A 57,671-nucleotide genomic window follows, 5' to 3' on the forward strand; every position below is an offset into this window, starting at 1 on the left:
AAAGTTCAAGATATATTTATTGGTTTAAACGATGGAACTACCTTTTTAAATGATAAATTTTTATCTGGTTTTAATGCAAAAAAACTAAACCGAGAATGGTATATAAGACCATTTTCTGGTGAAAAATCAGTCATTACCAACGCCTATATAAATACTAATGGTGCAACCATCATTTCTTTTGCCATTCCCTATATCCGTAATGATAAAATCATTGCAGCAATTGGCGTAAATCTTCCCTTAACAGAGTTATCAACCTTCATAAAGTCGCTAAGCAATCGAAACCAAATCTTTGCATATAGAAATGATGGCTATATTTTTTCAGCTAAAGATAAACCTATGATAGGTAAAAACATTTACACTGAACGACCTATGTTTACAGAGCTTAATAATTCAAATAAAATTAACTATTCCGTAAATGGTAACGAAATAATCGCAATAAAAAATAAATTAACATCGCGCCCATGGACAATTGTTAGTTATGAATGGACAAAAGATATTAATAAAGCTAGCCAAAATATGCTCTATATATCTTTATCAATTTTAGTCATTACCTTATTAATTTCTATTGTGATTATTTATCAAATAATATTGAACTTAATTTACAAACCAATTGGTGGTGAGCCTAATGATATATCTGAAATTCTTAGTGAAATATCGAAAGGTAATTTATCAAAAGACTTAATTAGTACAAATAAAGATACAGGGATTTATGCATCAGTTGTATTATTGTCTGAAAAATTAAATGTCATCATTAAAGAAACCCATCTTATTTCAAACAGTGTTTCATCTTCTGCAGACGAATTAACTACTGTTACTCATGATACCGCTAAAAATTCACAATCTGAATTAAATCAAATAGAAGAAGTATCTACTGCAGTTAGTGAATTATCAAGCACCGCTTCTGAAATGAATACAAATGCACTGTATGCCGACGAAGCAACAAAGCAAGCAATTCGTTATGTAGAGATCGGGAATGACACCCTAACAAAATCATCACATATAACTAATGAAGTTGCTAATTCTGTAAGAGAAGCTTCAATTATGGTTAATGAGCTTAAAAATTCATCCATGGATATTAGCAGCGTAATCGACAATATTAGTTCAATTTCAGAACAAACAAATCTATTAGCTTTAAATGCAGCAATTGAAGCTGCTCGAGCTGGTGAACAAGGAAGAGGTTTTGCTGTTGTTGCTGACGAAGTTAGAGCTTTAGCAGCTAAAACACAAGAATCAACTAAAAACATTCAAGCTATTATTACTCAATTACAAAAAAAATCTGAAGCTACAAATACATACATGGCAAATAACCTTGAGTTAATTACACAGTCTGCTCAAATGAACACCTCTGTTCAAGCATGTTTTTCTGATATTTCAAAATCTGTTATTTCTATTTCTGACATAAATAGCATTGTTGCAACCGCTTCTGAAGAACAATTATCAGTAACTAAAGCAATTGCTCAAAACATTGTATTAACATTCGACTTAGTCAATATCAACGTAACCTCCATAAACCAAATTCAACAAGCGGCTAGTGAATTAGCTCAATTATCCGTAAATCAAAAACAATTACTTAATTTTTTTAAAATAAAAGTCAATCCCAATAACATAATTTAATACATTATTTCATGCATCAAAAATACCGCTCATTCATTACAAATTAGCGGTATTTTTTAAGTTCATCATTAAAACGGTAGTTTGCATATATTTCTGTTTGACGGCTAAACCATATCTCTTTCTACCGTTTTATTTTAATTTCCCGCTAAGCTGTGATGAACCATTTTTTATGTTTCTTTACACTCTTCTATTATAGAAGATTACGAGCAGCTTCAATCACAACTTTAATTGAACGTGCTTCAGTTTCTTTTAGCGTCGCGTGATCTGGGATTTCTTTTTGAGTACGGTTGATGATTACACCCGCAACACAACCTGCACGTAAACCAGAACTTGCACACATTGTTAATAATGTTGCTGATTCCATTTCAAAGTTTAATACACCCATGTCTTGCCATTCTTGCATAGAGCCTTGGAAACGCTTAACAACACGGCCAGAGAATGTATCGTAACGCTCTTGACCTGGGTAGAAAGTATCACTTGATGCTGTAACACCTGTGTGAACAGTTGCACCTTGGTCAACAACCGCTTTACGCATTGCCGTTGCAACATCAAAGTCAGCAACTGCTGGGAATTCCATTGGAGCAAAGTGAAGACTTGCACCATCTAAACGAACAGAACCAGTAGTTACAATCATATCACCCACATTTACATGCGGTTGGATTGCACCTGTAGTACCTACACGTAGGAAAGTACGAACACCAAGTTGTGCTAACTCTTCAACTGCAATAGAAGTAGATGGACCACCAATACCTGTTGAACATACTACAATTTTCTTACCATCAAGTTCAGCTAGATACACCGTGTATTCACGGTGACTTGCTAAGAATTTAGGGTTTTCCATTTGCTCTGCGATTTTCTGAACACGTGCTGGATCACCTGGAATGATAGCCATTTCTGCACCTTGAAGATCTGCCTGTGTTACGCCTAAATGGAATACTGCTGCTGTCATGGTTAGCTCCTTGCGATTGTAGGGTCGCGTTAATTTAATTAGTTATAATTGATTCGATGAAGTTACTTTACCCAAATGATTCTTACATTAGTGTGACTAAGATCCCGAAAGGAATGTTGATAGAATACACTCTTACAAAGGAAACCGATTGGCATCACACTTTCTTTGTATATTAGAATTTTTACATGCTATTTATCCTAGTTGTATCGTAAATAACATTGGTAGAACTTTAGTCTAAAATATATAAAATAGTATTTTTGAACTGTTTGTATACTATCTTTAGAAAATAGTGCTTTTTAAGGTGAACTCTATGCGTAGTCTTTCGTTAAAAAACTACTTGATCATTGTATTTGGTGGGTTATTTATTATTGGGTGCACCCATTTGTATTTTGTCATTAAGACGTCTTCATCAGAGCTATCTCAACGTCACGTTAAAGATGTCATCGAGTTACATTACAAACTTATTAGAATAAATATTGAATCCACAATTAATCAGATTAATGATATCTCAGAGGAACTAAAAGAAAATCCAACTTTAACGTTTAACAACCCCTCACCACAACTAAGGAAAAATCTAATTAATGATTTTCATCAAGTACCTTCATTAGTTAGTATTTCTTTATATGATTCAAATGATCAAGGTATCCGTATAACCTACATTGATAAACTATTAAATATCGATCCTGTTGACCAATCCTTTTTACAATCTCACTGGAGATATACTGAAGACAATCATTATTTACATCTAAATAACCACATCTACTTAAGTTACTTAGTAAATCATGGAAATAATCAACAAAAAATAGTGATTGAGATATCAACGACTAATGTGTTCAATACTATTGACAGGGAGTTATTAAATAATACGGATGTTAGCTTTCATATTTATGACCGTATGAATAATAGCTTTTTATACCATTCAAATAAAAACACCCCATTTAATGATAATGAAATTACCTCTTTTATATTGGAAAACAAGAGTAAGGCATCAAAATATGAAATTGATTACAACATTCAAACAAACTCTTTTATAAATTCAAATCTTGAATTTATTACTTTAATTCCTACCCACGTAATTTTAAAAAATCTAACACCAATTCTGGATTCACTTATTAATCAAATTATTATGTATTCATTTTTTTGTTTTATTATTTTAGTCTACATTTCATATAACTTATCATCAAAGATTAACAATCTCATTGAAAATGCACATAAAATAATGAGATTTGAATTCAAAAATCAAAAATATAAAAAAAGCAACATCAAAGAAATACAAAAACTTAGCGATTCCATGAAGTTAATAAGTTTAACTACTGACAATATTCTTTCTCAAATAGTAATTATCTCTAGAACTGATAACATATTTCAACTTGGGATTTCTGTAGTTAAACAAATTAATAAAATCACTAATGGTAAAAGTAAATTATTTACTAGAAATATAGATGGAGAATTCATTTGTTATGAAGGAATTAGCAAAATAAACATTGAAGACAAAAATAAAACTTATTACAAAAAAACAGTAGAAAATGAACATATTGAGCATAATTTCATTTTATTTAATGATAGAAATGAAATTAACGGATGCTTACAGATAAATGTTACTTCTGAGAATAACCTGAGCAATGATACTCTTGCATTTATAGAACGATTAGTTCATATAATTTCTATTTCCACCCGAAAACATAACCTTCTTGAGCAACAAAAAGCATTATTTACCGCCTTTACTCAATCCATTGCTTCCGCCATTGATACAAAATCATCGCATACCGCAAATCATTGCCAACGAGTACCAGAGTTGACTCTTATGTTAGCTAAAGCGGCTCAAAAAAACCAAATCGAATGGAAAGACTTTGCTTTAAGTGAGCAAGAATGGGAAGAACTCTACCTCGCTGCTTGGCTCCATGATTGTGGAAAATTAACAACAGCTGATCACGTTATTGATAAAGCGACAAAATTAGACATGTTTACTAACCGTATTCATGAAATACGGACTCGTTATGAAGTGCTCAAAAGAGACGCTGAGATCACATATTTAAAAAGCCTTATTGATGGCGAGTCAAATGCTACTTTTTTACAAGAAAACTATCTCAGAACAATAAAAGAATTAGAGGAAGAATTTGCTTTTATTGCTCAATCTAACCTAGGTGATGAGTTTTATCACGATAACAATGTTGATCGTTTACATAACCTTGCGACAAGAACTTTTACTCGAACTTTGGATAAACGACTAGGGCTATCATGGGAAGAAACACAGCTGCTCTCGGATAATGATAAACAAACACCCTCAATTGAAACGGTTTTACAAAATAACAGTAGCCATCTTATTCCTTGGGATCTAAACAGAAAAACAGATGAACAATTTAATCTACAACCGCACCCATTAAAATTTAATCATGGTGAAATATATAATCTCGCAGTTCAACGCGGCACTCTAACCAATGAAGAGCGTTTTTTAATTAATGATCATATTATTCAAACTATTAATATGCTCAAAGCGCTGCCCTATCCTGACCATCTAAAAAATATACCTCTAATTGCAGGTGGCCATCATGAACAAATGTCAGGAAAAGGATACCCTTATGGTATTCCAGCATCAGAGCTACCTGTCACGGCAAGAATGATGGCTATTGCTGACATATTTGAAGCATTAACCGCTAGTGATCGTCCTTATAAAACACCTAAAACATTATCTGAATCCCTAAAAATATTAGCTTTTATGGCAAAAAATAAACATATTGACGCTTCCTTGTTTAACTTATTTTTAACTGATGAAGTTTACTTAAACTATGCTGATAAGTTTTTAAGCTCTGAACAAATTGATGAGGTAAACATTCAAGAATTAATTGAAATCGCATATTCATAAAAAAGCCAACAGAAAGCTGTTGGCTTTACCTATTTCATGATTAATCTCGAAATAATATTATTTCTCTTTAAATCGCAGTAAACGAAGTGCATTCAAGGTAACAAGTGCTGTTGCTCCACTATCAGCTAGAACCGCTACCCATAAACCGGTAATGCCCAATAAACTAGTCACTAGGAATACCGCTTTTAAACCAAGTGCTAACGTAATGTTCTGACGAATATTACTCAATGTCGCTTTTGATAGCGCAACCATTGGTGCAAGCTCTTCTAGACGGTTATGAGTCAACGCAGCATCTGCGGTTTCCAGAGCAACATCGGTTCCTCCTCCCATCGCAATACCAATAGAAGCGGTTTTCATTGCTGGCGCATCATTAATACCATCACCGACCATTGCCGTTTTTGCCCGTGCAGTTAACAACTCAATGTATTTCACTTTGTCTGACGGTAATAAACCCGCTTTATAGTCAATATTCAACTCTTCAGCAATCGCTTTTGCTGCGCGTTCGTTATCGCCAGTAAGCATGATTGGTTTTATACCTAATTTAACTAACTTCTCAACGGCTATTTTTGCATCAGGACGCAGTTCATCACGCCACGCTAATAATCCAGAGATCTGCTTATTAATCAGTACAAGTACAACCGTTTTACCCTGTTGCTCTAAAAACGATATTTGACTTTCGATTTCAGGAATAACCTCACCATCAAACTGCTGCGGGGCATACAATTCAATATGTTGATCATTAACAGTTCCTTTAATTCCTTTCCCAACAACGGTCTCACGCTCATCAGCTTCAATAACGGTTAACCCTTGTTCTTGCGCTTTTATTACTACGGCTCTTGCTAATGGATGAGATGAGCCCATTTCAACCGCTGCTGATTGCAATAAAATACTTTCTTCAGTTTCGGCTTCAACTAAAACACGAATATCAGTTAATACTGGCTTACCTTGAGTTAGCGTCCCCGTCTTATCAAATGCGATGTTTTGAATATGACCGAGCTCTTCTAATGCAGCGCCCCCTTTAATTAATGCACCACGTTTTGCCGCTGTAGCTAAACCAGAAGTAATCGCTGCTGGCGTAGAAATCACTAACGCACAAGGACAAGCAATCAATAGCATTGCTAAACCTCGATAAATCCATGTATCCCATGACTGACCAAACATCAGCGGTGGAATAATGATAACTAATAGCGACAGTAGCATCATTGCTGGTGTGTACCAACGGCTGAATTTATCAAGGAAACGTTCTAATGGGGCTTTGCGTGATTCTGCTTCTTCTATTAGGTGAAGAATACGATCAATTGCATTCTCACCTTGAGCTGATATTATCTGAATTTCAATCACACGATCATTAACAATAGACCCAGCCATTAATAAGTCGTTAGCTTTTTTATCTACAGGAACTGACTCACCAGTTAATGCACTTTCATCAAAAGAAGCGAATTCAGAAAGCAAAATCGCATCTGCGGCTAAACGATCGCCTGGAGAAACTTGAACTTTATCTCCTACGTTTAATTCTGATGCTGGTACTTCTTCTTTTGTACCATCGTTATTAATTCGCAATGCAGTATCTGGCACTAAATCCATTAATGCTTTAACGCCACTTCTTGCTTTCGCCGATGCGTAGCCTTCTAATTGTTCACCTAACATAAACAATAAGATAACCATTGCTGCTTCAACCGTTTCACCTAAATACACAGCACCAATAGCTGCTACTGTCATTAACGTTTCAATTGAGAATGGGGAACCATTTTTTGCTAAACGAATGGCTTTGCGGCCAATAGGAATTAAACCAAACAAGCCAGCAACAGTGAATGCGATAGTACCTAGCTCTTTATTGACTAAATTAATACCCGTTGCAATAACTAAAAAGGCTACCAAGATTAATAGCAGTAAATTTTTTTTCCAAAATGGCTGAGATTCGATCTCAGATGTACTTTTCGAACCCATATCGGACAAGGGAAATCCCGTAGTCTTAGCTACGCTAATAACCTGAGCAAATACAGCTTCACTATTTGTTCTTACGGTCAGTTTCTCTGTCGCAAAGATTACCTTTGCATCAATAACTTCTGGGATGGCAAGAATGGCCTTTTTCAATTTAGCAGCACAGCTTGGACAATCCATATCAGCAATAAGCCAGCTGCGAGATAACGAACCGTTATTCGATGTTTTAGCGGTGACAACTAGGGGGTCCGACTCCCCAGGATCACTTCCACAACATGAGTCCGTATCTGTTGCTTTATCAACGCTGCTACAGCAATCAACTACCGCGCTTTCTGCTTTTATCGAAGTGATTTTTGGTGCAGCACAGCATGAGCTTGATGGGTTATGCTTATGATCTTGGCTATGAGTGGTTTTATGAGCAGTACACATGAGAAAATCCTTTCTGTTAGGTTTAGTTTATCTACACTAACTATAGACCTTAGAGCTAACTCCAGGGTCAAGAATAAATTTACTCACATATAAAAAAAGACACCGAAGTGTCTTATTTTATTTATATCAAATTTTATAGCTATAATTTCTACACTGGATGTTTGAAACAATGTCCAATTGACTCACTCAATGCCTGAAGTACATTTCGACGAGTAATTATCCCAACTAACTTACCTTCCTCTACCACTGGGTAAATTTTAGGTTTATTTGCAGTCATGGTCTGCGCCAAATCAATAATCGTATCTTCAGGTGTAACCGTAAGTACTTCTGTTTTCATTACATCTGCAACAACGTGCGTGTCTTGGCAATGGTAACTTACACCAATTAGCGACTTAATCAAATCCTGCTCTGAAATGAAGCCAATCACTTCACGTTGTTCATTTACAACAGGGCCGCCAATATGCTGCGAAGTAATAAATTGATCCAAAGCCGCTGATAATGACATATCCGCTGTCAAATAAAGAGGTCGTGCGCTCATGTATTGTTTTACTTTTTTATTTTCCATCATAGCCCCCTAACGTGCTATCAATCAGTTTTGATAACTTAAGTGTGGACTATTTTTAGGAAAAAGCTAAATCACTCTTTCCTATCTCTGTGATGGATGAAACCTATTGAGCAAAAAATTAGCTAAATCTATGAACCACCCAACAAAACATCAATTAAGATTTTCTTATTTTGTTCAACAGATGACATTACGTTTTCATACCCTGCTGTGTTATTTGTTCTTTCCATTCGATGAATCACCGTCAAACATTGTTTAATATTTTCAGGATCTTTCATCAAATTTTTACCTTTTAGCGTTAGAGTAAGCAGCATGTAGTTTAAGTCTGATGAATAAGGGTACGTTTGACCGATTTTAATCAACTGTGCTTTATTACCATCTGAAGACGTTTGTCCTCTTAGCCATTGGTAAACTTTGTTTAATTTTTGAAAATGCGTCATACCTTGTTGTAACAACTGAGGCGCATTCTTTTTTAGGTTCGCTTGATCAAATATTTTATATAGACCAACACACAGTTTTACCTCGCCTGACATTGCTAATACACCAAAAGCAGCAACACGGAACTCATCTGATGCTACTTTTCGCTCAGATAAAAAGCGGTGATAACAAGTAGTCGCTATTGCCTTGGCTTTATAACGCTTACCTTGTTTGTACAATTGACGAGCAATAAAAATATTAATATAACCCTGTAGTTCATCACGCTTATCCATCGCTATACGTTTTTTTAGCGTAATAATAAGTTGCCCAAAATAACGACGATACTGATCTTTATTTAAGGTCATATTTGACTTGTAAACAATGTCTGCAATATCCATGATCATACGATTTAATGTCGCTGGATTAATACCTATATGATAAAAACGTTTCATTACCATATTATGTACTAATGCGGGTTCATTATTTTCAATGATAAATTTTAAATAAGAATAGAAAGCATTATCATTTTTTGGATTATGTTCAAACGCCTTTGCTAAAGAAGCTTGGACTTTAGATAGCTGTTTTGCTTCAGTATAAATATCAGCAAGCATTAAGTTTGCTTTGAATAAGTACTTTTTCGAACGAAGTAAAAGCTCCAGAACAGGAATTGCCTTTGGTTTTTCTACTACATGACAATACGCCATTAAATTCTGAGGCATTATTTCACTTTTGTCATGACGCTGATACACTTTTTTAAAAGTTGAAAAATCTTTCGCTTTATACAACTCTTCTAAAGTCATATTGAGTAACATTCGATTTTTATACGTACCAGGATAAGTCTGCGCGCGCTGAATAAAAGCGGATTGAGATCCTTTGACTTCACCCACTAACTTTTCTATAAGTAAGGTTAAACTAAATGATTTTTTAATTAAATCATCTATATAACCAAAATTAATTGGGCTATTAACAACAAAATCAGGAAACAGCTCTCTTGCATTAATGTCATCAACTAGTGAGTCATCATTATCAATGTCGATAATAAAAATAGGACGTTTACCAAACTTGGCTTTTTCACGAGCGTGGTTAACTATCTCACAAATTACTTCATGATCAGCATAATGGTATTCAATAAAATAATAGTCATAAACAGGTAATTCTGAAGCTCTCATACTGACATTAAAAGAATCAGCACTCTTAAAGCCTGCTTTTTGAAAAAACTGACGGATCTGAGTACTACGCTCTCTTTTTTCAGTAAAAACCAACACATTCATTTGTGGAATGCGTCTAATTAACTCAGCACTGCTCATTTATCATATAACTCTAACAAAAGTAACACCAACAACATACCAACCCGTAAAGATAAAGAAACTTTAAATTACACATAAAATCAACATATATGCAAAATAACGTGAACTAACTCACGGAAATTCCGCGCTACTTTATCACAAAATAACGCAGAATTAAGCTATTTAAATATTCGTCAATATCGCTTGTAAAGGATGCTGCAATTGCTCTCCTTCAAAGCGCTTTACTTGACTTCGGCATGAGTACCCAGTGATCAGACAGCGCTCTTTATCTAAATTAGCTAAGTTACCTTTCCAACTTAAATCATAAATTGCTTTTGAGCTCTCTAATTTATCCGCTTCATGTCCATAAGTACCAGCCATACCACAACAACCTACCGGGACCGTATTTAATGTTAATCCAAAATGAGTAAATATCTCTCCCCATTCCTTTTCAGCATTTGGCATTTTAGTTTTTTCAGTACAATGGGCAAATAATTGCCAGGGCCTTGTATCAAACACCGTCGCTTTATCAAAAGAAGATAGTTTAGGATACAACCACTCATGCACTGTCAAAACTGTAAAATCACCACGGTTATCCGCCAAAATTTCATTGTATTCATCCCGATAGCAAAGAACTAATGCAGGATCTACGCCAACCATTGGTATTTTTAATTCAGAAACTTGATTTAAAAACTCACTCGTTGTTTGAGCTGTGGTTGTAAACTGTTTTAAAAAACCTTTTACATGCTGTGCTTTGCCATTGGGTTTAAATGGCAACAATACGGGCTTTAATCCTAGGCGTTGAATGAGTTCAACAAAATCACTCACGACACTAGCGTCATAATAACTAGTGAACGGATCTTGAACAATCAGTACATGCTTCTTACGTTCCTTTTCAGAAATACCTTTCAATTTTTCTAGGTTAAATGGAGAAATATTTTTCTTCTGACAGTGTTCAGCTAACGTGGGAACAGATAATAGAGGCATATCAACGTAGCCTACTATTTTTTTCGTTAACGTTTTAGTTACTGATTGTTTTAATACACCATTAATCACTTTGGGTACTTTAGCCATGAGCGGCAACATAGTTTCAATATTCGCTACCATGTAATCTTTCATTGGTCGCTGATAACGGCTGTGATAGATATTTAAAAAACGCGAACGAAAACTTGGTACATCCACTTTAATTGGACATTGGCTTGCACAGGCTTTACAAGCTAAACAGCCCATCATTGCGTCATGCACTTCATGCGAGTAATCGTATTCTTTATCTTTATTTATACGATTTCGAATACGATCTATAATTTGCTTAATCGATGGGCGTTTTGTGAGAAGTTCTCGCTCTAACTCAACAGGATCAATTCCTTGTTCTGATAATTGACGCAGCCATTCACGAACAAGCCCTGCTCGCCCTTTTGGAGAGTGACGACGATCTGCTGTTACTTTCATTGATGGGCACATTGGTGAGCTTGTTTCATAATTAAAGCACAAACCATTACCATTACATTCCATCGCTTGATTAAAGCTATCTCTTACTTCAATTGGAATTTGGCGGTCATAATATCCACGCTTTGTATCACTTACTTTAACCAATTCATCATTACTGTCTAACGGCGTACAGATTTTTCCCGGATTCATTTTATTGTGAGGGTCAAAAGCACTTTTCACGCGACGTAACTCTAGAAATAGCTCTTCACCAAAAAACTCAGGTCCATACTCTGAACGGAAGCCTTTACCGTGCTCCCCCCACATTAAACCACCGTATTTTGACACTAAAGCAACCACTTGATCTGAAATGGTATGCATTAATGCTTCTTGTTTTGGATCGCACATATCTAACGCAGGACGTACATGCAGTACCCCAGCATCAACGTGGCCAAACATACCGTAGTTGAGCTGATGTGAATCTAATAACTCTCTAAACTCTTGAATAAAATCAGCCAAGTTCTCTGGTGGCACACAGGTATCTTCAGCAAAAGCAACAGGCTTTGCTGCCCCTTTCGTTGCACCTAATAATCCCACGGCTTTTTTTCGCATCGTATAAATACGACCAATGCTAGCTACATCTTGCGTTATTTGATAACCAATAATACCGGCAGCTTCTGTTTCAATAAGTTGATCTAACTTTGCAATAAGATCCGAAACTTGTCGTTCAACCACTTCTGGCTCTGTTCCTGCAAATTCCACCATATTTAAGCCAAGCATTTCTTTGTTTGGAACATCAGCAATTAAATCACTAACGCTATGCCAAACAATGTCTTGCTTTGCAAAATTCAGTACTCTTGAATCGATGGTTTCTACAGAAAGCGCATTAGCTTGAACCATAAATGGGGCATTTCGTAATGCTGCATCAAACGTATCATATTTTACATTGATTAAGGTTCTGGCTTTTGGAATAGGCGTGATATTGACTTTAGCTTCGGTTAAAAAGGCTAATGACCCTTCTGCACCACATAACACTCGCGTTATATCGAATTGATCAGTTTCTGTATTTAATGCGTTTTTTAAGTCGTATCCCGTTAAAAAACGATTCAATGGAGGGAACTTCTCTTCTATTTTTTGACGATTTTGGCGACAAACTCCAGCAGTAACATCTAAAACAGACTGTATAGGATCTGGCTGTTCATCATAAGCGAGCTCTGTATTCAAATACGAGCCATTAACAAGTACGGCTGTAATTCCTAATACGTGATCGGAGGTTTTTCCATATTTAAGTGAACCTTGCCCCGATGCATCGGTATTAATCATTCCACCAATGGTTGCACGGTTACTGGTTGATAAATCAGGTGAAAAGAAAAAACCATGAGGTCGCAGTGCATCATTTAATTGATCTTTAATTAAACCGGTTTGAACTCTCGCCCAGCCTTGTTCAATATTGATCTCAAGAACGTTATTCATATGGCGTGATAAATCGACCACAATGCCTTTTGTTAATGATTGTCCATTTGTGCCAGTTCCACCACCACGAGGAGAAAATGTGATGCTTTTATACTGTTCTTGGTTTGCTAATTTGGTTAAGCACTCAACGTCTTTAGTGGTTCTTGGCAACAATACCGCCTGTGGCAATTGTTGATAAACACTGTTGTCGGTTGATACGGCTAAACGACTCGAATAGGTTGTTTCGATATCACCACTAAAATCGGTTTTCTTTAATGCTTCTAAATAACCAACTACTTTGGGGTCAATAGTAGATTGGAATGGTAATACTGGTAACATTGCTCCATGCTCCTTTAATCGCTGATCCTCAGCGTCATTATGTTGTTCTATACACACTTTACAACATCTCGAATGGATAAAACATCTAACCTATGCTATATCGGCTAAATATTTGTCTTTTTACCTATCAGGCTTGTTTCTCATTTAAAAATAAGTAGGCTGATACACCGCGCAGACCAGTAACAGTGCACCGTTCTGGTTTGATTCTGTGGCATATTTATTGCTTGTGTAATTCATATCGCCGTAACACTTTTATAGAGAACGTTATGAAACCTGCAATAAGAAAAAGCAAAACAATCACTACTGATGATATTTTATTAACACTTTGTCGTTCAATGTCAGGCGTACTGAGTAAAGCAACTCAAAGTTCAGTGAACTATTCAGCAATGGTTCAAAAAATCACTAAGACGAGTTTAAAGCCAGATTTTGGGTGTTTTGTTCTCTTTGATGGGGGCTTCTCTGGATTAGTAGTAACAAACTTTACTAAAGATGCCGCACTAGAATTGTATACAAAGTATATGCGTAATATGGGCATGCCAGATGAAGAACTTGCTATTTTGCACACTTCAGATGAAGTTGGAGATGTTCTTGGTGAATTAATGAACCAAATCGTTGGTGACTTTACAGGCCAGATCCGCAAAACATTGCAAACGACGATCTCACAAAACCAACCAAAGATGCTTTCACTAAACAAGCAAGTGATCTTATCAGTTGATACTAATTTAGATCGCCCTCAAGCCCGTCGCGTTACTTTTACTACAGAAAATAATCATATCTTCTATCTTGAGCTGGCAATGGATAAAACTGAATTTATTCAACTTGAAGAATTTGAAGAAGAAGAAGAGTTTAATGCTGATGATCTTTTTGAGCAGCATAAATCAGGAAGTAATCAAAAATCAGAGAGTAAAAAGGATAGTTCTCAAGATTTTGATGATTCATTATTTGATGAGCTAGGCATTTAATTTACTCTATCGAATATATTTAGTACTAAGTCTAATTGGTGTTTCTGTGTAATCGTTACTTACATAGAGCACCACCTTAGGTTCTCATATATATCTTTCTCCTTACTAAATTCTCTTCTGCATCTTTTGAATACCAAATACCTTCCAAATTAAATAAGAGACAGGTAAAATAACGGCCCCGTAAAAAGTAAGGTAAATCTATGTCGTCTACAAAGCAAAAGGCTCTAAAAAAGATCGCTAAATGTCTTGAACTTGGTAATTCAGCTAATGTGAATGAAGCAGCTCAAGCCATTAAGATGGCGCATCGCCTTATGCTTAAATATGGCCTTGAAAAAGATGATATTGAATTTATCAAGATGGGGAAAACCCAAAGTACTCATCTACTTCCGAGTAACGTTGGCAGCAATATTTTAAAAATAATTCGTGGTATCAATACCCGATTTGGTGTTGAAGCGGTATTGCTAAACCATAAAGGGCTAAAAAAAGTCGAATTTATTGGTTCTGCTGATCGTGCTATTTTCGCGGCTTTTGCCTTCGATATTGTTTACCGTGAAATGAATGAGCAAACCGGCCAGTTTAAAAATAGTTTTGCAGGCTCTGGCAAAGGACAACTCGAAGTCACTAAACGAGTGAATTCATTTTTAGCCGGCTGGATTGAAGGCGCTCTTGAAAAATTACCCGTAATTGCACCCGATGACGAATCAGCAAACAAGATCAATGATTACATCGATAAAGAATTTAAAAATATTGACCGTGAAACTTTTAAGCAACAACTAAAAGAAGCGATGGCGAATATTACTGCAGATTATGAGAAAGGCCTTAAAAAAGGAAGAACAATTTCAGTTAACCGCCCTGTTGCTGGAACCCAGACTCCAAAGCTTTTAAGATAATACTTTAGTCGCATATTGAGTATAAAATCAAAGCACTTTGATTTAAATCAAACAACTGCCCTTGATTGCACGATATTTTAACTTTGTTAAATAAATGTATCAGGGAGCGCTATTATGACTTTATTAAGAAACCCTAAATGCTATACCGATGTATGTATTGATGGAAAGTGGTACCACTATGACCACTGCGGAACTAGGGTTTATATGTTAAAAGGCGGAGCCTCTGCTGAATTTGATCTAAACTCTGAGCCTCTGACCGAGGGAGAGCTTATTAATCAAATCAAACAAATATCACCTTTTTAATTACGAAACTATTACTCTATTTCAATTGTGACTAGATCATGGGAAATTCGAAGCACTTGCAATAAATAGCTGATATTTTGGTTATTTATTGCTGTTTGAGTAATAGACATTAGCATACTACCACTACTGATATTTAACGTACTTGACTCTAATTCAGTCGCTGGTACCACTTCGACTTTCACTCTATTCTTTTGACTTTCGCACAAATAATGCACTTTTAAATACTCAGTAAGATTCGCATCTTCGTCTATCATTGCTATGTTTGAAAACTGTTTTTCAGGTGTATACTGATATTGAACTGCGGCCTTTCTTCCTTCAATGGTCCACAATTTAGTCTGCATTATTACGTATGAAAATGGCGGCAACTGTAACGTTTCTGCAATCTCTTTCGGTGCTAATACCCTTTGTGCGCTTATACTACTTACAGCGTAATGCCATTTTTGTTTTTGGCATACCTTAGCAAAGTCAGTGTCGGTTACAGGATTAAAGCTCAATGTATCTGTAGAAACAAACCAACCACGACGCTCTTCTTTATATACTTTACCTGATAGAGCTAAATGATTGAGCGCCTCACGCAGAGTTATACGAGTGGTTGAGAAAGATTCTGCAAGCACTCTCTCTGATGGCAACTTATGTCCAGATTTTAGCATTCCACTTTCTATTTGCTCTTCTATGGCGTCTTTTATCATCAAGTATTGCATTTAGTCCTCCTTAAAGCGTTGGTACATAAATGTCACTTGATAAGTAAGCTTGTAACGTTGTATTTCGCAGTAAATGTCCTTTTTTTAATAAGATCGTGACTCGTATATTTTCCACTTCAGCTTGCTGTAAGTACTCTGCAATCTCTTGCTCTGTATCGACATAAAGACGCTCTGCATCACGACGACATAATTCCACAAACTCTGAAGGACAATCATTAAAACAAATCATCCACTCTGCTTGCTGCATTAAACGTAACGATTTTAACGTTAGCATCTCTGTCTCTTGATGATATTCGATCCAATTTCGTTCAGCCTTTGTTTCGACATTAGATGATAAGTACTGCGAAAATAACTGCTCTAATTCATTTCGTGTTGTTAACTTTTCGACTTCAGGAGATCGTAAAAATGTTTCCCAAAACTTACGACGCTCGTCAACCGTCATAAAATGCTGCTTAATAACATTTCTCTTATCAGCACCAAAATCAGCTAACATAGCAATCTTAGAAGACAATTGAGTTTCTATTTGCTCACGTATCATTCTAATTAAAACAGGTGACGACCCGCCACTAGATATTGCAACTTGAACACGTCCGCGATTTACCATTGATGGCGTAATGAAATCACAATGCGGTGTATCATCGACAACATTGACTAAAATACGCGCATGATGAGCGTCTCGATAAACTTGATGATTCAACTCTGAGTTGTCAGTCGTTGCCCACACTTGAACATATGATTGTTTTGCAAGTAAATCGCTATGATAAAAACCTTTTATATAATGAATCTTATCTTCTTCAACGTAATTCATTAGGTAAGATTTAATCGAGGGGGCCACCACGGTAATATCTGCATCTGCTTGCAATAGCATATCTATCTTTCGACACGCCACTTCCCCACCACCAATGACTAATACTGGTCGCTTTTGAATATCCATAAAAATGGGAAAATATCTCATTACTGCTCTTATCCTTAATTTTTATTCTCTGAGAGCACTATACCTTGCTTTCATAAAAGAAGGTATTTATTCACAAACTTGTTAACTTCAATAACATAAGACCACGAAAGTACTTATAACCACTAGCCAGGTGAATTTATCACTTGTTACAGATGCTTACAAAGTACGCAAGCTAAGTTAATACACTGATGTAAAATGGTTTCCAGCTCAATTAATTCAGTTCAAAAACGCGAACAAACTTGATTTTTTGAACTATAAGCGCCATAACTGTCTATATATTTATGTCTGTCCATTCCAAGGGGAATACGATGAATAATCAAATGTTCGGCCAAACTCATACTCAAGAGTCGGCTCTACAAACAAATAAAGTATTACGTAATACTTACTTTTTACTATCAATGACACTGTTATGGTCAGCACTTGTTGCTGGTGTATCAATGGCACTGAACTTACCTCGCCCAGGTATTATCATTATGCTTGTTGGTTTCTACGGTCTATTGTTCTTAACAGAAAAGAACCGTAACAACAGCATGGGTCTTGTATTTACTTTCTTATTTACAGGCTTTCTAGGCTACACGATCGGTCCAATCCTTAACATGTACATTGGTGCAGGTATGGGTGATGTGATCTTAACAGCACTTGGTGGCACAGCCCTTTCTTTCATGGCTGCATCGGCTTACGCATTAACAACTAAGCGTGATTTATCATTCCTTAATGGCGTGTTAATGGCTGGTTTTGTTGTTCTTCTAATTGGCATGGTAGCAAATATCTTCCTACAAATGCCTTTATTACACCTTGCAATGAGTGGCATGTTCATTCTATTCTCTACAGGTGCGATTCTATTAACAACACAATCAATCATCCGTGGTGGTGAAACAAGCTACATTTCAGCAACGATTACGCTGTATGTTTCTATCTACAATATCTTCATCAGCCTACTAAGCATTCTTGGTATTATGCGTGATGATTAATCGATAAGCATTCGATAAACATAAAAAATGCCAGCCTTCACAGGCTGGCATTTTTGTATCTATTGTTCTAGGGTTCGCTCATACACCAGAAACACACTAACTAGTATATATCGCACATTCATCATTAATGTCTTCTGTAGGTAAGTAATTCTCTCTAACATAAAACTTGTTAAGTAAACGTATTACCGAATGCTTCTTTACTGGTTTCTCATCCATTAACACATGCAGCTTACGAGCTACATTTTGAATCGTTAATAAGTTTTCCAGAGGTAAACTTGCCTCTAAATCGTTCTTTAAACTATGAGCTTCTTCATGCCCATTAGCTGCAGAAAGATAAGCCCAGATGTAAGCGACTGCATTATGAGAAGAAGACACTTTTTGGTTATATTGAGCAGAACGGTATTGTGATTCAGGGCTTTTAAGCTCTCCACCACGTTCTGTCCAATAAATCGCTTTATAGATATCTTTCTTTACTCCTATTCCGTGATAGTAACAAGAACTAACGGTAACCATTGCTTTAGGATCATCTTGATAAGCAGCTCGTAACATCCAGTAGAATCCTTCAGGATGTCCCTCTTGCTGCCTTTGGTACCATTGAGCGAGAAATAATTGAGCTTCAAGATGATCATTTAATGCTAAGGTAGTAATAGTTTTTAACCCTAACTCTATATCTTTCTCGCACCCTAATCCTTCTAGATAAAGTTTACCTAAAATAAAAGTAGAACTTTGTTTTCCTGTTGAGTCACCAAGTCGCGCAGCCCAATATTTAGACTTTTCGCAGGCTTCAGGATCATCATAATTATCATCATACAGTCGAACTAACGCATAAAAAGCTTGTTGGCTATTTTTCTCAGCCGCTTTAAGGTACCACTTTATCGCCCCGTTTTGAACAATAAGCTCTAAATCAGCCCCTAGTGCCAACTGTGCTGTAATATTCCCGCTATTCGCTCTATTTATTTTATCCTGTCTATCTGCTTCATCATCAAAAGTAGCTGGCGTAGATGCATGCAAGTCATGCTGTTTACATCGAGCTCTTGTTAACCTTTTTTTATCAACAGAGTGAAAATGCCATATCATAACAATTAAGCAAAATACGCTGCAAAAAAATAAGAACCAATACATATCAATATCATCGAAAAATGGAACACGTTTTTATAAACCTATTCTAATGATTTTCACACTCAATTAGAATGAATACCTTTTACAAATCTAGCTTTATCTTGCTATTTCTTATGAAAATGTACGCAGACACACAAAACAACACAGTTTGAGCGTTTTTTATTTAGAATTCCTAGCTTTGTTACTGTTCTTTTAGCAAAAATTAGCTAAGGTTATAAACAAATCATTCATTTTATGGCTTATATGAAAAAAACGTCTCATTACTATTTGTTTGCGTCTCTTTTTATCTTCTCACACCTTAGCTTTGCAAGCTGGGGACTTTCTGATGAGCAACCAATAAAAATTAGCCCTCACGTTCAAACAATTGAAAATGATATTAGAGCACTACCAGAACAACATTTTTTTTCTAGTCATGATTACGCGCAAGTAAAACGGCTACTATCAACAACGATCTCTCAGCAAAAAAAACATGCAGGGGAGCTTAACACTGCTCTAAAAAACTATAGAAAAGCGCCAGATGAGATGAATTGGTTATTGGTTGAAAATAATCACAAATCGTTAAGTTCGTTAAACTTAAGTAAACAACAATTACTAAAATTAACGGATCAAACTACAAGAGAACAATTAACAGGGTTTGGTCCATATGGGGTAACTCAATTTTATTCTGAATTAACCATTACTCAATTAAATATCGAATATTACATTCATTACCAAATTCGCAGTTTTAAAAACTTATTGCGTGATTTGAGAATATCTCCAGTTCCTATCATTAGCGTTATTTTTAAAGTACTTTGTGTCTTCTTTATTTTTAGTTGGTGGTTTAGAAATAGCGTCCGTCTAATTAAAGACTTCAAAAAATCAAAACTTGAAGGAACCAATAAACCTAACTTATTTATCCGAGGCATTTGGTACCTAACTCGAGCACATAAAGCAATAGCTTGGTTACTTCTTATTACTGTCACACTACGTATTATTTCAACACTACCAAGCTTACAGCACCTAATATTTTTGGAAATATTTACATGGTGGGTATTGGGTGGTTCAATAGCGGTAAGTTTTATCCTTGAATTTATTTATCGTAATAGTAAGCATAATAAAAAAGAAATTATTACCTTACGTCTAGCGTCTATCCGTCATTACGTTTGGGGGATTATTGTTGCTGGTGTCATTTTACAAATATCTTCAAGAACACTAGGACAAGGTACTATTTATGCTTGGATTAATTCTTTAGTCTATTTATTCTTTGTTCTTTTAACGGTTTATACTCTAAAACAATGGCGGACGATTGTTTTTGATAGAATTAATCATATTGAACCATTACCAGTATCAATACAGTGGGCAGCTCGTAACCAAAAAACATTTTTAATCTCAATTATTGCTACAGCATGTGCTGCGGCTTGGCTTTCATGGCGAGCGATTCAACACAGCGTTATTAGTGTATTATCTCAATACGCTGCATTTAGCCATGCTTTAGCGTATTTATTTAGAATAGAAGTGGCTAAACAAACCGAAGTTTCTCGTGAACAGTCTAATCTTGTTCGAATCAAAGGTACCGCTGCTTTTGATTACATATCTCCAGGTTCTGAAGAGTCCGTATTAATTGAAGATTATGCTAAAGAAGAAATGACAGCCCTGTCAGGTTACCTATTAACTGACAGTCCAGCAGTATGTGTACTTTCTGGCGAACGAGGTGTAGGTACAACAACCTTACTAAAACGCTTACTTAATAAAGTAAAAAATGCACAGCCTCTCTACTTAAATTGCCCATATGATGGGTACTCTGCTTTATTACCAGAGTTCGCAAAACAGTTAGGGTTATCTGAAGAATCAACAGAAAGAGATATTCTTCAGCATTTACGTAACAGTGATACTTGCTATCTATTGGCTTTTGATAATACGCAGCGCCTAGTCAAACCGAAAGTAAATGGTTTATCAGATTTAATGAAATTAACCAACCTACTTCGTCGTGCTCGAAAAAGCCATCGAGTTGTATTAGCTATCGAAAAATCAAGCTGGCGTTTCATTGATCGCGCCCGTGGCGAACGTCTATTATTTGATCTTGTTACCTTTATGCCTAAATGGGATGAAAAACAAATTGGTCAGTTGCTCGAATCTCGCATTACCACCACACAAGCAGCAGAAACGAATGAAAAAACACCTTCAATTTCTTTTGATGGCTTAGTGCTACCAAGACAATGGGATGAAGAAAACTTAACAGAAGAAGAACGAGCTAAAAACGGCTTTTATCGTATTTTGTGGGATTACTCTGATGGTAACCCAACTGTCGCATTGCGCTTTTTCCGTTTATCGTTACATAAGGATAAGGACACTGATGCCGTTTTAGTTCGATTATTCAGAGCCCCGCACTCAGACGACTTAGAAGCTATGCCCAAGCCGATGCTTGCCGTTCTTCGCTCTATTGTTCAGCTTGAAATTGCTTCTCCAGAAGACCTGTGTGAGTGCAGTCGATTAAGTATGGCTGAAGTCATCAGCACACTTAGATACTTTCAAAGCCGCGGCTATATTGAATGGAGTGATGATAAGGCTCGTATTTCTGATCATTGGTTCCGCCACATTACAAATGTTTTACATCGTCAACACTTACTGGTGAAATGATATGCTTCGATTACTTATATTTTTCATTACGATCACTTTTGGTAGTGCAGCCTTTGCTGAAGAGGCCCAATCTATCGATAACTTACACCAATTTGCCAGTTTAATTCGCTGGAGCGGTGTCGCGTTTTCATTCGTTATTGTATTTGTCGCTTGGCTATTATTGCGCTTTACTCAATCGATTGTTGATGGGATCAGTAGTCAATTTGCTCAACGCCGTATGCTGATGCAAAAATTACAATCCTTCTTTCAATTCTTTATTTATATGTCTACTGGTATGGCCGTATTCATGCTCAGTTTTCGTGTTGATGAAAGAGTTCTGGCATTAATAGGCGGTACAATTGCCGTTTCAGTTGGTTTCGCTTTAAAAGATCTTACTGCTTCTTTTATTGCAGGCTTAACCGTTATGATTGATCGGCCTTTCCAAGTTGGTGACAGAGTCACATTTGAAGGACACTATGGCGATATTATTACTATCGGATTGCGTTCAGTAAGAATGCAAACCTTAACTGATGATATTATTACGATCCCGAACAATAAATTCTTAAATGATGTTGTTGTAAGTGGAAACTATGGGGCATTAGATATGCAAGTGGTGATCCCTTTCTATATTGGTATGGATCAAGATATTAATACTGCGCGCGATATTATCCAAGAAGCGGCATCTTCTAGTCGTTATATACACTTACCGAAACCGGTTGTTGTTTTAGTTAAACAAACTATTACTGATAACTATTTAGCGATCCAACTCACCTGTAAAGCTTATGTGGTTGATATTAAAGTAGAAAAACTATTTGAGACCGACATTACTCTACGCGTTATGCAAGAATTTAGAAAATCCAATATACTGCCTCCACGTATCGCTGTGCAGAGCCAATAAATTTTAAATAGAAGCTCTTATTCTCAAAGAGCTTCTACGTTCAAAAAACATTATTTTATTCAATTCATTGCCCTATTATCTCTCGCTGTCCTCTAATTTTATTGATAACATATCATTCTATATTAGCTAACTCTTTGGTTCTGTAATGAAATTAATATTAAAATCACTCCTATTATCTGCGTCATTATGCTCCTCCTTAGCGTTGGCTAATACAGAAGCACATCAAGATTACTTAAAAGGCACTGCCTATTTAAACCAAGATAACTATAAAGATGCGATTACCTGGTTAACAAGCGCTGCAAACAATGGGTCAATTGAAGCTCAAAATAAAATAGGCGTGATGTATGCGAAAGGTATTGGTACTGATGTTAATGCGCACTTAGCCATTCAATATTTTACTAAAGCGGCCAAAAATGAAAGCTCAATGGCTTACTATAACCTTGGTAAAGTATATGAATCACAGAATAAGTTTACGACAGCTACCAATTGGTACAATAAAGCAATTGAGATGAATAACAGTAATGCTATGAATAATCTTGCAGACTTGTATCTACAAGGCAAAGGATTAGTTCAAAATACTAATCAAGCTGAATTGCTGTACGTCCAAGCAGCTGAATTAGGTAATGCGACCTCAATGCGCAATCTTGGCTTTCTATATTTTAAAGGTATTGAGGTTAAACAAGATATGGAAAAGGCGTATTTCTGGTTTAATTTAGCAGCTGCGAAGGCTTATCCTGAAGCAGACACATATCGAGATTTTACTGGCGAAAAACTGTATAAAACACAACGAATTTCTGTACAAAATGACGCATTAGAATGGCTAGAAGAGCATTCTAAATAAACCTATCCGCTTCTTTTATTATGACTTAATTGTGGTTGCCTTCGTTAACTAAGGCAACCACTAATCTTATCAAGCCTTTCTACGAACACTTAAATAACGTGGCAACCACGCTGACATCGTGATGACCATAAATATTTGCGCGAAGTTTTCAACTGATTTTATAACTAAAACAATAACCGAACTTGCTTCTAATGTATCTAATAATAAACCGGCACTAAAACGTATAGCTACTATCACAACTAACAAAACACACAAAGTCATTAAACAGTCTTTTATGTTAAGTATCGGCTGCGCTTTCGATAGCGCAATGGCTAAAACTACAGCCCAAGATAACACTGCCATATATAAATAATTCATATACAGCATAATAAAAGCAATACCACTGGTTACGAACGACATAATTAACCAAAATGGCAGACCTGCTATTACACGATATAACAAATCACCATGCTTACGCTGTAAACTCGAAAAATGGAGAATAACCATCGCGCCCAATGCAAGACCTACAATAGAATCTGTTAAAAAGTGAACGCCTAACCATACTCGTGAAATTGACTGCACAATGATCAGCCCCACAAAAAGACAGGCATACCGATATAGTCTCAACGTCGATAATTGTTTTCTCTTTAATGAAAGATAAAACACCCCATAAATAACAACAGACAGCATGGCGTTCATGCTTGGCATTCCAAATCCATTAGCTTGGGTAAGCTGCAATTGCGGCACATAAACAAATGGTCGTGGTAATGCCAACCCTTGTTTAGCAAGTTCAGTAAGAATAACGCTTAAAATAATACTGAATAATAATATCAGTGCAGTCTCCCGTCCCAAATACACCAGAGCAACAATAAATAGAAAGTAGAAAAAAGTATCTGAACTCGTTTCACTAATCATAATAAAAAACATTTTAATGCTAATGTTCGCTAAAATAGGCAAACTGTCTATGCTTTCTCGTAATGACATTAACAATTCTAATTCTACTTGGTGTATATCTGATGCTTGATCAACTAAGTTGTTAACCCAAGTAATTCTATTATCACTCTCTAGCGGTTTAGCAAACCAACTCTGAAGTAACTCCAACTGTTCTGGATAACGATATTTCTCATGTTTTATTTTATAAGGTTCAGTTAAATAAACTGCTTCGGTTTCAATACCATAATGAGGAGAAAACCACGATGGTATTCGATAAAAGCCATTACTGGTTTCTAAATCAAATACAATAATATCGGAATCACTGGTGCAACGATAAATTATAGCCTTTTCATCTTGGTGTAAGATTTCTTTTGCTGTCACAACTAAGCCAGCTTCTTCCCATGTTTCTCGCTCAGCGGCTTCTCTGGCCGTTTCTCCCTTATCAATGCCCCCTCCGGGTAATGATAACTTCCCCGTAATTAACTCTTCAATCAAAACTACTCGAAAGCCATCATCAACAACGCATACCGCGCCTTTTGAATTTAGTGTTTCATCGGCTATTGCTGGTATAGAAAAAAGTGCTGAAAAAAATGTTGAAAGAAATAACATCAAAGTAAAAAACTGCTTCATATTTCATCCTCTTTTAAAGATTTACGTAAATAATGAATATGATCTTTTAAGCCTTGCTGATTATAAAAATCTAATGCCTTTTGATTAAAATTCCAAACTTCAACAAAGAGTTCTTTTACTCCATAATCCTTTAATTCTTGCTCAATTCGTGCCATTAATTCTTCAGCAATGCCATTTCTACGATACGTTGATTCTACGTACAGCTCATCTATGGTAGCCATCATCACCGGCTTACTTACCGTTGAAACTAATTCACAAAAATGCGCGGTAACAAATCCAATAACTGCACCGTTAAACTCTGCCACATATACTATGCAGTCAGGGTCATCTAAATAACGAGAGATGCTTTTCTCTTCTTCTATCTCAGAAGCCGTTTTAAATAATTCAGGGCACTGTTGATGATGCTCATCATGCAACTGATACATCATTGAATTTAAGCAAAACAAATCGATTTCTTTCGCTCGACGAATAACTGAATCCATGTTGATACCAAATAATAATAGAACGGTAATTAGAGCATGATTTATATACAAAAAAAAGCTCTTCAGAATGAGAATCTGTATTCGTTGAACGACCTATCAGTTTTGCCTAAGAATGCGTAAATATGTCATTGCATTGAACCATAAAATAATTAATCGTTCTAATGAACGCTTTTCCTTACTTTATTTTGACTATAAAAACGTTAATCACGATACACTCATTTCACTCACTACCTTATAAAATAATTAATTATGTTTTTTTCTTTTTCTCCTAAACATCGCATTTACGAATTAATCGCTTTTTTTCTGTTTATTTCAGTTATGGGGACGATTTTACTACTGACCCCTGCTCCTGATTTATTCGCATCATTACCGCCGTTTGAAAATAAACTTCTTAAATGGTTGAGTCGTTCAGCAGGTGAATACCTATTTATTCTTACCTTAGCGATTCTCTGTTCAATCCCTATTATTCAGCGATTATCTATAAAAAAAACACTCTCTTTGTATCTACAGTTTGGCATTCTTCTCGTATTGAGCTTTATGCTTAAAAGCGGTGTAAAAGCAATAACAGAGATCCCGCGTCCATATACACAAGCCTTAGTACAAGTTGATCTTATTGACAGTACTGAACGTTTTTATTCATTAGATGAAGACAGCAAACAAGCACTGATTAGCCATACAGAAAACAGAGTGAGCCCAGCCCGTATTGAACAATGGCGAGCAAGCACTAACTATTCATTTCCATCTGGACACACTATATTTGCTGCAATCTGTGTCTTATTTTGGGGCGGATTTTTATTACGTCATAAGCACTATCTTTTAACCACTGCCGTCATTACTTGGGGAGTAGGTGTTGGTTTTAGTCGTATTTGGCTTGGTATGCACTGGCCTTTAGATCTGATTGCTTCAATTATCAGCGCGTCCGTCTTAATCTTATGTGTTCCTACAATTTGTTTAGAAAAAGCGCCTATAGGTAAAAACTAAGACTCTATTTCACACAAAATACTCCAGACCTTCTCGCCTGCTGGATGTAACCTCGCTTGATAGCGATAAGCGTAATACTCAATAGAAAGTCGCAATGTTGGTTCGCCAATAATTGCGACTTTTTTTTGTTTTAATTCATCTTTAATACTATAAGCAGGCAACCAAGCAATACCTTGCTTATCAAGTACCAGCATTTTTAGCATATCAGTCATTGATGACGAGAATATAGGATTCAATTGCACTTGCTCTCGCACTGTTTCAACTTGTCTCCCCATGTATGACGTTGAGCTATAAGCTAACCATGGTAAAGGATCTCCACTATCAAAATTAAAGATCGCCTTGCCTTGCTCGTTACATGCACTAACTGGCAATAATTCGGTTTTAGACAGTAATTGAGATTGATAAGGCGGCAATCTTAGGATCTCGTCATCAAATGCTAATAAAATATCACACGCGCCCTCTCTTAATTCTTTGATCGCCTGATCTACATCAATTGCCTCAACACTTAATATCGGTTTGTAATCACTCTCTGGCAACAAGCTTTGTATTGTAGGAATTAAACTTGTAGCTAATGAATGAGCAGCCGCGATTTGTACAACGTTACCTCCCAATCGGGATAAATCTGAAATTTGATTAATACCCGTCATTATTTGATTAACCAATGTTCGCGCCGTGATCCGAAATAGTTTTCCACTGGGCGTTAACTCAATCGGTTTACTTTTTCGATCAATCAACTCAGCACCCACGGTATCTTCTAATAAACGAATCCGTCGACTAAACGCGGGTTGAGTTACATTCCTTAATGCCGCGGCTTTAGAAAAGTTCCGCACTTTTGCTAGCACTAAGAAATCTTCTAGCCATTTACTTTCTACATTCATCTCATTTTCTCACTGTCCTTTAAAGGGACGAACATCACTATTCCTAAAATGCATTATTACGATTTACATAATTTTTTTATGCTAGATAACTCTAATAAATCACTTTCAAAGAAAACAATTTCATCTGCAACGTATAAAAATCATCCAAAAAACGACTTACTGAGAGTTAATTCTAATTTTTACGCTTTTAGCTATGCCGATTTGACATACAACTATAATTCTTAGCATTTAACAAAAACCACAACGACTGACATGATTTATTCAACTTCTGCATTAGCAAAATTAATTTAAAAAACTTAACTATTTAATATAAAAAGGATGTTGTATGTCGGTAATAATCGAGATATCTGTTGTGTTAATTTGTATCTATTGGGGACTAAAAATGGGTGGCCTCGGTGTTGGTTTAGCGGGAGGTCTTGGGCTCGCGATATTAACACTTGGGTTAGGACTTGAACCTAGCGCTCCTGCTATCGATGTTATTTTGATCATCATGTCTGTGGTAACAGCTGCATCAACAATGCAAGCGGCTGGAGGAATGGATTGGTTGGTTCATCACGCTGGTAACTTAATGCGTCGCCATCCAAAATACATCAATGTATTAGCACCAATGATTACTTGGTGTATGACCATTATGGCGGGTACTGGTTACACCGTATTCTCTACTCTTCCTGTAATATCTGAAGTCGCTAAAGAAATCGGTGAAAGACCATCTAGACCACTTTCTGCTGCGGTTGTGGCATCTCAAGTGGCCATTTCGGGTTCTCCGATTTCTGCGGCAATGGCTGCAATGATTTCTATCATGGAGCCTGCTGGCGTTAGCTTTTTAGAGATCATGGCTATTTGTTTACCCGCCTCTTTTATCGCTGCTATGGTTGCTGCTTTTGTTGCTTCTCGCCAAGGCTGTGAGTTAAAAGACGATGTTGTTTACCAAAAAATTCAAAAAGAAAACAAACAACAAATAACCAAAACGACTGAACTGATAGATCCAAAAGCCAAATATTCTGTAATGTTCTTTGCATTAGCTACCTGTGCAATCGTTATCTATGCTGCCATTCCATCCCTTCGTCCTGTTTTTCCAAGCGGTGATGTGATGTCAACACGAGACATTATTATTGTAAGCATGTTTGCTGCGGCGTGCTTAATGGTGCCAATGTGCAATATCCACCCTGATCGTATTATTCGTACCACGACATTTCGTTCAGGCATGAGCTCTGTTGCTGTGATTCTAGGTATCGTAACTATGGGCTCTACCGTTGTTAATGCACACCTACCTGAAATAAAAGAGTTTGCTGGTTCATTACTTCACTCTTACCCAATGCTGCTGTCTCTCGTTCTTTTTGGAACCTGCACATTATTAATGTCTCAAGGTGCAACCACTCCTCTTATCATTCCCTTAGCTCTTAGTTTGAACGTCCCACATTGGGCTATTTTGGCATCATTTGTCGCAGTAACTGGTGTCTTTGTTCTACCAACATATCCAACCTCTTTGGCCGCTATCGAGTTTGACTCAACAGGTTCAACTCGAATGGGGAAAAACATTTTCGACCATCCATTTATGTTACCAGGGCTAACTGGTGTCATCGTCGCAATTGGCGTTGGTTTTCTACTAGCTCCTGCTGTTCTTTAACACTAAATCGATACGATAAATTTATTGAAGGAATAATATTATGAATAAAAAATTAGGTATCTTAGGTGGGATGGGGCCATTAGCAACCGTTGAGTTTATGATGAAAATAATAACTCAGACACCAGCACATAATGATCAAGAACACATTCCAATGGTAGTGAGTAGTGTTCCACAAATTCCGGATAGAACAGCATTTATTATGGGCTATGGTGAAGATCCTTATCCTGAATTAAAACACAGCTTTGATCAACTAGAGCAATCAGGAGCTGAGTGCATTGTTATTCCATGTAATACTGCACATTATTGGTATTCACAGTTAAGTGCGACTAGCCATGTTCATACCATTAGTATTATTGATAGCGTTGTACAAGAGACCCAAATACGTAAACATAAAACGGTTGGATTACTTGCAACAACAGCAACAATGAAAGCAAGGATGTATCAACAGAAGCTCAACCAGTATGATATTGATGTGATTGAAACTAATGACATGCAGCAACAAGCAGTTATGCAAGGTATCTACGAAGTTAAAGCTGGAAACATTGAAAAAGGGAAAGCGTTAATGCTACCTGTATTTAAAGATATGTTATCCCAAGGCGCAGAAGCGATTATTCTTGGTTGCACTGAAATCCCAGTAGCGCTAGCTGAGCAAAATTTACAGTCACCGCATCATTGTTTGGATTCATTAGAAATATTAGCAAAGTATTGTGTTGAATGGTCTTATGAAGCAGAGCCCGCAGCGATAGCAAGCTAGGAAGACTCTTTACGATTCTTCTTCACTGATTTAACCGCCATAATACCAAAACCAATAAGCAGCAATAACGGCAATAGCCAAAGCACATAGGTTTTCGCATTTAATGGCGGTTCATATAAAACAAAATCCCCAAAACGACGCGTCATAAATGCCACCACTTCTTTATCACTCTTACCTGCTTTTATTTGCTGATAAACTTCCAAGCGTAAATCTTTGGCTATTGGCGAATTTGACTCGACTAAATTTTGGTTTTGGCATTGAGGGCAACGCAATTGTTTCGCTAAATCGATAGAACGCTTCTGCTCTTGTGGTGAATTAAATTCAAACAGCTCGACGCTTTCAATTACCTCTTTATCCGCGCCAACAAACAAGCTTGAACCATTATCAGAATTTGCCTGAACGGATACCGAGCTAAATATTACAATAATCAAGAACAGTAATTCTTTGCATCGTTTCATTATGACTCCTTAAAGAAATGAGCAAATTCACGTTGCCATTTTTTCTCATCTAAAGCGCCAGTAAATCGATGTAATATCACTCCATTCTGATCAATTAAAAAAGTCGTCGGTGTGCCAAAAACACCTAAATCCATTGCAAGTGATCCTCTTGGATCGAAAATCACGGCTTGGTATGGTGATCCTGTCTGCTCTAACACTTGTTTCGCCGCAATGCGATCGTCTCGATAGTCTAAGCCAATGATGGTTATGCCCTGTTCTTTTAATTGATGTAAAAACTGATGCTCGGTTTTACAAATGCCACACCAAGCTGCCCAAACGTTTAGCAAGGTTAATGGCTGTTGCTGAAATAACGATTCATTTAATAATACAGACGTATCCATAACTTCTGGCAATTCAAAAGCAGGGACACTCTCACCCACCATCGCTGTTGAGATACTTGATTCTTTGGTTTCTAATCCGCTAAGTAATACGATAAAAATACCAATACATACACTAACGGCTAGGCCTATTTTCGCTATTGTTTTCTTAGAACCTGTTTTCATCAAGAGTGCCTTTATGCTTCTTCCGCTTTTTTCTTTTTAATGATGGCGATAATACCACCTAATGCCATTAGGATAGAGCCAAACCATACCCATCTTACGTACGCTTTATATTGTAAGCGAAGCGCGAAGCTACCATCTTTAAGTTTTTCACCCAAAGTGACATAGATATCACCATGCCAAAACCAATGCATAGCAGGTTCACTCATGTTCATCACACGTACTTGATAATGACGACGCTGTGGCTGAACTGTTGCTATTTTCTTACCCTCTTCACTGATCACTAAATTAGCTTGTTCTGCAGTATAGTTTGAAGCAACCAACAAATCCGTTTCTACATAAGTAATCTCATAATCGGCTAATTTCGCAGTAATACCTGGTTCCATTTTCGCACTGGTTTCAAAAGAGTGCTCAGCATTCATTGCCGCCCCAATCATCACAACGGCAACGCCTATATGTGCCACTGCCATTCCAAGCGCTTTTCCTTGTGACTGTTTTATTGTCCATAATGAACCTCCAACAACAGCGACAGCTAATACCCAAATAATCAATGGCACAACAAACAGCTCACTGTATTGAAGTCGGTAGATAATAAACCCACAGATTATTGAACCAAGTCCCAAGAGTAAGCCGTTTCTTTTGGTCGCGATTTCTGTTTTTTTATGCCATTGGACAAAAATTGAAACTGCCATCATCAACAGAGCTATTATCGCCATAGGCACAAACAGTAGATTGAAATAAGGAGCACCAACAGAGATATTTCCTAACCCTAAAATTTGAAAAATCATAGGATAAAAAGTGCCTAGCAACACGGTAATTGTCGCTATTGAGAACAACCCTGCTAACAATAAAAAAAGAAAATCGCGACTCATCAACTCAGTGATCGATTTACTATTTAGCTGTTTACTTTTAAGTGCATACAAAGAAAATGAAACTAAAAGCACAGCAAAAAGGATCAATAACAAAATAATGCCACGAGTAGGATCAACCGCAAACGCGTGAACCGAAGTCAATACACCCGAACGCACCACAAAGGTACCAAGAATACTCAAACTAAACGTAAGCAACGCTAAAACGACAGAGGTTTTAAGTAGCTGTTGCTGTTTATGGCTGACAATTAACGTATGTAATAACGCGGTTGCCGTTAACCATGGTAATAACGAAGCGTTCTCTACCGGGTCCCAGAACCACCAGCCTCCCCAGCCTAATTCATAATATGCCCACCACGAACCTAAACTGATCCCTGCCGTTAATAAAGCCCATGCCAGTAAGGTCCAATTTCTTGCATAACGAACCCATGCGGATGGAACTTCTTTCATCATTAATGCCGCCAAAGCAAAAGAGAATGTAGCGGCAAAACCGACATATCCTAAATAAAGTAATGGTGGATGAAATATCAATCCAATATCTTGTAACATTGGATTCAGATCTCGGCCTTCTACTGGGGTATTTACATAGATGATGAATGGGTTAGAAGCGAAAAGTGTAAAAGCGGAAAAAATCACAATCAGCGTATTTAACACCAATAAAACACGAATAACATAAGCCTGTTCAATCCGCTTTCTATTTAGCGTTATAAGCCCTGCCCATAAGGTTAAGGTTAATACCCAAAACAGTAACGAGCCTTCGTGCCCCCCCCAAATAGCCGCTATTTTAAAAAAGACAGGTAAAGCAGAATTAGAATGTTCAGCAATGTATCGGATTGAAAAGTCATCGATATAAAAGCCATAACCAAGCGCAGAAATAGATAGAATACAGAACAAACAGCTTAATAAAGAAAGAGGAAAAATAGCCATTGACCATCGTTCGTTACTTTTAATAATGCCATACCCAACCGAGACCATAGCGACAAATGATAAGATCATCGTTGCTATTAACCAAAATTGACCGATTTCAGCAATCATACTGCTCCATTGAGTTCGATAAAATTAAACCGATATAAAAGCGCCATGCCTGTTACTCGCCATATGGGAAGTAACGTTAGCATGGCGATACCACATTATACGACGGTCATTTGTCCTGCATAAAGCACAAACGTACGCAGCATTAATACACCAAGTAAACTTAGTGATGTCACAACAAAAATAAAGCCTTTGCCATGAGCGACTTCTTTTGGCGCAAATGCATTAAGGGCTAATGGCGTCAACATACCTAAGCCAATCACCCCAACCCAGAACCAAGTTCCCCAAAAGCCACCACCAATAGCAGCCCACGCTGCCGCTTCCCCTTGGCCCCCACTAAAGATTAATCCAGTGAAGAAAGTAACTAATACAAATAATTCAAACACCACAACTGGACGCTCAAAGTTATGTATCCACTTTACAGATGTGCTGTGACTTGATTCTTTAAACCCAAGCACACCGAACAGTAAACACGCCGCGGCACCTGAAGATAAACTTGAGAACAAGAATAAAATAGGTAATACCGGGTTATTTAACATTGGGTAGGTTTGTAATGCTGATAATAAGAAACCAGTATAAGCCGCCAACATAACCGCTAGCACCGCTAAGAAGATTTCTAATGCATTCTCAAACTGTTCAATCTTCAACAAGATCGTGTCGATAAAACCAAACTTCCCTTTTAAGAAAGCCATGATCTCTTTTCTAAAGATGATCCCTATCCAAGCAAACAATACGACCATATACACTTGGAATAAGATAACCCCCATCGACATTACTGACGTTGGATTAAAGAAGATCATAATTTTCCAAAAAGATAACGGTTTAGTTAAGTGGAAAATCAAAATAGTAAGACCAGCAATAATACCAAATGGCGCTAATATTGCCGTCGCCTTGATAATGCCATTATCCGCAGGGTTACCTTCAATCACTTTACGTTTTAAGTAAATAGATATCATAACCGCACCGGCAGACATGCCTGCTAAAAATAGATAGATCGCAATGATCCAATCCCATACCAAAGAGTCAAAATTAAACGCAGCTTCCCATGCACTCATCTTAAATCTCCCCTTTTTTATTTGGGATCTTATACAGCTTAGGCTTGGTGCCTAGATCCACTTTGTCACGATATACTGGGTTATTATTTAATACCGTATTAATTTCGCTGTCTTTATCGTTTAAATCACCAAAGATCAGTGCTTTTGTTGGGCAAGATTCAACACAAGCAGGTTGCTTCCCTTGTGCTAAATTAGTCTCACGACAAAAATCACATTTATCTGCAGATTTAGTAACAGGATTGAAGAAACGAACTTGATAAGGACACGCTGCTAAACAATAGCCACAGCCCACACATTTTTCATTATGAACATCAACAATTCCTGTTTTTTCATCTTTATAAGCAGCACCTGTCGGACACACCATCACACACGGCGCGTTTTCGCAATGCTGGCATGATTTACGTGTAAAGCGATAATCAACGTCAGGAAACTCCCCGCGAGGTTCACTACGGATAATCTCTAAGCGAGAAACGCCTTCTGGCACACTGTTCACTTCACGACACGCTTCGGTACATGCTGTACAGCCAATACATGCATTCTCATCATGGACCATGCCATAACGTTTTGTTCCATCTTCCATTGAGTAAGCCAGTGTTTTTTTACTGCTCATCAATGACGTCGTTGCAACTCCGGTAGTAAAGATAACCGCACCAGAACCAGCTAAAAAATTTCGTCTAGAACAACTCATACTATTCTCCTAGCTTATTTTCTTTCTGATTAAAATCAGCGTGGCAATCAACACACATCTTAATCTTCGTTGAATGATCAAAAGAAAGCACAGCCTCTTTTTCTCCATGAACGACATGACAAGATGAACAAGTTAAGTTTTTAGCATGAACGTCATGCGTCCAGCTGTCGTCTCGTAATCTCTCTGAGGTGTGGCAATCAGTACATTGGCTATTAGCTTGTAAAATTTCATCAAACGAGAGGGTCACTTTTTCCGTGCCTTGCTTTGATTGTGCCGCAGAATATTTTGTAACTTGAGGTGCGCCTTCTCGGTGATCAGGCCCAATTGATTTATGACACTCAACACAATTCACATCACGTTTAAGAATCGCAAATGACTCTTCTCCGTGTGATCCCTTAAGTGTCTCTTTTTCATCTTTATGACATTGTGTACACGCATAATCGCGGTCACGAATTAGTGTCACCTCATGTCGAGTTGATGCATCGGCCTTAATTTGGGGCGATTCATCCGCTGCAACATTCAGAGACAAACCATAGAGACAAAATGCGAAGGTAAGCTTCAACATTGTGGCTATGGCGAGTTTGACTTTGCCCATTATATATCCTTCCCTTTCCATACTATTTGATGCTGTAAAACATGAACAAATAGGAGGGTGAGTAATTGTAATCCTGAAGATTTCCCTTCAGATTTTGGTATCAATTCTCATTGGATAGTTTAGCCACAACGCTTAACAAATGTATTTTATAACTAAATGTGTCTAAATAATACAACTTGTATCTAGTTAATTCTCAGCTTATACCTCTTTTGTGATAGCCATCAATAAATCATTATCTTGTTGTATTTCCACAAAAATAAGAACCATTCTTAACAAGAAAGATGTAAGTTAACACTTTAGGGTTAGTTGTCTTTATTGGTGATATAGATCACTTATGTAACTTGATGTAAATCAACTCTAGCTTCGATGAAAAAATAAGCATCTTGCATTTACGCTACACTAAGCAAAGTTTCCAATTCTGATTGATAGTCGCTTTCACAACGCTTGGCTAATTAATTAAAAGAATATTGGAGATACAATAGTGAAAAAGCAATGGACCCGTCGTTCAGCCGCTGCAATTGCCATGGTGGCTACGTTATTATTAAGTAGCCACAGCTTTGCTGCATCTGAAAACAGTGAGCGAGTTGACCCTCGCAATGAAGCCTATGCAACTGAGTACGCCGATCAATACGATACATGGCGATCTACCTCTGACAGTGTGCAAATCGAAGACGCATTAGCTGAAGATCCAAACATGGTGATCTTATGGGCTGGCTACGGTTTTGCTAAAGACTACAACAAAGCTCGTGGGCACTTTTATGCTGTCGATGACGTAAGAGAAACCCTTCGTACTGCTGGCCCTACCGATGAAAAATCAGGCCCTATGCCGATGGCATGTTGGAGCTGTAAAAGCCCTGATGTTGGGCGTGTAATCGAAGAACAAGGCGAAGATGGCTATTTCTCTGGTAAATGGGCTCGCTTAGGTAGTGAAATCCAAAACCCAATTGGTTGTGCCGATTGCCACGATACTCGTAGTGAAGAGTTTAAAAATGGTGGTCCTGCACTGGCATTAACCAAGCCTCATGTAGAGCGAGCTATGGATGCTATTGGTAAACCTTTTGGTGACCAATCTCGTTTAGATCAACAAGCTGCCGTTTGTGGTCAATGTCACGTAGAGTACTATTTCACAGGTAAAACTAAAGCCGTTAAATTCCCTTGGGATAAAGGGACTACGGTTGATGAAATGGAAGAGTATTATGATGAGATCGGTTTTAAAGACTGGACGCATAAAGTATCTAAAGCACCAATGCTAAAAGCACAACATCCAGGTTATGAAACATGGCGAGATGGTATTCACGGTAAGAACAAAGTAACTTGTGTGGATTGTCATATGCCAAAAGTGACAAAAGAAGACGGCACTGTCTACACTGACCATAAAGTAGGTAATCCGTTTGACCGCTTTGAAGACACTTGTGCAAATTGTCACACGCAATCTAAAGAAATGCTGCAAGGCGTTGTTGCTACTCGTAAAGCTCAAGTACTTAAGATGAAACTCACAGCGGAGCGTCAAATCGTTGCTGCTCATTTTGAAGCTGGTGCTGCATGGGATGCCGGCGCAACTGCAAAAGAGATGGAACAAATCCTGCAAGATATTCGTCATGCACAATGGCGTTGGGATTATGCGATTGCTTCACACGGCGTACATATGCATGCCCCTGAAGTTGCCCTAGAAGTATTGGGGACTGCGGTTGATAAAGCAGCAGACGCTCGTACTAAGTTAGTTCGTCTTCTTGCGAAAAAAGGTATTACAGACCCTATTGCAATTCCAGACATCTCAACTAAAGCTGCTGCACAAAAAGCATTAGGCATGGATATGGATGCAATGAATGCAGAGAAGAAACACTTCTTGGAAACCGTTGTTCCACAGTGGGAAGAGCAAGCTAAAGAACGTGAATCAAGAGATTACGCTCCGATTAAATAATATGTGATTTAGCTTAGTCTTATACACTCGGAGCTTTAATACACTTATCAAATAATAAAAAAGCCGACACTTAACTTATAAAGTGTCGGCTTTTCTGTCTTTTTAACTCTTTAACTCTTTAACTCTTTAACTCTTTAACTCTTTAACTCTTTAACTCTTTAACTCTTTAACTCTTTAACTCTTTAACTAGCGACGAGCTTGCATCAATTCTTTCGCTTGGTTAATTGAATTAATGATCGTAATCCTATCTACATCCACTCGTTCTGAATCTAAAATTTTCTGCCAAGCATTAATCGCTTTTTGATAACGGAATGTCACAAAATGATCAGAAGCAATTAAGGTTAATGCTGCTTGGTTATATTCATCTAGCTCTAACACTTTATCCAGTAAGGCTTGGATTTCTTCATCAATAATTTGAGAGTGAGCGTAATATAACGTCGTCGCCTTTGCTGCGTATTGATTTGCTGTTGGCTCATCAGTAAGGCGCAGTGCATAATCAAAACAGATACTTGCATTAGAAAACTCGCCATTGAGTAAATACCCCTGGCCAATCTCAAACCAAAGATCGGCATCATTAGGTGATGCTTTTAACTGATCTTCTAAATAACGCATTTTATCGCTATACGACAACGGGCCTAATGGCTCTGTAATGGCTTTATTATTTACAGCAAATTTTTCTGGTCGTAGGCCTGAAGAAAAAATAACAATCATGCTGATAACAACAAAAAATATCATCCATGCTGGATTTAAAGAAGTCGCTTTATCTCGACTGTAAAACCACCACAAAACCGCGGCGATAATTACAAAACTCAACAACATCATTATAATCATATTGTATTCCCTAGAAAAAAACTGGCGCGATCGTAATCCATATTATAAATGATAGCAATGATCGCTATCATAGTAGTGGCCTCATTTTTCTGCCTATACTTAACGAACAGCATCGCATTTATAATTTTCATAAAAAAGCCCCAATAAATATTGAGGCTTAATGATTATAAATAGTAACTTGAATTAATTTGGTGGAATTAGCTTCATTCCTAAACCAATTCGAGTTTGGTCATGATCATAATCAATTAAGGTTTCACCGTATCCCTTCCAGGCTTGAACATATAAACCAACAAATTTATTTAAATACAAAGTATAGCCTGCTTCCGCTCCACCTTTGTTTGTTCTCAAATTATAATGGAAACGCGTATTAAACTGACCTATATCATTTCCTAACTTTAGCCATACATCATAATCACCTAGATAGTCAGTCATGTCTTCATTTGGTGTTTCATCGGCAAAAACATACCATGCTCTAACACCATACTGAATAGGCCCGTCAATGCGTTCTAAAGCACCATACATTCTATCCCAACTACGAGATAAACTGGCTGTTTGACCATTTGATTCATGTACATAACCAATCTCTGCATTATTAAATAACAACATATTTGATTGATGCATAACAAAGAACTGAGGCTTATAGTTGGTTTCTCTAAAAGGGGATGATATATCATTGTTTCCCAACTGCCATAATGACTTTTGTGTATATGCAAACATGACCGATGTACTTTGATTAATCGGAATAATTGGAACGGCTAAAGAAAATTGAAATTTAACTTCAACTTGTTGTAATCCATCAGCATCTTCAAAACCACCTGCAATATAGGTGTCTTTATTCAACTCATTGGTATAGGTACCTAATACATAGCTGTCTTCATAACTATGAATACGATTTAATTCTTTTGCTGATGTTACAAGAGGAATAGCCAATGCAATTAATAGCATCCATTTTTTCATAATTGACCTTTTGTCAGTAACTTGCCTTTTTACACAGTAGAAGCAAAATACATACCGATATTCCACTTTCTTATTTGAAATTATCTTATATCTACTTTGCGACTGGCTTTTTTATATTGAATACACCACCCAGACCATGTAGGGAGCTCCCATCTTTTGAGATCATTCTTTCTATCGCCTTTTAGGTACGTTAGCACGATACGTTTACTCGAAGGGAAATATTCTACAGACACGGTTATATCGGGTAATACAACTATTTGAGGGTATGTCGCCAAGAAATCACTCAATTCCCATTCAGGGATCCCATCATAAATAAAGTCATCTTCAGCAAACATCTCCATATCATCTAATGAGGTAACTCCTAGCTCTCTTAACTGTTGAGTGAACCAAGACTCGAACGTCATTATGGATATCTTATTATTACCATTCAATTGACAATATAGCTGCCAAGCGGCAATTTCCGTTTCTCTTTTCTCCTTAAGTGATGGCAAGATGCAACCGTCAATCACTTGAGAAACGATAACCGCTATTGCATCCTCTTCTTTCGGTTCAACATAAACCGTTTTCAATAGTCGATTGGCATAATAATAATCATACGCTATTTTAATGTCTTGATTATCATTAACGCATTCACCAACCCGACGTTCCGCCAGTCCACTTTCAATAACCCAAGAAGCATCTATCGGCGCCAGTGCCGTTGCAATTGTCAATGTCTGTTTATTGCCTCTTCCAGGTAAAGAAAACTGATTAAATATAATAGCAGCTTCATCAACAGGTAAAAAATGATGATTTCGACCAAGAACGACTTCCAAATTACCATTTCCAAAGGCTTCTCTGCGTTTTTCTCTCCGAACAAAAACCAACTCTGGCAGCTTTTCTACCAATTGCTGTAGCACTTCTTCTCTTTTCAATCTGCTACTGGCTGCTAGCTCAGGTAACCCTAACTCACTACGGATCTGCTTTGCTAATGCCTGAGCTTCTTTACGCAATTCATCATCAATCATTAATCCATCACAATTATGACCTCGAACAATAGAGACTAAAGTAACGAGATCACAGGATTTAGGGTTCCAACGCAAAAACTCATCTCGTGCCATTTCTGAATTAGCGATTGAGAACAATTTATTTGAAACAGAAAGCCCCGCCACTAAATCGGCAACGGTTTCTTTTTCAGAGCGGCCTTTCACTACCGAAAGCATATGCGAAAAGAGGGTATCAATGGGTAAGGGAAACAATTGCAACCCATAATCAGTGATCATAAGTTCACTGTTTATCGCACCCATTTGTTGTAGTTTTTCTTCGGCTAATGCTAATGATTTTTCTGGTAACGGCTCTAAGAATGTCATCTCTCGCAAAGCTTTCTTACAGCTGGCAGACGCCAATACCGCTTCAACTAATTCTTCTCTTTGCAGTTCTGGCGGTGTCATTTTTTCGAGTGGAGCATGTTCGCCATATAATCGAAGTGCTTGACCGGATTGAGTTCGCCCTGCTCGTCCTGAGCGCTGCTCTGCACTCGCTTTAGAAATGGCTTGAAGAGATAACGTAGTTCGGCCATTTCGTTGGTGTGCTCTTCGCTCTAATCCAGAGTCAATAACCACCGTGACATTTGGGATAGTAAGGGAAGTTTCTGCCACGTTAGTCGAAAAAATGATCCGCTGTTGGCTCGACTGAGTTAATGCTTGCTTACGATGTAAGTCTGATACCCCTGCAAACAGAGGGATCACTTGGTGATTAGGATATAACCCTGCGGCTATTTGTACGCATTGTATGATTTCTTTTTTACCTGGTAAGAACACCAATATATCGCCAGTTTCTCCTCGCTGAATCACCGTTTTTAATGTTGAGATAATTCGCTGTTCGATGTCCCTTGCCGATGGCATTTGTTGCGAGTGCTCAGAAACATGCGATATTTGAACGGTAAACTGTCGGCCTTTAGCGGTTAAAACCGTGGCATTTGCATAGCTCGCCAATGGTTTAGTATCTATCGTTGCAGAAGTTAAAATAAGACGATGCTGTTGATGATCATGCAATAACGATAATAATAGATCCGTATCCCATCGACGCTCATGAAACTCATCAATCATAATATGAGAAAATGAAACTAATTTGTCTTCCATGAACCACTTTAATGCTATTCCAGGGGTCACAAATACAATCTTACTCTCTTCACAATATCGACTATCGAGCTTTATCGCATACCCAATATCTTCCCCCAAAGCCTTACTACTTTGCTGTGCTAGATATTCGGCTAATGTAGTACAAGCGATCCTTCTCGGCTCAATGACTAAGACACGTCCATACTCCGCCGCCCATAGTGGCAAGTGTGTTGATTTTCCTGAACCAGTTTCAGATTGAACGACTGCATTTTTAGTTAAAATAACAGATGAAAACTCAGAGTGAATGGCATTAATTGGCAACAAAAACATACAAACCGTAAAATAATAGAATATTTGACTACTCTATCGGATTTGATTGATAAAAACATGACTCTATTCGCACTTTATTTTCATTCACGCTTTGATATTTGTTTAAAGTAGGAATAGGATCTGTGGTTCATTCTTGATTTGAAGAAGCATAACAATGAATAACAACAAACGTCCCCTATATATCCCTTATGCTGGCCCAGCACTTCTAAGTACCCCTCTGCTAAATAAAGGCAGCGCATTCAGCACTACTGAGCGTAAGTATTTTAACTTAGAAGGCTTACTTCCTGAAGCAATCGAAAGCATCGAAGAGCAAACTGGTCGTGCTTATAAGCAGTATCAAAGTTTTGAAAATGATATGGATAAACATATCTATCTACGTAATATTCAAGACACGAATGAAACTCTGTTTTATCGTTTAGTTCAAAATCACATCAGCGAAATGATGCCAATTATTTACACTCCAACCGTTGGTGCAGCGTGTGAAAACTTCTCAAACATTTATCGTCGTGGTCGTGGGTTATTTATCTCTTATGAGAACAAAAATCGAATTGATGACCTATTAAACAATGCCGCAAACCAAAACGTAAAAGTGATTGTAGTTACTGATGGCGAACGTATTCTTGGTCTTGGTGATCAGGGTATCGGGGGAATGGGTATTCCTATTGGTAAATTAGCGCTGTATACCGCATGTGGTGGTATTAGCCCTGCGCATACTCTACCTATCGTTCTTGATGTAGGTACTAATAACCCTCAACGTCTAGCTGACCCTATGTACATGGGCTGGCGTCATCCTCGTGTAACGGGTGATGAATATGCTGAGTTTGTTGAGGACTTTATTCGAGCCGTTCAACGTCGCTGGCCTCAAGCACTAGTTCAATTTGAAGATTTCGCACAAAAAAATGCGATGCCTCTACTTGAGCGCTACAAAAATCGTATCTGTTGCTTTAATGATGATATTCAAGGTACCGCTGCCGTTACAGTGGGTTCTTTACTTGCAGCATGTAAAGCCGCGGGCAGTTCATTAGCCCAACAACGTGTTACCTTCTTAGGTGCAGGTTCAGCGGGTTGTGGTATTGCTGAAGCGATTATTGCTCAAATGGTATCTGAAGGTATTTCTGATGCGCAAGCACGCTCACAAGTGTACATGGTTGACCGTTGGGGCTTATTACAAGAAGGCATGCCAAACCTACTTGATTTCCAACAACGTTTAGTACAAAAAACTGAAAATACGAAAGATTGGGTTTCTGAAGAGCCTAACTATTCACTTGTCGATGTAATGCGTAATGCAAAACCAACAGTGTTAATTGGTGTATCTGGCGCTCCTGGTTTATTCAGCAAAGAAGTTATCCAAGAGATGCATAAACACTGCGAACGCCCTATTGTGTTCCCATTATCAAACCCAACAAGCCGAGTTGAAGCTACACCGAATGACATTATTCGCTGGACTAATGGACAAGCACTAGTCGCAACAGGTAGCCCATTCGATCCTGTAACACACGATGGCCAAATCTACCCAATTGCACAATGTAACAACAGCTTTATCTTCCCTGGTATTGGTCTAGGCGTACTGGCAATTAAAGCGACTCGTGTTTCAGATGAAATGTTACAAGAATCAAGCCGAGCATTAGCAGAATGTTCACCGCTTGCTATTAATGGGTCTGGAGCCCTTCTTCCACCACTAGAAGAGATCCACACAGTATCCAAGAAAATTGCCTTTGCCGTTGCTAAAAAAGCAATTGAACAAGGGTATGCACTAGAGATTACTGACGAAGCACTGCATCAAAAAATTGAGCAATACTTCTGGAAACCAGTATACCGTCGTTACAAACGTACTGCGTTTTAATTAAAAATTCCCACCAAAATCAAAACCAGAGAAAATTTCTCTGGTTTTTTTTCAACTATATGTTTCTATTATACCAATCACAGTAAGTAAGTGATCAGAAATAGCGCAGGAAAAATGCTTGAGAACAAGGCGGTACTTTTCAATAAATAGTTTCGATAAGTAGTTATTTTACAATCAAAAATTTCAACGCAGTTATCGAGCATTTTAACCAGCTAGAGTAATCAGCTATTTACTACGATTGGTATTACTTATATAAACTACATAGACTTTAAAAAGATACTTATATGAATCACGTGATTTCTTTCTTTAACTCAATGGGAAGCTACTTAACCCCATACTTATCAGATATTTCAGTTGCTATGATTGCTTGTGCTTTAGTCATGCTAGGAGGGGATATAAATCGAGCACTTCGTGCTTTTCTATCTGGTAAACACTTTTTAATTCGTACCTGTGCTTTTATCGGTGTAAATGCTTTTGGTTATGGTCTATTAATTGTAAAAGCATCACCCTTTCTCACTTCTGCACTGCGAACTATTGAACCCGCTTTTATGCTTGCTATTGTTCTTTCTACCTTTATTATTATCGGTATGTGGGCACAAAAAAATCGCCAAGTATAATATCTACTCATCAAGTTGAGGCTCAATGAAACTCCCTTTACTTTATCATGTTAAGTTATGGTTGAAAATTATCACGCTAATCATAGGGGTTATTGTGTCTGCTGTTTTGCTGGCAGATTTATCTATTTCTTTATCTACATCATCTCAACTATATAAAAATATTGAAGCTCTGCCTTCTCAAGAAACAGCACTCGTACTGGGTACCAGTAAATACATTCGTCGGACGTTAAACCCATACTATCAATACCGTATTGATGCTGCCATTGAGTTATACAAACAAAATAAAGTAACCCACTTTCTATTGAGTGGTGATAATGCTCATCGTTCCTACAATGAACCATGGACAATGAAAAGAGACTTGTTGAAAGCTGGGATCCCAGAAGAAAATATTACTCTTGATTACGCAGGCTTTAGAACGCTTGATTCTGTACAAAGGGCAACACAAATATTTGATGCTAATAGTCTTACTATCGTCACTCAAAAATTTCACTGTCAGCGAGCTGTCTTCATTGCTAACCATTTCTCTATGGATACAGTCTGCTTAGTGGTGCCTTCTCCTACAGGCTGGGCGAATACAAAAATTAGAATAAGAGAAATATTAGCTAGAACGAAAGCGTTATTAGACCTATATATTTTTAATGTACAACCTAAGTTTTTAGGTCCAAAAGAACCAATAAAACACCAGCTCCTTCCTGTTGAATAAAAAGCCTTATTACGTCATCAATATTAAGGCTTTTTATATAATTTAGTTTATTGCAGTTAAATTCTGAAACAAATACTTTCACCCGCATTCATCACATTAGCACTGGTTACTACTTGATTTCGACCTGCGTTTTTTGCTTTATATAACGCATCATCTGCACGAGCAATAACCTCACTGATGCGTTCATCTTTCATCTCTGCTATGCCTAAGCTACAGGTCAATGATTCATTATGGCACCATAAATGATGCTCAACGATTCTACGAATGTGTTCTGCTTTCTCTGTCGCTTGTTGTGCATTATGGTTTGGACAGAAAACGATAAATTCTTCCCCTCCCCAACGCACTAAAAAATCCGTATTTTTAATTGCACTTGTCACGACTAACACAAACTCTCTTAATATATCATCTCCAATTTGATGACCAAGTTTGTCATTAATCTTTTTAAAATAGTCTATATCTATATAGATAACAGAAAACGCCTGCTTACCCCAACGAACCTGTTGAGACATTTGATCTAACCAATCTCGTACAGCATTTCTATTTCGAGCTCCCGTTAATGAATCACGATGCGCAAGTTCTGCAAATTCAACGTTTTTTTCTTTAAGTGTGTCATTTAATTTACGTAATCGACCTTCGCGATAAGCACTTGCTTTAAGGCTTCGATTTAATCTCTTCTGTTCATATAAAATATAAGCAATAATTATAACTAGCCACGCATACAGAATAATTTTAAGTAGTGTATTCTCTTTAATCCATGAGCCACGTAGTTCTATACTATTAATGGTTATTTCAAACTCACCACTTTTTACTGTCGATGAAGTGGCTATTTCAATAATTGATACATTTGAAAATTCTGGAGCGGCGTGCTCTACTGACACTTTATAATCAGCAATCCACCACGTCATAACTTGGAAGTCCGCCAAAGCTATTTCTTTAGGTCCAGCGTTAAAACCTGGCTCATATTCAATCCCATTGAACTTAAGTGATGCAGCATCATTTCGTTTCGTATAAATAGGGTTACTGTTTCGCAAATAAACACGTAATCGACCATTTGGGTCAGCACTTTTATAGTCAATATCTAAAATAAGTTTTGAATATAATGAAAGATCAATACCTTCAAATATGCTATCGGAAAAATGGATCGCAACTTCACAATATGGCCAAGCATATTTTCCTTTTTTCATAGTACAGTGCATTGAAGGTTTGCCATTTTTTTCAGCTAAAACAGCCTCACTGATACCACCAACTTTTTTATCATCCGCTGCATAATATTGATATTGTTCAGGGCTAATAGTTATCATTTTAGTATCTCCCCTAAAGTGATACCAAATTAATGCACCAATAGATAAGATCAACATTCCTATTGTAATTTTTTGAAAAACTCGCATTGTATTCCTTTACTAAACGTATCGAATTTTTTGATATTCATTCCAAAAAAATAATAACTCACATATTTCGCATCGCAAAACAAATTTTATCGACTCTAACTAAAAAGTATAAGTTGCACGACTTTTTATGACTAACATCAAATATTCAATATAATTAGATAACACTATTGACAATAACCACAATAGATAATGCACTGATAAAAAAGGACAATATTATGACCTAGCGTCACTTATTTGGCTTTCTTGTGTTTTGTAGTATTCCTATTATAGATTTTAATTATACGAATGTAACTAATTAGATGATCTATTTATTACGCAGGAAAATCACTTAAGAGTAAGGCAAAAATCTTATAAGTAGTTATTCTACAATAATAATTTTTAACGCAACTATTGAGTGATTTAACCAGTAATAATAATCAGATAATTAATGGTATTGGTATTACTAACACTTTGATATAAAATAAAAAGCCAGAAATAACAATGGCGCTCAATATGAACGCCATTGCTATTATGTTTAACTAAATGAAACTATTTATCTATATATCGAATTGAATATAAATAGAGTTGTAGTTACTGCCGCCTTTTATACGATTATATTGGGATGAGTTCTCAAAAATTGCAGAGCGGTGATGAATACTATAACCAAGCCATACGCCATCTAAATCTCGCTGATTAAATAAATCACCCAAATTCACATCAAAAGAAAAATCTAGATAGTTTAATAACTTACTTTCTTTATACCCCTTTCTATCCATTTCGGACTGTTCGATGTAAGAAACGCGATTGATGTACGATAGGCCTTCAGCAACACCAAATCGCCATTTGGTTGGCCATGGGATCGTCGCATAGGCCTTAATCGCAACAACAAATTCTGAATTTAAATTTTGTACATCTGATTGCCAATGCTGAACATAACCAGGAGTTAAGTACAAATCGATGGGCAGTGAAAATAGCTCATCCGTTAAGGGTAGGCCATAAAAAACAGACGTCATTTGGTTATTATGCGGGTCTTTTTCAGAATCTAAACGGATAATATCGCCAATATTAGATGGTGTTGCCCAACCATGAGCAACTCGCAAATACGGCTTATTGCTAATATTTTTTCTCGATCTAGAGTTATCAGTAAAGAAGCCAACACCTAGGAAATACTCAAATTCCCAACGATTATCAATATATTGACTACTGTAAGCACTATCATCTAAGCGAGATACATAACTACCACCAAGAAGATATAGATTAGACGTAACATGATAACGAGACATAAACCCCGCTTTTACATCAACACCTGCACTTAATGTGTCATTGCTGCTGTCATTTAAACCATAGTAATAATTATTAAACTCTGATTCTTTCCATCGAGCTTCTATGCTTGGATTAAACCACCAATCTCCTGATTCTATTTCTGCCCCAAGTCTAAAGTTCATATAAGAGCGAAATTTAGGATCAACCATTAATTCAGTATCAAAGAACCATTCATTATTGATGCTATATCGAGCTTGGAGACCAGTATCCACAACATCTCCGCCCGCCTTATTTTGAGCTTCTTTGGGTAGATCAAAATAACGCAAACGCATCAATGCACTTAGCTGCCAATCACTCTGTTGATATAGGTATACGCCACCTTCCATTCCATTAATAAAAACGTAATCATTTTCAAAAAACATCATCGGAATAAAAGTCGATACTGTTTCAGTCTCTGTTGTATAAGGAATACTTGCAGTTCGAATAACAGCTGCAATCCCCCAGTCCTTTTCTTTTTCCTTTAAAGGAACAATCTGATCTTCTGAGTAAGCTGAACTGACAAAAAGCAATGGGACAATAATTAAACATAGGCGCTTTAGGTTAAAAACATATTTATACAAAAGAAGTACTCTACATTAAGTTAATAATAGTGATTGATTAAAAGACAAACGAACTAAGCAATTGAAGTGAAATATAATTTCAATCGACTTTAGAATTTAAGTATAGTGTTGATACTAATGAATAGTAATCCATCTCTTGAGAAAAAAGTGTGAAAATTTCAAAACTGATTCAAAACTTACAAGATATTAAAGCATCCAGTAACGATGACTTAGAGGTCGTAACAGGTGAAGAGTGGTTTCCAGAGCAATTATTGAATACTTCAGTAAACCATAACATGGCATTCTTGCACTTTGACCGCATGCCTAATGATATTCCTGCTGAGATTGACGCTCGTGGCTTTCTTGAACATGAAGAAGTGCTTATTAAAAAGCTTATTAATAATGTAATTTTTAGTGAACTAGAGCCTGAAGATATGGTTAATAAACTCACTTCGATGTTAATTTTCAGCCATGAAAATATCAGCTCTGATGTGATTGAGCACTTTAGTGAAACCGAAAAATAAAAAGTAGGCATAATACCTACTTTTCATTATTTAATGCTATTACCCAAATGGATACCAAAAGAGATTCGTTTCAACAACACGCTTGGTAATAGCTAAAATCATAATAACTAGCAACCCACTAATCACGAGCTTATCAGCTCTTGTCATTGCCTTTTCACTAAACCATGTTCTGCTTTTTGCTCTCCCAAAACCTCTTAATACCATAGCATTAGAAATTTCATCAGCTCTATCTAGGCTAGAAAAGATCAATGGCCCAAGTATTTTGGCAATATTACTAATACGAGTAAATACAGGTACGTTCTTCGACAAATCAACTCCGCGAGCTTGTTGTGCATGCATAATATTCACAAAATCACTTTTTACTTCAGGTAAATAACGTAATGTTAAGCTTACTGCATAAGCAATTTTATACGGTAAGCCAATACGATTTAAGCTTGCAGCAAATTCCGTCGGATGCGTTGTAAATACAAACACAAGAGCAATTGGGAACATACTAAAGTATTTTAAAGTCACGGTTATTAAGTAAAATAAGGTCTCTTGTGTAATCGCATAACTACCAAAAATTGGCATTATCACGGTTGTTGAACCCAGCAGTTCATTGCCTTGATTGGGAGCAAGTAAAAACATAAACACCGCATTCATGCTTAGAACTGTCGCAGTGCCAATCAGCAATGGTTTATATGCTTTAAATGGCACTTTTGTCGCCCTTAGCAAATATAAACCAATCATGATCAGTGGAACAATGATCCGTAAATCAAATGTCGTCAAGACTACCGTTATCCATGTTATAAATAGAAGAAACTTGGTTACGCCATTTAAACGGTGAAGCCAAGTATCTAAATCCACATAGTTAATACCAAAACTTTGTTTATCAGTGGACATTCTTTTTACTCTCATGTTCTGCGGTTATGAACTGCTGTATAAAGCCTGTAATATTGGTAATACCTAGCTTCTCTGCTAGCTCATATAAGCTTGTTACGGTTAAATTTGCTTTATTTAACAATTCCGGTTTACTAAAGATATGAGTTACTTTTTGATCAGCAATACATTTACTATCAGCAATTACAATAGCGCGAGTGGTATGTTCTAATACTAGGTGCATATCATGCGAAATAATAAGTACAGTTAAACCAAGTTCACGATTTAGCTGATTAATGAAGCTCAACATCGAGGTATAATTTTGATAATCTTGCCCAGCAGTTGGCTCATCAAGGATCAATAATTCAGGTTCAAGAACTAAAATTGATGCAATAGTGACTCGCTTCTTTTGCCCATAGCTCAATGCATCAATAGGCCAGTGACGAAAACGGCTTAATCCGCATAAATCTAAGGCTCTAAGTACTTTATCTTCTGTTTCTTTTTCTGATAAACCACTATTCACTAAACCAAACGCAACTTCATCATAAATCATATGGTGAGAAATCATATGGTTTGGGTTTTGTAGCACCACCCCCACTTTTTGTGAGCGCTCATAAATAGACAACTCGGCGAGATCTTGACCATTTAATGCAATAGAACCTTGATCAGGGTGTAAAACGCCCATTACAAGTTTTGTTATTGTCGATTTACCAGATCCATTTTTGCCTAAAATAGAGACAAATTCGCCTTTATTCACCGTAAAAGAGACATCTTCTAGTGCATTGATCTTACCATCGTATGAATAGCTCAGGTTTTCAATAGACAAAAGCGTCTCTTCTCTTACGTCTAAAGGTGTTGAAGGCTCATTATCTAAAAACCAAGAATCAACCGCTGGTTTAATTTGATTGTTAGGTATTGATGCTAGATGACTACAGTTTGCTAATGAGCTAAGGTCAATACCACATCGTTTTAATAACGAAATATACAATGGCTCTCTAATACCGTGCTCTGCTAATAGCGAGGATCGAATTAACGCATCAGGCGTCATATCCGCAACTATCTCACCTTGATCCATTAAAATTATACGATCCACAGAACGATAAAGAACGTCTTCTAAACGGTGCTCAATAATAACAACCGTTTTACCACTGTTTTTATGCAAATCATCAATAATGTCAATCGTTGCCTTGCCTGTTTTTGGGTCAAGACTTGCTAATGGTTCATCAAACAATAAAATATCAACATCGTCTACCAGAATACCGCCAAGTGATACTCGCTGTTTCTGCCCGCCACTAAGGTCATAAGGCGATTTTTTCAATAGCTGTTCAAGGTCAACCATTTTAGCCGTATCACGAACAATCGGATACATTTTAGCTCTTGATACCATTTGATTTTCAAGAGCAAAAGCAATGTCCTCGCCAACCGTTAAGCCTACAAATTGGCTGTCAGTATCTTGTAAAACCGTACCTACATTTTCAGTATATTGTTCTATAGGCCATTCTGACACATTATGGTCATTAATATGAAGTTGCCCCTGGCTCTCACCTTTAATGGTATGAGGAATAAGACCATTCAAACATTGGCCTAATGTTGACTTACCACTACCGCTTGGGCCGATAATTAAGATCTTTTCTCCTTGCTCTATCCTTAGATTGATATTTTTAAGCGTCGGCTTATCCTGTGACGCATATCGAAAAGAGAAATTAGAAAAGGTTACGCTCATTTATTATGGCGCCTCTGTTAGGTTTGTGCTTTGCTGCTTACGTTTTGCTAGGTTAGTCAAAATAAAGTAACCCACGATCGCAATAAGCACCGTATTACCTGCTGCAATAATGCAAAGCTGCATAAATACTTTTGTGAATGGTTCTGCATATAAAATAGTGTCTAAGAAAGCAGAAGTACCGTAACCAATTACATTGCCTGCAAAGGCCAATACAACGAAAATGAAAAAGTCTTTTTTATCAAAAAGTCCCGATTCAATACGTTTTTTTGTAATGATAGGAAATAAACCAATAACCAAGCCAACAATGCCAGAGCCAAGTACCCACGTAAGCCAAACTCCCCAACCTGCAAACAAATCTGTTACCCAGTGGCCAATAAAACCAACTAAGAAGCCTACGATCGGTCCATAAAGTACCGAGAATAATGCAAGCACAGCCATGGCTGGTTTTAATGTTGTATTCGCAAATACAGGAATACCAAACATTGGTAAGCCACCAATACCATACAGAGCAGCACCGATAGCAATAACAACAACAGTTTTAGCAGAAAGGTTCATAATCTTTGCCTTGAAGCATAAATGAGATAAATAAGTAGAAAGGCGCATTATACAGTAACTTGCGCGGTTTGGAAATATTTACATCTAGACGTCTACACGTTTTTTAAGGCACTAATTACTCAGTTTGATATAAATTCGGATAGCCGTTTTGATTTAATAAAAAAGAAAAAAGGCTCATCATTTCTGATGAGCCTTTCTAATTGATGGTGCCCCGGGCCGGACTTGAACCGGCACAGCGCGAACGCCGAGGGATTTTAAATCCCTTGTGTCTACCAATTCCACCACCAGGGCACGCAATTTCTTGCGATGCTTCTAACCATGACTCTAATTAAAGAGAGGTGACACCATCTTCATTACCGCTACTGCCGTAATGTTTAATTTTATTGAGTAAGTGGAGGCGCCTCCCGGAGTCGAACCGAGGTCCACGGATTTGCAATCCGCTGCATAGCCACTCTGCCAAGGCGCCATTTTTACTTACGCTGTTACTTTTGTGTTATTAAATAACACGTTATATTAAAATTTACATTCCAATATAAAATAGATGGTGCCCCGGGCCGGACTTGAACCGGCACAGCGCGAACGCCGAGGGATTTTAAATCCCTTGTGTCTACCAATTCCACCACCAGGGCACGCAATTCTTTATTGCGATGCTCCTAACCAATGTGTTCTAAAAAGAACGGTTAGACACCATCTTTTAAAACAGTCAATTAATACCTTGACTATTTTTTACAAAATCTGGAGCGACACACGAGGTTCGAACTCGTGACCTCAACCTTGGCAAGGTTGCGCTCTACCAGCTGAGCTAGTGTCGCATTATAAAGAATGGAGGCGCCTCCCGGAGTCGAACCGAGGTCCACGGATTTGCAATCCGCTGCATAGCCACTCTGCCAAGGCGCCATCTCTTTACGGGGCTTAATGTAACTTATTTAAAAAAAGAGTCAAACAAAAATTTTAATTTAACTCTCTGTTTGTAGACTTTATCGCCAAAACGTTGATAAATTAGCTAACACGTTGAAAAAACAACCTATTTGGCTCGCCATACTTTAATTTCTGATTGCCCTTTACCTTTCGGTTTGCGATCAGTATTACGGCTTGAGCTAGATTTACCAAAACGCTCTTCTTTGGTTTTTTCACGGCGTTTTTCATTAAACGTATTATTTGAGTGATGATTACGACCTGAACTGGCCTTTTTTAAGACTCTAATCTTTCCATCAACTTCTTTGACTTTACGAGAGGCTTCTTCTGTTTTACTTGATTCGCCTATCATACTATTAATCTCGTTCATTTCAGAAGTCGTTAAATAACGCCATTCTCCAGAAGCTAACTTACCGAGATCAATATTCATTATACGCACACGTTTTAGTTTAAATACTTCATAATCTAAATATTCACACATACGACGAATTTGGCGATTTAGCCCTTGAGTTAACGTAATTCGAAATACAAATCGCGATTCTTGTTTAATCTTACAAGGTAAAGTAACCGTATCTAAAATAGGTACGCCAGCTGCCATTTTCTGTAAGAATTCCTCAGTAATAGGCTTATCAACACGTACTACATATTCTTTTTCATGAGCATTACCTGCACGTAAGATCTTATTTACAATATCGCCATCGCTGGTTAAAAAGATCAAACCATCTGACGGCTTATCCAAACGTCCAATTGGGAAGATACGTTGTTCATGATTAATGAAATCAACGATATTTCCTTCCACATGACGTTCAGTTGTACAAGTAATACCTACGGGTTTATTAAACGCAATATAGATACGCTCTTGTTTCGCTTTTAGCGGTTTACCATCAACTAAAACTTCATCACCTTCAGCGACTTTTGTCCCCATTTCAGGAACCTTGCCATTAATAGTAATACGTTCTTGATCAATAAGCTTATCGGCTTCTCTGCGCGAGCAGTAACCAGTATCACTGATGAATTTATTTAAGCGAGTTAATTTAGGTTCTGGTGATGTCATGATGTACCTCAAAAAAGTGAACAAGCGCAGTTTATCAGAAACGGATAAATATCCAATAAAAAAGCACCCTCAGCGATTACCTTGGGTGCTTATATCAACAAAATCAAAAGTGTTAATATTATTTGATCTCTGTTTCTACCTTAATTTCTTCTGCCGGTGCAGACACTGTTGTACTCTCAACTGGTATTGACTCAGCGTCAACATTTACAGCATCAGTTGATGATACTTCTGCTTCAACAGTTTCAGCTACCACTTCTTTACTCTCTTGAGTTTCAGCCTCTTTAGTATTAGTTGGTTCAGCAATCGCTGCCGTATCTTCTACTGTGGTCGGCTCTTCAGAAGAAGATAATGATTCTTCTGCTGCTTTTTCCGCTACTTCCTTTTCTTTATAAGAGGCAATAACTGAATTTAAGTTGTTAATTAGATTATCATTACGCTCTAATTGTTGAGTTAATACAAGCACTTGCTTTTGAACATCAGCACGGTCATTAGTTTGCTTCTCAACGGTAACTTCTAAAGTCTTAATTTGAACATTTAGATCTTTAATTTTTGCTTCCAGATCAGCGGTATTATTTTTTTCATGCATTTGTTGCACATCAGCCAGAATGGATTCTGTTTGAATTCTCAATGGTTGATTACGGTAATCATCACCGTTAATCGCTTGAGATACAGAAAGTAATTTATTCTCAAACTCTAAAACGGTTTGCTCAAATTGGCCATTTTTAACTGCTTTCAATAACTTAACTTCAGCTGCCATATTTTTTAAATGATCAATCTGAAAACGTGTTTTAGCAACTACATCAGCAACCAGTGCCTGATCACGATTGTTCGCTTGAACCGCTTTTTTTGTTTTGTCTAATTCTGCTTTTGTTTGCCCATAGCTAATGGGTGCAATGGCTTTAAAACCTTTACTTGATAATATTGAAAACTCTTTTTCTAATGGCTCAACATGAATTTTCAGTGTCGTTTTGATTTCCGTTACTTTAGCTTTAGTCAGGAAAGAAGCCTGTTCTGTTTGTGCTTCAGCAATATCATCTTCGATAACCGTAACAAATAAAGCTTTGTATTGGTTATTTAGGTTAGCAAACTCCTGAGAGTAATAGCGTTGCACATCAATTGAATTGATATAAGCCATCTGTGCTATTGCATCAGATAGCACGATATCTGCATTTTCTTTGTAGCTTTTTAGTTTATTAAATTGTGCATTCGCATTTGTCACTAACGACATATATTTAGCCGCATAAGAACCAGAAGAGAACATTGAGTACTCTTCATTAATTAAACCTGGCTCTTTTTCAATTTCTAAGAAGATCTCTTTCGCTTCTAGCCACTCATCCATCATAGAGGCATAAGTAGACTCTGAATAAATTTGGAATTCAGAGACTGAATCAAACGTCGTTTTATCCACTGAATATTGCTTCTGAAGTGCATCAAATGTTGCTATTGATGGCATATTTACATTCTGTTCTACCGAGGCTGCAGAAGTTTCTCCACCAGTACTTTGACAACCCACCACACCAACTAATGCTGAGGCAATCACTGCCACTTTGAAATATTGTTTCATCCTAAACCTATTAATAATTATGTTTGAATAGACAAGCGCAAGCACTCTAAGCTTATTTTATTATAAAAAGCACTTTTAATCAGCTTTTCTTATAGATGAGTCACTAATAATATTGACAACCAATATAGGCAACTAAGATAGGCAACAAAAAAGCCACTCAAATCCTGAGTGGCTTTTAATAAAATAAAAATAACTTAGGAGAAATTAATCCCCTGCGAACATGTACCCTTCGCCATGAACAGTAACAAAAATTTGTGGATTTTTAGGGTCCATTTCCATTTTCGCACGCATTCTACGAATCAATACATCAATGGTTCTGTCATTTGGCGCATCTACTCGATGACTGATCATATTCAAGATACGCTCACGTGATAGAACCGTATTAGGATATGACGACAGCGCAACTAACAACTCATATTCTGCTTTTGTTAATTTTACTGGTTCACCATTATTTGATAATGCTCGACGTTGAATATCAAATGTCCACTCGCCAAAACGAACTACATTTGATTCATCTAACTCTGCCGGTTCATTAGCTAATGACATACGCCAAAATAAGTTTTTAACTCGAACTAAAAGTTCACGTAGCTCAACAGGTTTCGTAACGTAATCATCCGCACCCATTTCCAAGCCTACGATTCGATCAATACTATCAGTTCGTCCTGTAACAAGAATAATACCAATATTAGATTGGCTACGCAGTTCGCGTGCCAACAATAAACCATCCTCTCCTGGTAGGTTTATATCAAGCATAATTAAATCAACTTTTTGTTCAGCCAAAATAGTTCGCATTTCTGCACCTGTTTCAGCCTCGCTCACTTGATATCCCTCGGCTTCAAAATAGCCTACAAGTTTAGAGCGAGTTACCACTTCGTCTTCAACAACTAAAATGTGATAGCTCATAATTTTCTCTTTTTATGGTTATTTGGATGGTTCTTATCTTATTCTATTCATATTTTGTAATAATGCCAATTTTCAGTTGATATATCTGTAATTTGTTTGATTCAAAACAAATCTTAACCAAAATCCGGCTTTAATCTTTACATATATATTTATACACGCTGTTAATGATAGGTGCTATTCCTTTTCACACTTATCCAGTACAATTCCTATATAAATTTTTTGGAGTGACTAATACATGAACGAATTGACTGCATTTAACGAACAACGCGCTGAAATTTACTGGTGGTTATCAAGTTTATTAACAAGCGAATTAACCGCAGAACAATTAGAAGAATACAATAGTTTTGAAGTTCGTACATTTTTATCAAACTTAGCTGAAACCGCAGAATTATCTAGCTCAGTGAGCGCTCTAATTGAAAAGTTAAATCAATTACAAAAACGTGAAGACGCTCAACTTGAACTTTCTGCTGACTTTTGCCAAGCTTTTTTAGGTTCAGATAAAAGCAGTGCTCTACCTTATGCATCACTATACCTTGATAAATCAGGTCTTTTGAATGCAAAACCAGCACAAGAAATGCGTGCACTATTAGAGAAATATAACATAGCACAAAAAGCTGAATTTAATGAGCCAGCCGATCACATTGCCATTGAACTTGATTTTCTTGGTAATTTAATCGTAATGACAAACCAACAAGCTTCTGAAGAAGAATTTGAAGCTTACATGGACGCTCAATTAAACTTCATTAATGAGCAACTCTTGTCATGGACACCACGCTTTAGTCAAATCTGCCAAGAGCGTGATGGCTTCGGCTTCTACGCAGCTGTTACACATTTATTAGTGACTTTCTTACAGTTAGATGCAGCATTCCTTACTGGTGAGTAATTGAGTCACTCATTTTGATGATATAAATTAACAAGTACGTGATGTAAATCAGATTACAACTAGAATTTATGAAATCAATAATTGTTTGCACTATACTTTACCTATAATATGTGTACGCAAACGATAAAATTAAAACATTAAATAAAAGCCGCATTTTTAGCGGTTTTTTTCATTTATCAGGGCCTATTTATCTTCCATCAGTTCTTTAAAAGAGCAACACCTATTTTGTTGGAACATAAATAGCCCCTTATTTTTACTATATTAAGGCTTAAATATGGCTACAATTAAAGATGTTGCAAAACTAGCAGCGGTATCAACAACAACCGTATCTCACGTAATAAATAAAACTCGCTTCGTCGCTGAAGCAACACAAAAACGTGTGTGGGAAGCTGTCGACGAATTAAATTACGCACCAAGTGCCGTAGCTCGTAGTTTAAAATGCAACACAACACGAACTATCGGTATGCTAGTCACGCAATCATTCAACCCTTTTTTTGCAGAAGTAATGCATGGTGTTGAAAATTACTGTTACAAACAAGGCTACACATTATTTATGTGTAATACCGAAGGTGATCTAGAAAAGCAAAAACATTACATCCGTATGTTGGCAGAGAAACGAGTAGATGGCTTACTTGTTATGTGTTCTGATCTTAATGAGCAACTTCTTGCTCTTCTTGAAAAAAACACCGAACTACCTATGGTTATCATGGACTGGGGCCCAGACAGCCCGCACACAGATAAAATCATTGATAATTCAGAAAAAGGTGGCTACTTAGCGACTAAACATTTAATTGAAAAAGGTCATACTGAAATTGCATGTATTACGGGTCAAGCAGATAAAGCTACATGTAATGAGCGAATCCATGGCTTTAAACGTGCGCATGAAGAAGCAGGATTACCCTTTAATCCAAATTGGATTTTAGAAGGTGATTTTGAATGTGCTTCTGCATCTAAAGCTATAGATAAACTAATCGCAATGGACAAACAGCCAACGGCTATATTCTGTTTCAATGACATTATGGCATTAGCGGCTATTAGCCGAATTAAGCAGGCTGGTTTGCGAGTACCTGAAGACATATCAGTAATTGGATACGATAATATTGAATTATCTGCTTATTTCTCTCCACCACTAACAACAATTCATCAGCCTAAG

General features: G+C 37.1%; 47 protein-coding genes and 5 tRNA genes (2 of these 52 running past the window's edge). 19 read left to right on the forward strand and 33 right to left on the reverse strand.

The genetic code is table 11. The features are described from left to right. Positions 1 to 1,614, forward strand: the 3' portion of a protein-coding gene (locus PVK71_RS10960; RefSeq protein WP_274418494.1) for a methyl-accepting chemotaxis protein. The gene continues 162 nt to the left of window position 1, outside the view; the window shows 1,614 of its 1,776 coding nt (coding positions 163-1,776); the start codon falls outside the window, past its left edge; it ends in the stop codon at positions 1,612 to 1,614. 190 nt (positions 1,615 to 1,804) lie between these two features. On the opposite strand, the gene udp is transcribed toward PVK71_RS10960, so the two are convergent. Then, positions 1,805 to 2,563: a uridine phosphorylase gene (udp, locus tag PVK71_RS10965; RefSeq protein ID WP_060991239.1), complete on the reverse strand. Its 759-nt coding sequence runs from the start codon at positions 2,561 to 2,563 to the stop codon at positions 1,805 to 1,807. A 310-nt stretch (positions 2,564 to 2,873) separates the two neighbouring features. Between udp and PVK71_RS10970 the strand changes: the two genes are divergently transcribed. Continuing rightward, positions 2,874 to 5,426 (forward strand): HD-GYP domain-containing protein, encoded by a 2,553-nt coding sequence (locus PVK71_RS10970; RefSeq protein WP_274418498.1) that lies wholly within the window; start codon positions 2,874 to 2,876, stop codon positions 5,424 to 5,426. Between the two features lie 57 nt (positions 5,427 to 5,483). Here PVK71_RS10970 and PVK71_RS10975 read toward each other — a convergent pair whose 3' ends face one another. The 4 genes from PVK71_RS10975 to ydiJ all read right to left on the reverse strand — a co-directional run bounded on the left by PVK71_RS10975 (position 5,484) and on the right by ydiJ (position 13,277). Beyond that, positions 5,484 to 7,796, reverse strand: coding sequence for a zinc/cadmium/mercury/lead-transporting ATPase (locus PVK71_RS10975; RefSeq protein ID WP_274418499.1), 2,313 nt, complete (start codon positions 7,794 to 7,796; stop codon positions 5,484 to 5,486). Between the two features lie 148 nt (positions 7,797 to 7,944). Further along, the gene (locus tag PVK71_RS10980; RefSeq protein ID WP_130045608.1) at positions 7,945 to 8,361 is read right to left on the reverse strand and encodes a CBS domain-containing protein; all 417 of its coding nucleotides are present in this window, start codon (positions 8,359 to 8,361) and stop codon (positions 7,945 to 7,947) included. Positions 8,362 to 8,489: 128 nt separating this feature from the next. Continuing rightward, positions 8,490 to 10,082 carry a hypothetical protein gene (locus PVK71_RS10985; RefSeq protein WP_274418500.1) on the reverse strand — a complete coding sequence of 531 codons (1,593 nt, stop codon included), beginning with the start codon at positions 10,080 to 10,082 and terminating at the stop codon, positions 8,490 to 8,492. 162 nt (positions 10,083 to 10,244) lie between these two features. Next, on the reverse strand, positions 10,245 to 13,277 hold the full coding sequence (ydiJ, locus tag PVK71_RS10990; protein WP_274418501.1) for a D-2-hydroxyglutarate dehydrogenase YdiJ: 3,033 nt from the start codon (positions 13,275 to 13,277) through the stop codon (positions 10,245 to 10,247). Positions 13,278 to 13,543: 266 nt separating this feature from the next. On the opposite strand from ydiJ, the gene PVK71_RS10995 reads away from it, so the two are divergent. From PVK71_RS10995 to PVK71_RS11005, 3 genes are all read left to right on the forward strand, one after another. Then, positions 13,544 to 14,239: a DUF3334 family protein gene (locus tag PVK71_RS10995; RefSeq protein ID WP_130047906.1), complete on the forward strand. Its 696-nt coding sequence runs from the start codon at positions 13,544 to 13,546 to the stop codon at positions 14,237 to 14,239. Between the two features lie 200 nt (positions 14,240 to 14,439). After that, on the forward strand, positions 14,440 to 15,129 hold the full coding sequence (locus tag PVK71_RS11000) for a DUF2786 domain-containing protein (protein ID WP_274418502.1): 690 nt from the start codon (positions 14,440 to 14,442) through the stop codon (positions 15,127 to 15,129). Positions 15,130 to 15,243: 114 nt separating this feature from the next. Further along, a complete protein-coding gene (locus PVK71_RS11005) occupies positions 15,244 to 15,432 on the forward strand; it encodes a hypothetical protein (RefSeq protein WP_130045603.1) in 189 nt (62 codons plus the stop codon). Between the two features lie 11 nt (positions 15,433 to 15,443). On the opposite strand, the gene PVK71_RS11010 is transcribed toward PVK71_RS11005, so the two are convergent. Together PVK71_RS11010 and PVK71_RS11015 are read right to left on the reverse strand one after the other, a co-directional pair. After that, positions 15,444 to 16,133 (reverse strand): GntR family transcriptional regulator, encoded by a 690-nt coding sequence (locus PVK71_RS11010; RefSeq protein WP_274418504.1) that lies wholly within the window; start codon positions 16,131 to 16,133, stop codon positions 15,444 to 15,446. Positions 16,134 to 16,143: 10 nt separating this feature from the next. After that, positions 16,144 to 17,088, reverse strand: coding sequence for a precorrin-2 dehydrogenase/sirohydrochlorin ferrochelatase family protein (locus tag PVK71_RS11015; RefSeq protein ID WP_274418505.1), 945 nt, complete (start codon positions 17,086 to 17,088; stop codon positions 16,144 to 16,146). Between the two features lie 308 nt (positions 17,089 to 17,396). On the opposite strand from PVK71_RS11015, the gene PVK71_RS11020 reads away from it, so the two are divergent. After that, positions 17,397 to 18,059 (forward strand): Bax inhibitor-1/YccA family protein, encoded by a 663-nt coding sequence (locus PVK71_RS11020; protein WP_045102312.1) that lies wholly within the window; start codon positions 17,397 to 17,399, stop codon positions 18,057 to 18,059. A 96-nt stretch (positions 18,060 to 18,155) separates the two neighbouring features. Here the strand turns inward: PVK71_RS11020 and PVK71_RS11025 are convergent, their stop codons facing one another. Continuing rightward, positions 18,156 to 19,136: a tetratricopeptide repeat protein gene (locus tag PVK71_RS11025; RefSeq protein ID WP_274418507.1), complete on the reverse strand. Its 981-nt coding sequence runs from the start codon at positions 19,134 to 19,136 to the stop codon at positions 18,156 to 18,158. Positions 19,137 to 19,421: 285 nt separating this feature from the next. Here PVK71_RS11025 and PVK71_RS11030 point away from each other — a divergent pair, with 285 nt between their 5' ends. The 3 genes from PVK71_RS11030 to PVK71_RS11040 all read left to right on the forward strand — a co-directional run bounded on the left by PVK71_RS11030 (position 19,422) and on the right by PVK71_RS11040 (position 23,512). Next, positions 19,422 to 21,794, forward strand: coding sequence for an ATP-binding protein (locus PVK71_RS11030; protein ID WP_274418508.1), 2,373 nt, complete (start codon positions 19,422 to 19,424; stop codon positions 21,792 to 21,794). 1 nt (position 21,795) lies between these two features. Beyond that, positions 21,796 to 22,671, forward strand: coding sequence for a mechanosensitive ion channel family protein (locus tag PVK71_RS11035; RefSeq protein WP_274418509.1), 876 nt, complete (start codon positions 21,796 to 21,798; stop codon positions 22,669 to 22,671). A 145-nt stretch (positions 22,672 to 22,816) separates the two neighbouring features. After that, positions 22,817 to 23,512 (forward strand): tetratricopeptide repeat protein, encoded by a 696-nt coding sequence (locus tag PVK71_RS11040; protein WP_274418510.1) that lies wholly within the window; start codon positions 22,817 to 22,819, stop codon positions 23,510 to 23,512. A 69-nt stretch (positions 23,513 to 23,581) separates the two neighbouring features. Here the strand turns inward: PVK71_RS11040 and PVK71_RS11045 are convergent, their stop codons facing one another. Further along, the gene (locus tag PVK71_RS11045) at positions 23,582 to 25,054 is read right to left on the reverse strand and encodes a bifunctional NUDIX hydrolase/phosphatase PAP2 family protein (protein ID WP_274418511.1); all 1,473 of its coding nucleotides are present in this window, start codon (positions 25,052 to 25,054) and stop codon (positions 23,582 to 23,584) included. Next, positions 25,051 to 25,536 (reverse strand): GNAT family N-acetyltransferase, encoded by a 486-nt coding sequence (locus PVK71_RS11050; protein ID WP_130045596.1) that lies wholly within the window; start codon positions 25,534 to 25,536, stop codon positions 25,051 to 25,053. The genes PVK71_RS11045 and PVK71_RS11050 overlap by 4 nt, the downstream gene beginning before the upstream one ends. Positions 25,537 to 25,785: 249 nt before the next feature. Here PVK71_RS11050 and PVK71_RS11055 point away from each other — a divergent pair, with 249 nt between their 5' ends. Further along, positions 25,786 to 26,517, forward strand: a complete 732-nt coding sequence (locus PVK71_RS11055) for a phosphatase PAP2 family protein (RefSeq protein ID WP_274418512.1) — start codon at positions 25,786 to 25,788, stop codon at positions 26,515 to 26,517. Here PVK71_RS11055 and PVK71_RS11060 read toward each other — a convergent pair. Continuing rightward, positions 26,514 to 27,395: a LysR substrate-binding domain-containing protein gene (locus PVK71_RS11060; RefSeq protein ID WP_274418514.1), complete on the reverse strand. Its 882-nt coding sequence runs from the start codon at positions 27,393 to 27,395 to the stop codon at positions 26,514 to 26,516. The two genes, PVK71_RS11055 and PVK71_RS11060, sit on opposite strands and share 4 nt — an antisense overlap. 325 nt (positions 27,396 to 27,720) lie before the next feature. Here PVK71_RS11060 and PVK71_RS11065 point away from each other — a divergent pair, with 325 nt between their 5' ends. Both PVK71_RS11065 and PVK71_RS11070 read left to right on the forward strand, forming a co-directional pair. Then, positions 27,721 to 29,022 (forward strand): anaerobic C4-dicarboxylate transporter, encoded by a 1,302-nt coding sequence (locus PVK71_RS11065; protein ID WP_130045593.1) that lies wholly within the window; start codon positions 27,721 to 27,723, stop codon positions 29,020 to 29,022. 40 nt (positions 29,023 to 29,062) lie between these two features. Then, on the forward strand, positions 29,063 to 29,776 hold the full coding sequence (locus PVK71_RS11070; protein WP_274418516.1) for an aspartate/glutamate racemase family protein: 714 nt from the start codon (positions 29,063 to 29,065) through the stop codon (positions 29,774 to 29,776). On the opposite strand, the gene nrfF is transcribed toward PVK71_RS11070, so the two are convergent. From nrfF to nrfB, 6 genes are all read right to left on the reverse strand, one after another. After that, positions 29,773 to 30,234, reverse strand: a complete 462-nt coding sequence (nrfF, locus tag PVK71_RS11075) for a heme lyase NrfEFG subunit NrfF (RefSeq protein ID WP_274418517.1) — start codon at positions 30,232 to 30,234, stop codon at positions 29,773 to 29,775. The two genes, PVK71_RS11070 and nrfF, sit on opposite strands and share 4 nt — an antisense overlap. Continuing rightward, positions 30,234 to 30,776: a DsbE family thiol:disulfide interchange protein gene (locus PVK71_RS11080; RefSeq protein WP_274418518.1), complete on the reverse strand. Its 543-nt coding sequence runs from the start codon at positions 30,774 to 30,776 to the stop codon at positions 30,234 to 30,236. Before PVK71_RS11080 ends, nrfF begins: the two co-directional genes overlap by 1 nt. Before the next feature lie 11 nt (positions 30,777 to 30,787). Continuing rightward, positions 30,788 to 32,677 (reverse strand): heme lyase CcmF/NrfE family subunit, encoded by a 1,890-nt coding sequence (locus tag PVK71_RS11085; RefSeq protein WP_274418519.1) that lies wholly within the window; start codon positions 32,675 to 32,677, stop codon positions 30,788 to 30,790. Positions 32,678 to 32,772: 95 nt separating this feature from the next. Beyond that, positions 32,773 to 33,729 (reverse strand): cytochrome c nitrite reductase subunit NrfD, encoded by a 957-nt coding sequence (nrfD, locus tag PVK71_RS11090; RefSeq protein WP_274418521.1) that lies wholly within the window; start codon positions 33,727 to 33,729, stop codon positions 32,773 to 32,775. Position 33,730: 1 nt separating this feature from the next. Beyond that, positions 33,731 to 34,417 carry a cytochrome c nitrite reductase Fe-S protein gene (gene nrfC / locus PVK71_RS11095; protein ID WP_130045588.1) on the reverse strand — a complete coding sequence of 229 codons (687 nt, stop codon included), beginning with the start codon at positions 34,415 to 34,417 and terminating at the stop codon, positions 33,731 to 33,733. A 1-nt stretch (position 34,418) separates the two neighbouring features. Then, a complete protein-coding gene (nrfB, locus tag PVK71_RS11100; protein WP_130087683.1) occupies positions 34,419 to 35,012 on the reverse strand; it encodes a cytochrome c nitrite reductase pentaheme subunit in 594 nt (197 codons plus the stop codon). A gap of 481 nt (positions 35,013 to 35,493) precedes the next feature. Between nrfB and nrfA the strand changes: the two genes are divergently transcribed. Beyond that, positions 35,494 to 36,933: an ammonia-forming nitrite reductase cytochrome c552 subunit gene (gene nrfA / locus PVK71_RS11105; RefSeq protein ID WP_274418526.1), complete on the forward strand. Its 1,440-nt coding sequence runs from the start codon at positions 35,494 to 35,496 to the stop codon at positions 36,931 to 36,933. A 186-nt stretch (positions 36,934 to 37,119) separates the two neighbouring features. Here nrfA and PVK71_RS11110 read toward each other — a convergent pair whose 3' ends face one another. The 3 genes from PVK71_RS11110 to PVK71_RS11120 form a co-directional block, all read right to left on the reverse strand. Next, positions 37,120 to 37,764 (reverse strand): TPR domain-containing protein, encoded by a 645-nt coding sequence (locus PVK71_RS11110; protein WP_274418527.1) that lies wholly within the window; start codon positions 37,762 to 37,764, stop codon positions 37,120 to 37,122. A gap of 183 nt (positions 37,765 to 37,947) precedes the next feature. Then, positions 37,948 to 38,721 carry a phospholipase A gene (locus tag PVK71_RS11115; RefSeq protein ID WP_274418529.1) on the reverse strand — a complete coding sequence of 258 codons (774 nt, stop codon included), beginning with the start codon at positions 38,719 to 38,721 and terminating at the stop codon, positions 37,948 to 37,950. An 80-nt stretch (positions 38,722 to 38,801) separates the two neighbouring features. After that, entirely contained in the window at positions 38,802 to 41,147 is a 2,346-nt protein-coding gene (locus PVK71_RS11120; protein WP_274418530.1) for a helicase-related protein, read from the reverse strand. 154 nt (positions 41,148 to 41,301) lie between these two features. Here PVK71_RS11120 and PVK71_RS11125 point away from each other — a divergent pair, with 154 nt between their 5' ends. The 3 genes from PVK71_RS11125 (at position 41,302) to PVK71_RS11135 (ending at position 44,310) form a co-directional block, all read left to right on the forward strand. Beyond that, a complete protein-coding gene (locus PVK71_RS11125; RefSeq protein ID WP_274418531.1) occupies positions 41,302 to 42,990 on the forward strand; it encodes an NAD-dependent malic enzyme in 1,689 nt (562 codons plus the stop codon). Positions 42,991 to 43,274: 284 nt separating this feature from the next. Then, the gene (locus PVK71_RS11130; RefSeq protein WP_274418533.1) at positions 43,275 to 43,607 is read left to right on the forward strand and encodes a DUF3392 domain-containing protein; all 333 of its coding nucleotides are present in this window, start codon (positions 43,275 to 43,277) and stop codon (positions 43,605 to 43,607) included. Positions 43,608 to 43,632: 25 nt separating this feature from the next. Continuing rightward, entirely contained in the window at positions 43,633 to 44,310 is a 678-nt protein-coding gene (locus PVK71_RS11135) for a SanA/YdcF family protein (RefSeq protein WP_274418535.1), read from the forward strand. A 56-nt stretch (positions 44,311 to 44,366) separates the two neighbouring features. Here the strand turns inward: PVK71_RS11135 and PVK71_RS11140 are convergent, their stop codons facing one another. Continuing rightward, complete coding sequence (locus tag PVK71_RS11140) at positions 44,367 to 45,611, reverse strand: GGDEF domain-containing protein (RefSeq protein ID WP_274418536.1); 1,245 nt, start codon at positions 45,609 to 45,611, stop codon at positions 44,367 to 44,369. A gap of 623 nt (positions 45,612 to 46,234) precedes the next feature. After that, complete coding sequence (locus PVK71_RS11145; protein ID WP_274418567.1) at positions 46,235 to 47,509, reverse strand: MipA/OmpV family protein; 1,275 nt, start codon at positions 47,507 to 47,509, stop codon at positions 46,235 to 46,237. Positions 47,510 to 47,709: 200 nt separating this feature from the next. Here PVK71_RS11145 and PVK71_RS11150 point away from each other — a divergent pair, with 200 nt between their 5' ends. Further along, positions 47,710 to 48,063, forward strand: coding sequence for a hypothetical protein (locus tag PVK71_RS11150; protein ID WP_274418537.1), 354 nt, complete (start codon positions 47,710 to 47,712; stop codon positions 48,061 to 48,063). Positions 48,064 to 48,102: 39 nt separating this feature from the next. Here the strand turns inward: PVK71_RS11150 and PVK71_RS11155 are convergent, their stop codons facing one another. From PVK71_RS11155 to torR, 11 genes are all read right to left on the reverse strand, one after another. Beyond that, positions 48,103 to 48,945, reverse strand: coding sequence for an energy-coupling factor transporter transmembrane component T family protein (locus PVK71_RS11155; RefSeq protein ID WP_274418538.1), 843 nt, complete (start codon positions 48,943 to 48,945; stop codon positions 48,103 to 48,105). Next, a complete protein-coding gene (locus tag PVK71_RS11160) occupies positions 48,935 to 50,644 on the reverse strand; it encodes an ABC transporter ATP-binding protein (protein ID WP_274418539.1) in 1,710 nt (569 codons plus the stop codon). Before PVK71_RS11160 ends, PVK71_RS11155 begins: the two co-directional genes overlap by 11 nt. A 3-nt stretch (positions 50,645 to 50,647) precedes the next feature. Further along, on the reverse strand, positions 50,648 to 51,199 hold the full coding sequence (locus tag PVK71_RS11165; protein WP_130045574.1) for an ECF-type riboflavin transporter substrate-binding protein: 552 nt from the start codon (positions 51,197 to 51,199) through the stop codon (positions 50,648 to 50,650). Between the two features lie 204 nt (positions 51,200 to 51,403). Further along, positions 51,404 to 51,490: transfer RNA gene (locus PVK71_RS11170), tRNA-Leu, on the reverse strand. Between the two features lie 101 nt (positions 51,491 to 51,591). Continuing rightward, positions 51,592 to 51,665: transfer RNA gene (locus PVK71_RS11175), tRNA-Cys, on the reverse strand. A 76-nt stretch (positions 51,666 to 51,741) separates the two neighbouring features. Continuing rightward, positions 51,742 to 51,828: transfer RNA gene (locus PVK71_RS11180), tRNA-Leu, on the reverse strand. A gap of 107 nt (positions 51,829 to 51,935) precedes the next feature. Then, positions 51,936 to 52,011 (reverse strand) — tRNA-Gly (locus PVK71_RS11185). Positions 52,012 to 52,022: 11 nt separating this feature from the next. Further along, positions 52,023 to 52,096 (reverse strand) — tRNA-Cys (locus tag PVK71_RS11190). 127 nt (positions 52,097 to 52,223) lie between these two features. Continuing rightward, entirely contained in the window at positions 52,224 to 53,168 is a 945-nt protein-coding gene (gene rluF / locus PVK71_RS11195; protein WP_274418541.1) for a 23S rRNA pseudouridine(2604) synthase RluF, read from the reverse strand. Positions 53,169 to 53,286: 118 nt separating this feature from the next. After that, complete coding sequence (locus PVK71_RS11200; RefSeq protein ID WP_274418542.1) at positions 53,287 to 54,732, reverse strand: hypothetical protein; 1,446 nt, start codon at positions 54,730 to 54,732, stop codon at positions 53,287 to 53,289. A gap of 204 nt (positions 54,733 to 54,936) precedes the next feature. Further along, the gene (gene torR / locus PVK71_RS11205) at positions 54,937 to 55,635 is read right to left on the reverse strand and encodes a two-component system response regulator TorR (RefSeq protein WP_130045571.1); all 699 of its coding nucleotides are present in this window, start codon (positions 55,633 to 55,635) and stop codon (positions 54,937 to 54,939) included. 235 nt (positions 55,636 to 55,870) lie between these two features. Between torR and torD the strand changes: the two genes are divergently transcribed. Both torD and purR read left to right on the forward strand, forming a co-directional pair. Further along, complete coding sequence (torD, locus tag PVK71_RS11210) at positions 55,871 to 56,518, forward strand: molecular chaperone TorD (RefSeq protein WP_274418543.1); 648 nt, start codon at positions 55,871 to 55,873, stop codon at positions 56,516 to 56,518. 274 nt (positions 56,519 to 56,792) lie between these two features. After that, a protein-coding gene (gene purR / locus PVK71_RS11215; RefSeq protein WP_274418546.1) for an HTH-type transcriptional repressor PurR crosses the window boundary here: on the forward strand, positions 56,793 to 57,671 show its 5' portion. Its footprint extends 129 nt past the window's final position; only the first 879 of its 1,008 coding nucleotides appear in the window; the start codon lies at positions 56,793 to 56,795; its stop codon lies beyond the right edge, outside the window.

The organism is Aliivibrio sp. S4MY1 (genome assembly GCF_028765545.1).
Lineage (GTDB): Bacteria > Pseudomonadota > Gammaproteobacteria > Enterobacterales > Vibrionaceae > Aliivibrio.

What these genes read in the sequence shown, in the direction of transcription:
- udp (WP_060991239.1), bottom strand. Translation starts at nt 2,563, where the DNA reads ATGACAGCAGCAGTATTCCATTTAGGCGTAACACAGGCAGATCTTCAA.
- PVK71_RS10970 (WP_274418498.1), top strand. Translation starts at nt 2,874, where the DNA reads ATGCGTAGTCTTTCGTTAAAAAACTACTTGATCATTGTATTTGGTGGG.
- PVK71_RS10975 (WP_274418499.1), bottom strand. Translation starts at nt 7,796, where the DNA reads ATGTGTACTGCTCATAAAACCACTCATAGCCAAGATCATAAGCATAAC.
- PVK71_RS10980 (WP_130045608.1), bottom strand. Translation starts at nt 8,361, where the DNA reads ATGGAAAATAAAAAAGTAAAACAATACATGAGCGCACGACCTCTTTAT.
- PVK71_RS10985 (WP_274418500.1), bottom strand. Translation starts at nt 10,082, where the DNA reads ATGAGCAGTGCTGAGTTAATTAGACGCATTCCACAAATGAATGTGTTG.
- ydiJ (WP_274418501.1), bottom strand. Translation starts at nt 13,277, where the DNA reads ATGTTACCAGTATTACCATTCCAATCTACTATTGACCCCAAAGTAGTT.
- PVK71_RS10995 (WP_130047906.1), top strand. Translation starts at nt 13,544, where the DNA reads ATGAAACCTGCAATAAGAAAAAGCAAAACAATCACTACTGATGATATT.
- PVK71_RS11000 (WP_274418502.1), top strand. Translation starts at nt 14,440, where the DNA reads ATGTCGTCTACAAAGCAAAAGGCTCTAAAAAAGATCGCTAAATGTCTT.
- PVK71_RS11005 (WP_130045603.1), top strand. Translation starts at nt 15,244, where the DNA reads ATGACTTTATTAAGAAACCCTAAATGCTATACCGATGTATGTATTGAT.
- PVK71_RS11010 (WP_274418504.1), bottom strand. Translation starts at nt 16,133, where the DNA reads ATGCAATACTTGATGATAAAAGACGCCATAGAAGAGCAAATAGAAAGT.
- PVK71_RS11015 (WP_274418505.1), bottom strand. Translation starts at nt 17,088, where the DNA reads ATGAGATATTTTCCCATTTTTATGGATATTCAAAAGCGACCAGTATTA.
- PVK71_RS11020 (WP_045102312.1), top strand. Translation starts at nt 17,397, where the DNA reads ATGAATAATCAAATGTTCGGCCAAACTCATACTCAAGAGTCGGCTCTA.
- PVK71_RS11025 (WP_274418507.1), bottom strand. Translation starts at nt 19,136, where the DNA reads ATGATATGGCATTTTCACTCTGTTGATAAAAAAAGGTTAACAAGAGCT.
- PVK71_RS11030 (WP_274418508.1), top strand. Translation starts at nt 19,422, where the DNA reads ATGAAAAAAACGTCTCATTACTATTTGTTTGCGTCTCTTTTTATCTTC.
- PVK71_RS11035 (WP_274418509.1), top strand. Translation starts at nt 21,796, where the DNA reads ATGCTTCGATTACTTATATTTTTCATTACGATCACTTTTGGTAGTGCA.
- PVK71_RS11040 (WP_274418510.1), top strand. Translation starts at nt 22,817, where the DNA reads ATGAAATTAATATTAAAATCACTCCTATTATCTGCGTCATTATGCTCC.
- PVK71_RS11045 (WP_274418511.1), bottom strand. Translation starts at nt 25,054, where the DNA reads ATGAAGCAGTTTTTTACTTTGATGTTATTTCTTTCAACATTTTTTTCA.
- PVK71_RS11050 (WP_130045596.1), bottom strand. Translation starts at nt 25,536, where the DNA reads ATGGATTCAGTTATTCGTCGAGCGAAAGAAATCGATTTGTTTTGCTTA.
- PVK71_RS11055 (WP_274418512.1), top strand. Translation starts at nt 25,786, where the DNA reads ATGTTTTTTTCTTTTTCTCCTAAACATCGCATTTACGAATTAATCGCT.
- PVK71_RS11060 (WP_274418514.1), bottom strand. Translation starts at nt 27,395, where the DNA reads ATGAATGTAGAAAGTAAATGGCTAGAAGATTTCTTAGTGCTAGCAAAA.
- PVK71_RS11065 (WP_130045593.1), top strand. Translation starts at nt 27,721, where the DNA reads ATGTCGGTAATAATCGAGATATCTGTTGTGTTAATTTGTATCTATTGG.
- PVK71_RS11070 (WP_274418516.1), top strand. Translation starts at nt 29,063, where the DNA reads ATGAATAAAAAATTAGGTATCTTAGGTGGGATGGGGCCATTAGCAACC.
- nrfF (WP_274418517.1), bottom strand. Translation starts at nt 30,234, where the DNA reads ATGAAACGATGCAAAGAATTACTGTTCTTGATTATTGTAATATTTAGC.
- PVK71_RS11080 (WP_274418518.1), bottom strand. Translation starts at nt 30,776, where the DNA reads ATGAAAACAGGTTCTAAGAAAACAATAGCGAAAATAGGCCTAGCCGTT.
- PVK71_RS11085 (WP_274418519.1), bottom strand. Translation starts at nt 32,677, where the DNA reads ATGATTGCTGAAATCGGTCAATTTTGGTTAATAGCAACGATGATCTTA.
- nrfD (WP_274418521.1), bottom strand. Translation starts at nt 33,729, where the DNA reads ATGAGTGCATGGGAAGCTGCGTTTAATTTTGACTCTTTGGTATGGGAT.
- nrfC (WP_130045588.1), bottom strand. Translation starts at nt 34,417, where the DNA reads ATGAGTTGTTCTAGACGAAATTTTTTAGCTGGTTCTGGTGCGGTTATC.
- nrfB (WP_130087683.1), bottom strand. Translation starts at nt 35,012, where the DNA reads ATGGGCAAAGTCAAACTCGCCATAGCCACAATGTTGAAGCTTACCTTC.
- PVK71_RS11110 (WP_274418527.1), bottom strand. Translation starts at nt 37,764, where the DNA reads ATGATTATAATGATGTTGTTGAGTTTTGTAATTATCGCCGCGGTTTTG.
- PVK71_RS11115 (WP_274418529.1), bottom strand. Translation starts at nt 38,721, where the DNA reads ATGAAAAAATGGATGCTATTAATTGCATTGGCTATTCCTCTTGTAACA.
- PVK71_RS11120 (WP_274418530.1), bottom strand. Translation starts at nt 41,147, where the DNA reads ATGTTTTTGTTGCCAATTAATGCCATTCACTCTGAGTTTTCATCTGTT.
- PVK71_RS11125 (WP_274418531.1), top strand. Translation starts at nt 41,302, where the DNA reads ATGAATAACAACAAACGTCCCCTATATATCCCTTATGCTGGCCCAGCA.
- PVK71_RS11130 (WP_274418533.1), top strand. Translation starts at nt 43,275, where the DNA reads ATGAATCACGTGATTTCTTTCTTTAACTCAATGGGAAGCTACTTAACC.
- PVK71_RS11135 (WP_274418535.1), top strand. Translation starts at nt 43,633, where the DNA reads ATGAAACTCCCTTTACTTTATCATGTTAAGTTATGGTTGAAAATTATC.
- PVK71_RS11140 (WP_274418536.1), bottom strand. Translation starts at nt 45,611, where the DNA reads ATGATAACTATTAGCCCTGAACAATATCAATATTATGCAGCGGATGAT.
- PVK71_RS11155 (WP_274418538.1), bottom strand. Translation starts at nt 48,945, where the DNA reads ATGTCCACTGATAAACAAAGTTTTGGTATTAACTATGTGGATTTAGAT.
- PVK71_RS11160 (WP_274418539.1), bottom strand. Translation starts at nt 50,644, where the DNA reads ATGAGCGTAACCTTTTCTAATTTCTCTTTTCGATATGCGTCACAGGAT.
- PVK71_RS11165 (WP_130045574.1), bottom strand. Translation starts at nt 51,199, where the DNA reads ATGAACCTTTCTGCTAAAACTGTTGTTGTTATTGCTATCGGTGCTGCT.
- rluF (WP_274418541.1), bottom strand. Translation starts at nt 53,168, where the DNA reads ATGACATCACCAGAACCTAAATTAACTCGCTTAAATAAATTCATCAGT.
- PVK71_RS11200 (WP_274418542.1), bottom strand. Translation starts at nt 54,732, where the DNA reads ATGAAACAATATTTCAAAGTGGCAGTGATTGCCTCAGCATTAGTTGGT.
- torR (WP_130045571.1), bottom strand. Translation starts at nt 55,635, where the DNA reads ATGAGCTATCACATTTTAGTTGTTGAAGACGAAGTGGTAACTCGCTCT.
- torD (WP_274418543.1), top strand. Translation starts at nt 55,871, where the DNA reads ATGAACGAATTGACTGCATTTAACGAACAACGCGCTGAAATTTACTGG.